The 57,238-nt window shown below is 36.2% G+C and carries 65 protein-coding genes, 1 other RNA gene and 1 pseudogene (1 of these 67 cut by a window edge); 60 read left to right on the top strand and 7 right to left on the bottom strand.

From position 1 onward, the window contains the following. Positions 1-387: the 3' end of a type 2 isopentenyl-diphosphate Delta-isomerase gene (locus tag ACYFX0_RS06680; protein WP_000251041.1), read on the top strand. 663 nt of this gene lie to the left of the window's left edge; only the last 387 of its 1,050 coding nucleotides appear in the window; its start codon lies off the left edge, out of view; its stop codon occupies positions 385-387. Positions 388-676: 289 nt separating this feature from the next. Here ACYFX0_RS06680 and ACYFX0_RS06675 read toward each other — a convergent pair whose 3' ends face one another. After that, positions 677-811, bottom strand: a complete 135-nt coding sequence (locus tag ACYFX0_RS06675) for a YpzI family protein (protein WP_000513902.1) — start codon at positions 809-811, stop codon at positions 677-679. A gap of 117 nt (positions 812-928) precedes the next feature. On the opposite strand from ACYFX0_RS06675, the gene ACYFX0_RS06670 reads away from it, so the two are divergent. The 29 genes from ACYFX0_RS06670 (at position 929) to ACYFX0_RS06530 (ending at position 25,623) form a co-directional block, all read left to right on the top strand. Beyond that, a complete protein-coding gene (locus ACYFX0_RS06670) occupies positions 929-1,540 on the top strand; it encodes a YphA family membrane protein (protein ID WP_000349104.1) in 612 nt (203 codons plus the stop codon). Then, the gene (locus tag ACYFX0_RS06665; RefSeq protein ID WP_000141605.1) at positions 1,533-2,426 is read left to right on the top strand and encodes a YIEGIA family protein; all 894 of its coding nucleotides are present in this window, start codon (positions 1,533-1,535) and stop codon (positions 2,424-2,426) included. Before ACYFX0_RS06670 ends, ACYFX0_RS06665 begins: the two co-directional genes overlap by 8 nt. Continuing rightward, positions 2,423-2,608 carry a capping complex subunit for YIEGIA gene (locus tag ACYFX0_RS06660; protein ID WP_000979048.1) on the top strand — a complete coding sequence of 62 codons (186 nt, stop codon included), beginning with the start codon at positions 2,423-2,425 and terminating at the stop codon, positions 2,606-2,608. The genes ACYFX0_RS06665 and ACYFX0_RS06660 overlap by 4 nt, the downstream gene beginning before the upstream one ends. 124 nt (positions 2,609-2,732) lie before the next feature. Next, a complete protein-coding gene (gene der / locus ACYFX0_RS06655) occupies positions 2,733-4,043 on the top strand; it encodes a ribosome biogenesis GTPase Der (RefSeq protein WP_001125890.1) in 1,311 nt (436 codons plus the stop codon). An 18-nt stretch (positions 4,044-4,061) separates the two neighbouring features. Beyond that, positions 4,062-5,084: an NAD(P)H-dependent glycerol-3-phosphate dehydrogenase gene (locus ACYFX0_RS06650; RefSeq protein WP_000161783.1), complete on the top strand. Its 1,023-nt coding sequence runs from the start codon at positions 4,062-4,064 to the stop codon at positions 5,082-5,084. A 115-nt stretch (positions 5,085-5,199) separates the two neighbouring features. Further along, positions 5,200-5,451, top strand: coding sequence for a stage VI sporulation protein F (locus ACYFX0_RS06645; RefSeq protein WP_000369753.1), 252 nt, complete (start codon positions 5,200-5,202; stop codon positions 5,449-5,451). 267 nt (positions 5,452-5,718) lie between these two features. Next, the gene (locus tag ACYFX0_RS06640) at positions 5,719-5,922 is read left to right on the top strand and encodes a DUF2768 domain-containing protein (RefSeq protein ID WP_001289007.1); all 204 of its coding nucleotides are present in this window, start codon (positions 5,719-5,721) and stop codon (positions 5,920-5,922) included. Between the two features lie 63 nt (positions 5,923-5,985). After that, a complete protein-coding gene (locus ACYFX0_RS06635; protein ID WP_000755479.1) occupies positions 5,986-6,699 on the top strand; it encodes a hypothetical protein in 714 nt (237 codons plus the stop codon). 242 nt (positions 6,700-6,941) lie between these two features. Then, positions 6,942-8,420, top strand: coding sequence for a stage IV sporulation protein A (spoIVA, locus tag ACYFX0_RS06630; protein ID WP_000416521.1), 1,479 nt, complete (start codon positions 6,942-6,944; stop codon positions 8,418-8,420). 298 nt (positions 8,421-8,718) lie between these two features. Then, a complete protein-coding gene (locus tag ACYFX0_RS06625; protein WP_001043860.1) occupies positions 8,719-8,991 on the top strand; it encodes an HU family DNA-binding protein in 273 nt (90 codons plus the stop codon). Positions 8,992-9,111: 120 nt separating this feature from the next. After that, entirely contained in the window at positions 9,112-9,681 is a 570-nt protein-coding gene (gene folE, locus ACYFX0_RS06620; RefSeq protein WP_001151482.1) for a GTP cyclohydrolase I FolE, read from the top strand. A 183-nt stretch (positions 9,682-9,864) separates the two neighbouring features. Further along, positions 9,865-10,599 (top strand): heptaprenyl diphosphate synthase component 1, encoded by a 735-nt coding sequence (locus ACYFX0_RS06615; RefSeq protein WP_000332840.1) that lies wholly within the window; start codon positions 9,865-9,867, stop codon positions 10,597-10,599. A 38-nt stretch (positions 10,600-10,637) separates the two neighbouring features. Continuing rightward, complete coding sequence (gene menG, locus ACYFX0_RS06610; RefSeq protein ID WP_001187674.1) at positions 10,638-11,351, top strand: 2-heptaprenyl-1,4-naphthoquinone methyltransferase; 714 nt, start codon at positions 10,638-10,640, stop codon at positions 11,349-11,351. A gap of 31 nt (positions 11,352-11,382) precedes the next feature. After that, positions 11,383-12,345 carry a heptaprenyl diphosphate synthase component II gene (gene hepT / locus ACYFX0_RS06605; RefSeq protein ID WP_000776078.1) on the top strand — a complete coding sequence of 321 codons (963 nt, stop codon included), beginning with the start codon at positions 11,383-11,385 and terminating at the stop codon, positions 12,343-12,345. Positions 12,346-12,469: 124 nt separating this feature from the next. Beyond that, positions 12,470-12,916, top strand: a complete 447-nt coding sequence (gene ndk, locus ACYFX0_RS06600) for a nucleoside-diphosphate kinase (RefSeq protein WP_000415883.1) — start codon at positions 12,470-12,472, stop codon at positions 12,914-12,916. Between the two features lie 264 nt (positions 12,917-13,180). After that, positions 13,181-14,353 carry a chorismate synthase gene (aroC, locus tag ACYFX0_RS06595; protein WP_001269378.1) on the top strand — a complete coding sequence of 391 codons (1,173 nt, stop codon included), beginning with the start codon at positions 13,181-13,183 and terminating at the stop codon, positions 14,351-14,353. Continuing rightward, complete coding sequence (gene aroB, locus ACYFX0_RS06590; RefSeq protein WP_000526805.1) at positions 14,353-15,438, top strand: 3-dehydroquinate synthase; 1,086 nt, start codon at positions 14,353-14,355, stop codon at positions 15,436-15,438. The genes aroC and aroB overlap by 1 nt, the downstream gene beginning before the upstream one ends. Positions 15,439-15,570: 132 nt before the next feature. Further along, entirely contained in the window at positions 15,571-16,683 is a 1,113-nt protein-coding gene (gene hisC, locus ACYFX0_RS06585) for a histidinol-phosphate transaminase (protein WP_001264022.1), read from the top strand. Positions 16,684-17,163: 480 nt separating this feature from the next. Beyond that, entirely contained in the window at positions 17,164-18,426 is a 1,263-nt protein-coding gene (locus ACYFX0_RS06580) for a tetratricopeptide repeat protein (protein ID WP_001168695.1), read from the top strand. Positions 18,427-18,499: 73 nt separating this feature from the next. Continuing rightward, a complete protein-coding gene (locus ACYFX0_RS06575; protein ID WP_001095925.1) occupies positions 18,500-19,036 on the top strand; it encodes a ReoY family proteolytic degradation factor in 537 nt (178 codons plus the stop codon). Between the two features lie 134 nt (positions 19,037-19,170). After that, the gene (locus ACYFX0_RS06570) at positions 19,171-19,650 is read left to right on the top strand and encodes a YpiF family protein (RefSeq protein ID WP_003258820.1); all 480 of its coding nucleotides are present in this window, start codon (positions 19,171-19,173) and stop codon (positions 19,648-19,650) included. Between the two features lie 137 nt (positions 19,651-19,787). After that, positions 19,788-20,300, top strand: a complete 513-nt coding sequence (gene qcrA / locus ACYFX0_RS06565; protein WP_001290420.1) for a menaquinol-cytochrome c reductase iron-sulfur subunit — start codon at positions 19,788-19,790, stop codon at positions 20,298-20,300. Next, on the top strand, positions 20,301-20,975 hold the full coding sequence (gene qcrB / locus ACYFX0_RS06560; RefSeq protein ID WP_000932700.1) for a menaquinol-cytochrome c reductase cytochrome b subunit: 675 nt from the start codon (positions 20,301-20,303) through the stop codon (positions 20,973-20,975). A gap of 43 nt (positions 20,976-21,018) precedes the next feature. Beyond that, positions 21,019-21,786, top strand: coding sequence for a menaquinol-cytochrome c reductase cytochrome b/c subunit (qcrC, locus tag ACYFX0_RS06555; protein ID WP_000554601.1), 768 nt, complete (start codon positions 21,019-21,021; stop codon positions 21,784-21,786). 118 nt (positions 21,787-21,904) lie between these two features. Beyond that, positions 21,905-22,495, top strand: coding sequence for a lipoprotein heptaprenylglyceryl N-acetyltransferase LhaT (lhaT, locus tag ACYFX0_RS06550; RefSeq protein ID WP_000262822.1), 591 nt, complete (start codon positions 21,905-21,907; stop codon positions 22,493-22,495). Between the two features lie 25 nt (positions 22,496-22,520). After that, a complete protein-coding gene (gene lit, locus ACYFX0_RS06545; protein WP_000414366.1) occupies positions 22,521-23,207 on the top strand; it encodes a lipoprotein intramolecular transacylase Lit in 687 nt (228 codons plus the stop codon). Between the two features lie 106 nt (positions 23,208-23,313). Then, complete coding sequence (ypjB, locus tag ACYFX0_RS06540; protein ID WP_000831587.1) at positions 23,314-24,102, top strand: sporulation protein YpjB; 789 nt, start codon at positions 23,314-23,316, stop codon at positions 24,100-24,102. A 101-nt stretch (positions 24,103-24,203) separates the two neighbouring features. Then, on the top strand, positions 24,204-24,887 hold the full coding sequence (locus tag ACYFX0_RS06535) for a zinc metallopeptidase (protein ID WP_003258828.1): 684 nt from the start codon (positions 24,204-24,206) through the stop codon (positions 24,885-24,887). 94 nt (positions 24,888-24,981) lie between these two features. Then, on the top strand, positions 24,982-25,623 hold the full coding sequence (locus ACYFX0_RS06530) for a uracil-DNA glycosylase (protein WP_000876853.1): 642 nt from the start codon (positions 24,982-24,984) through the stop codon (positions 25,621-25,623). A gap of 28 nt (positions 25,624-25,651) precedes the next feature. Here ACYFX0_RS06530 and ACYFX0_RS06525 read toward each other — a convergent pair whose 3' ends face one another. Further along, positions 25,652-26,533, bottom strand: a complete 882-nt coding sequence (locus ACYFX0_RS06525; protein WP_000202120.1) for a YitT family protein — start codon at positions 26,531-26,533, stop codon at positions 25,652-25,654. 263 nt (positions 26,534-26,796) lie between these two features. Between ACYFX0_RS06525 and ACYFX0_RS06520 the strand changes: the two genes are divergently transcribed. From ACYFX0_RS06520 to ACYFX0_RS06490, 7 genes are read left to right on the top strand one after another with little or no spacing between them, the layout of a single operon-like run. After that, positions 26,797-27,138 carry a nucleotide pyrophosphohydrolase gene (locus ACYFX0_RS06520; RefSeq protein WP_002108639.1) on the top strand — a complete coding sequence of 114 codons (342 nt, stop codon included), beginning with the start codon at positions 26,797-26,799 and terminating at the stop codon, positions 27,136-27,138. Next, the gene (gene dapB, locus ACYFX0_RS06515; RefSeq protein WP_000658810.1) at positions 27,138-27,938 is read left to right on the top strand and encodes a dihydrodipicolinate reductase; all 801 of its coding nucleotides are present in this window, start codon (positions 27,138-27,140) and stop codon (positions 27,936-27,938) included. Before ACYFX0_RS06520 ends, dapB begins: the two co-directional genes overlap by 1 nt. 14 nt (positions 27,939-27,952) lie before the next feature. Next, positions 27,953-28,348, top strand: a complete 396-nt coding sequence (gene mgsA, locus ACYFX0_RS06510) for a methylglyoxal synthase (RefSeq protein WP_000684765.1) — start codon at positions 27,953-27,955, stop codon at positions 28,346-28,348. Positions 28,349-28,359: 11 nt separating this feature from the next. After that, positions 28,360-29,064 carry a bacillithiol biosynthesis deacetylase BshB1 gene (gene bshB1 / locus ACYFX0_RS06505; protein ID WP_000015671.1) on the top strand — a complete coding sequence of 235 codons (705 nt, stop codon included), beginning with the start codon at positions 28,360-28,362 and terminating at the stop codon, positions 29,062-29,064. Continuing rightward, positions 29,061-30,206, top strand: coding sequence for an N-acetyl-alpha-D-glucosaminyl L-malate synthase BshA (bshA, locus tag ACYFX0_RS06500; protein WP_000768306.1), 1,146 nt, complete (start codon positions 29,061-29,063; stop codon positions 30,204-30,206). Before bshB1 ends, bshA begins: the two co-directional genes overlap by 4 nt. Beyond that, positions 30,193-31,386, top strand: coding sequence for a CCA tRNA nucleotidyltransferase (locus ACYFX0_RS06495; RefSeq protein WP_000439309.1), 1,194 nt, complete (start codon positions 30,193-30,195; stop codon positions 31,384-31,386). Before bshA ends, ACYFX0_RS06495 begins: the two co-directional genes overlap by 14 nt. Next, complete coding sequence (locus tag ACYFX0_RS06490) at positions 31,371-32,351, top strand: biotin--[acetyl-CoA-carboxylase] ligase (protein WP_001192058.1); 981 nt, start codon at positions 31,371-31,373, stop codon at positions 32,349-32,351. Before ACYFX0_RS06495 ends, ACYFX0_RS06490 begins: the two co-directional genes overlap by 16 nt. A 127-nt stretch (positions 32,352-32,478) precedes the next feature. Here ACYFX0_RS06490 and ACYFX0_RS06485 read toward each other — a convergent pair whose 3' ends face one another. Beyond that, the gene (locus ACYFX0_RS06485; RefSeq protein ID WP_000062380.1) at positions 32,479-32,868 is read right to left on the bottom strand and encodes a cupredoxin domain-containing protein; all 390 of its coding nucleotides are present in this window, start codon (positions 32,866-32,868) and stop codon (positions 32,479-32,481) included. Between the two features lie 520 nt (positions 32,869-33,388). Between ACYFX0_RS06485 and panB the strand changes: the two genes are divergently transcribed. The 10 genes from panB to ACYFX0_RS06435 all read left to right on the top strand — a co-directional run bounded on the left by panB (position 33,389) and on the right by ACYFX0_RS06435 (position 42,556). Continuing rightward, complete coding sequence (gene panB, locus ACYFX0_RS06480; RefSeq protein ID WP_000851105.1) at positions 33,389-34,225, top strand: 3-methyl-2-oxobutanoate hydroxymethyltransferase; 837 nt, start codon at positions 33,389-33,391, stop codon at positions 34,223-34,225. Next, a complete protein-coding gene (gene panC, locus ACYFX0_RS06475; RefSeq protein ID WP_000707008.1) occupies positions 34,225-35,073 on the top strand; it encodes a pantoate--beta-alanine ligase in 849 nt (282 codons plus the stop codon). The genes panB and panC overlap by 1 nt, the downstream gene beginning before the upstream one ends. Before the next feature lie 12 nt (positions 35,074-35,085). Further along, entirely contained in the window at positions 35,086-35,469 is a 384-nt protein-coding gene (panD, locus tag ACYFX0_RS06470) for an aspartate 1-decarboxylase (RefSeq protein WP_000490186.1), read from the top strand. A gap of 131 nt (positions 35,470-35,600) precedes the next feature. Beyond that, positions 35,601-38,405 carry an ATP-dependent DNA helicase DinG gene (gene dinG, locus ACYFX0_RS06465; RefSeq protein WP_098901989.1) on the top strand — a complete coding sequence of 935 codons (2,805 nt, stop codon included), beginning with the start codon at positions 35,601-35,603 and terminating at the stop codon, positions 38,403-38,405. A gap of 250 nt (positions 38,406-38,655) precedes the next feature. Beyond that, a complete protein-coding gene (locus ACYFX0_RS06460) occupies positions 38,656-38,826 on the top strand; it encodes a YpmA family protein (RefSeq protein WP_000412179.1) in 171 nt (56 codons plus the stop codon). A gap of 7 nt (positions 38,827-38,833) precedes the next feature. After that, a complete protein-coding gene (locus ACYFX0_RS06455) occupies positions 38,834-39,337 on the top strand; it encodes a cell wall elongation regulator TseB-like domain-containing protein (RefSeq protein ID WP_000758741.1) in 504 nt (167 codons plus the stop codon). 18 nt (positions 39,338-39,355) lie between these two features. Further along, entirely contained in the window at positions 39,356-40,543 is a 1,188-nt protein-coding gene (aspB, locus tag ACYFX0_RS06450; protein ID WP_000761569.1) for an aspartate transaminase AspB, read from the top strand. 120 nt (positions 40,544-40,663) lie between these two features. After that, on the top strand, positions 40,664-41,371 hold the full coding sequence (gene dnaD, locus ACYFX0_RS06445) for a DNA replication protein DnaD (RefSeq protein ID WP_000728542.1): 708 nt from the start codon (positions 40,664-40,666) through the stop codon (positions 41,369-41,371). A gap of 15 nt (positions 41,372-41,386) precedes the next feature. After that, a complete protein-coding gene (gene nth, locus ACYFX0_RS06440) occupies positions 41,387-42,034 on the top strand; it encodes an endonuclease III (protein ID WP_000933035.1) in 648 nt (215 codons plus the stop codon). A 3-nt stretch (positions 42,035-42,037) separates the two neighbouring features. Beyond that, positions 42,038-42,556, top strand: coding sequence for a YpoC family protein (locus tag ACYFX0_RS06435; protein WP_106081422.1), 519 nt, complete (start codon positions 42,038-42,040; stop codon positions 42,554-42,556). A gap of 26 nt (positions 42,557-42,582) precedes the next feature. On the opposite strand, the gene ACYFX0_RS06430 is transcribed toward ACYFX0_RS06435, so the two are convergent. Beyond that, a complete protein-coding gene (locus ACYFX0_RS06430; protein ID WP_106081421.1) occupies positions 42,583-45,285 on the bottom strand; it encodes a PBP1A family penicillin-binding protein in 2,703 nt (900 codons plus the stop codon). A gap of 66 nt (positions 45,286-45,351) precedes the next feature. After that, entirely contained in the window at positions 45,352-45,954 is a 603-nt protein-coding gene (gene recU, locus ACYFX0_RS06425) for a Holliday junction resolvase RecU (RefSeq protein ID WP_000155599.1), read from the bottom strand. A gap of 103 nt (positions 45,955-46,057) precedes the next feature. On the opposite strand from recU, the gene ACYFX0_RS06420 reads away from it, so the two are divergent. Beyond that, positions 46,058-47,083, top strand: a complete 1,026-nt coding sequence (locus tag ACYFX0_RS06420) for a DUF2515 domain-containing protein (RefSeq protein ID WP_460270098.1) — start codon at positions 46,058-46,060, stop codon at positions 47,081-47,083. A gap of 153 nt (positions 47,084-47,236) precedes the next feature. Here the strand turns inward: ACYFX0_RS06420 and ACYFX0_RS06415 are convergent, their stop codons facing one another. Continuing rightward, positions 47,237-47,416, bottom strand: a complete 180-nt coding sequence (locus tag ACYFX0_RS06415; protein WP_003277508.1) for a hypothetical protein — start codon at positions 47,414-47,416, stop codon at positions 47,237-47,239. Between the two features lie 85 nt (positions 47,417-47,501). Here ACYFX0_RS06415 and ACYFX0_RS06410 point away from each other — a divergent pair, with 85 nt between their 5' ends. After that, positions 47,502-47,744, top strand: coding sequence for a hypothetical protein (locus tag ACYFX0_RS06410; protein ID WP_001252036.1), 243 nt, complete (start codon positions 47,502-47,504; stop codon positions 47,742-47,744). A 15-nt stretch (positions 47,745-47,759) separates the two neighbouring features. Further along, positions 47,760-48,104 (top strand): YppE family protein, encoded by a 345-nt coding sequence (locus ACYFX0_RS06405; RefSeq protein ID WP_000786936.1) that lies wholly within the window; start codon positions 47,760-47,762, stop codon positions 48,102-48,104. 26 nt (positions 48,105-48,130) lie between these two features. Here the strand turns inward: ACYFX0_RS06405 and ACYFX0_RS06400 are convergent, their stop codons facing one another. Next, on the bottom strand, positions 48,131-48,322 hold the full coding sequence (locus ACYFX0_RS06400; protein WP_000242652.1) for a YppF family protein: 192 nt from the start codon (positions 48,320-48,322) through the stop codon (positions 48,131-48,133). 177 nt (positions 48,323-48,499) lie between these two features. Here ACYFX0_RS06400 and ACYFX0_RS06395 point away from each other — a divergent pair, with 177 nt between their 5' ends. From ACYFX0_RS06395 to ACYFX0_RS06350, 10 genes and pseudogenes are all read left to right on the top strand, one after another. Further along, the gene (locus tag ACYFX0_RS06395; RefSeq protein WP_000487717.1) at positions 48,500-49,105 is read left to right on the top strand and encodes a YppG family protein; all 606 of its coding nucleotides are present in this window, start codon (positions 48,500-48,502) and stop codon (positions 49,103-49,105) included. A gap of 155 nt (positions 49,106-49,260) precedes the next feature. Further along, positions 49,261-49,683, top strand: coding sequence for a CotD family spore coat protein (locus ACYFX0_RS06390; protein WP_000546292.1), 423 nt, complete (start codon positions 49,261-49,263; stop codon positions 49,681-49,683). Between the two features lie 56 nt (positions 49,684-49,739). Beyond that, positions 49,740-50,294: an SLOG family protein gene (locus tag ACYFX0_RS06385; RefSeq protein WP_000862927.1), complete on the top strand. Its 555-nt coding sequence runs from the start codon at positions 49,740-49,742 to the stop codon at positions 50,292-50,294. 97 nt (positions 50,295-50,391) lie between these two features. Continuing rightward, a complete protein-coding gene (gpsB, locus tag ACYFX0_RS06380) occupies positions 50,392-50,727 on the top strand; it encodes a cell division regulator GpsB (protein ID WP_000622431.1) in 336 nt (111 codons plus the stop codon). An 86-nt stretch (positions 50,728-50,813) separates the two neighbouring features. Beyond that, positions 50,814-51,204: RNase P RNA component class B (gene rnpB, locus ACYFX0_RS06375), an RNA gene on the top strand. 180 nt (positions 51,205-51,384) lie between these two features. Next, on the top strand, positions 51,385-52,524 hold the full coding sequence (locus tag ACYFX0_RS06370; RefSeq protein WP_000521224.1) for a THUMP domain-containing class I SAM-dependent RNA methyltransferase: 1,140 nt from the start codon (positions 51,385-51,387) through the stop codon (positions 52,522-52,524). A 61-nt stretch (positions 52,525-52,585) separates the two neighbouring features. Next, positions 52,586-52,768 carry a DUF3921 domain-containing protein gene (locus tag ACYFX0_RS06365; protein WP_000376895.1) on the top strand — a complete coding sequence of 61 codons (183 nt, stop codon included), beginning with the start codon at positions 52,586-52,588 and terminating at the stop codon, positions 52,766-52,768. A 139-nt stretch (positions 52,769-52,907) separates the two neighbouring features. Continuing rightward, positions 52,908-54,845: an ATP-dependent DNA helicase gene (locus ACYFX0_RS06360; RefSeq protein WP_000493696.1), complete on the top strand. Its 1,938-nt coding sequence runs from the start codon at positions 52,908-52,910 to the stop codon at positions 54,843-54,845. Positions 54,846-54,945: 100 nt separating this feature from the next. Then, on the top strand, positions 54,946-56,463 hold the full coding sequence (gene ypwA, locus ACYFX0_RS06355) for a carboxypeptidase (RefSeq protein ID WP_000215085.1): 1,518 nt from the start codon (positions 54,946-54,948) through the stop codon (positions 56,461-56,463). Positions 56,464-56,532: 69 nt separating this feature from the next. Further along, a pseudogene (locus ACYFX0_RS06350) lies at positions 56,533-57,238 on the top strand (transposase); the annotation flags it as partial.

The following is a 57,238-nucleotide window of genomic DNA, read 5'->3' as shown; positions in this document are numbered from 1 at the left end:
GAAAGAAGACAGCGAATGCTTTCTTATTTTAATAACTGGGGCATACAAACAGCAACCTCGATTATTGAAGCAACCTCTACAAATAATAACCTCTCTTTTATTGCATCAGGGGGTATACAGACAGCGCTTGACGTAGCGAAAGCAATCGCATTAGGGGCGAATACAACTGCGTTTGCTGGTTACTTTTTACGTATTTTAATGCAAGATGGTATCGAGAAATTAGTGGATGAAATTGAGCTTCTACATACAGATTTGAAATTTATTATGACAGCTCTTGGTGCGAAGACGATAGAAGAGTTGCAATCTGTACCTCTTGTTGTAAAAGGTGAAACATATCATTGGTTAATGCAGCGTGGTATTGATACTGCGCATTATAGTAGGAGATAAAAAATCAACCGTTCGGTTGATTTTTTGTTTTCTTTTCTTTCTCGTAATATAAAGTGGAGAATGGAATTGGTATTTTATAAAAATTGTAATTGAAAAAAGGTTAAAAAATGAAGATGATTAGTTACTGGATTTTTGAGAGGACTTGCTTTTATAAGGGAAATAGGTGGGGGTAAAAGAAGTGATAGGAGGATATAGTACACAAAATATTATTTCAATATAAATAAAAATCATTAAAATGATTATGCAAAAGACGGTTTCGTACAACATCGAAACCGTCTTTTTGTATTAATTAGTGCTGGTTTTGTTTTCGAGCCTGCTCTGGTGTATCAAGTCCAGTTGCACCTGGATATTGTAGTGATTGATTACGATCAGATTCAACGCGGCGTGATTCTCGTAGTTTTCGTTCTTGGCGATCTTTACCCATAATAAATAACACCTCCTTGTTAAAAGTGTTGCTGTTATAAGAAAAAACTATGCGTAAATAAAGTGGATTAACTTTCATAAAAAGTTCCCATAATGGAAAACATAGGAGGTGAAGTTGATGGATGGAAGTACTTTTTATTTTGTAGCTTGGATAGGGTGGATCATCGTAACCTTTTTTATGAAAAAGGACCCTATTCGGTGGAAGTTAGGCGCTTGTATAATGATTTTTATAATTTGCTCTCCGTTACATGTAACGATTGCCTCATTCGTGGTATCAGTAAATGCTCTTCTACTTTGTATTATTTCTTTTATAGGAATTACGCTATATTCTGTTTGGAAAAAATTATATAGCTTACTTTCGGCACTTATTATTGCAATGTTATATACAAGTTTTCATTTGTTAGAAATATATGATCCGATTTGGATTGTGGTGGATAGAGTGTTTCTGCTAAGTAGTGCTCTTGTGTATGCATCGGTGTTATTGCATGGGGATCGCATATTACGATTATGTTCCCTATATGTAGGGATGTTACAAGGAGAGTTGCTAGTGACATTTATTTTTCGGAAATTGAATTTTCCATATGATTACGGTAGTTTAGCATTTTTTGATATCGTCGCCGTTTCTACATTATTCATGGCAGTATTGTTTTGGATTGCAAAAGCATCAGTATACATGGAACAGTTTAAGAGAAAAACACGTAAAAGAAAGGCGAGGGTAATGCATGACTGAATATACATCAGCCATTTTATGCGGCGTAATAGCGGGGACAGTTACAAGAGTGTTAATGCTTCGGACGGATACGCGGCAATATCCGACGAGGCTGCATGGGAAAATTATTCATATTGCAATGGGGTTAATTGCAGCTGCTTTAGGAGCGATTGCAATCCCGTCTATTTTGAAAAAAGATTTTTCTGCCATTACATTTCTTACGTTAGCGGCAACACAATTTCGTGATGTACGTAATATGGAAAGAAACACGCTTCAACAATTAGATGGATATGAGCTCGTACCGCGTGGAAATACATATATTGAAGGAATTGCATTGGTTTTTGAAAGTCGCAACTATTTGGCGATGTTAACGTCGTTTGCAACGACATTTGCGTATATAGGGTTCCGTTCATGGATTGCGGGAGTAATTATGGCTATAATCGCATTTTTTATTGCGAAAAAATTAATGTCTGGAAAAAGGCTACATGATCTTGTTGAAATTGAGCACGTGCCCCTTCGTTTTGAAGGGGCAGGACTGTATATTGATAATATTTATATTATGAATATTGGATTGCCGGCGAGGCAAGAAGAGATTATGAAATATGGCATGGGGTTTATTTTAAAACCGAAATCAATTGATGCGATGGTGACAATCTCAAATTTAGGGCAACGGCAAGCTGTTTTACACGATGTTTCGGTGGCGCTAGGGATTTATAGAGATTCTGGTACACCAGCGCTTGTACCGTTAGCAAAGCGTGATTTAGAGGATGGTAGGGTTGGAATTTTTGTCTTACCGCAAGATCAAGATGCAGAGAAAGCGATAAGTGTTATAGGAAATGTACCAACGTTAGAAAGTGCCGTCCATATGTCATCGGAAGCCCCGAAAGGAAGGGGAGATAAGAGATGATGTTAGAAAGCGTTATCCTGGCAGTTATTACAACAGCGCCGGAAAAATTTGCAGGTGGTGCTCCTTTATTTGTTTGTGAGTCGATGGAGGAACTAGAATTTGTTGCAAATAATTTAGAGGCAATTTTAGATGGTATTGCGCATCGCTTACAAGAGAATGTATATATTATTGTGAAACATTAGGAACGTGTGTTATAATGTGAGGTGTTTTGATACGTTGAGAAATATTCTGGAATGCAAATCCCTTCTTGCACAAAGAAGGGTTTTTTACATAATAAACAGAAGCAAGTTGAAAGGATGAAAGTATATGCCGAAACCAGTAATAGCAATAGTAGGCCGCCCGAACGTAGGAAAATCTACTATTTTCAATAGAATAGTTGGAGAAAGAGTTTCAATCGTAGAAGATATCCCAGGTATAACTCGAGACCGTATTTATAGTGCGGGAGAATGGTTAAATCATGAGTTTAACATTATTGATACAGGTGGAATTGATATTGGAGACGAGCCGTTCTTGACACAAATTCGTCAACAGGCGGAAGTTGCGATTGATGAAGCAGATGTTATCATTTTTATGACGAATGGTCGCGATGGTGTAACTGCAGCGGATGAAGAAGTTGCTAAAATTTTGTATCGTTCTAAAAAACCAATTGTACTTGCGGTAAATAAGGTTGATAATCCAGAAATGCGTAGTGATATTTATGATTTTTATTCATTAGGATTTGGCGAGCCATTCCCGATTTCAGGTACACACGGTTTAGGACTTGGTGATTTGTTAGATGAAGCTGCAAATCATTTTCCAAAGATTGAAGAAGAGGCGTATGACGATGAAACAATCCGTTTCTCTTTAATTGGACGTCCAAATGTAGGGAAATCATCGCTTGTAAATGCACTTCTTGGTCAAGAACGTGTAATTGTAAGTAATATCGCAGGAACGACGCGTGATGCTGTCGATACACCATATAGTAAAGATGATCAAGATTATGTAATCATTGATACAGCTGGTATGCGTAAAAAAGGAAAAGTATATGAAAGTACAGAAAAGTATAGTGTACTTCGTGCACTTAGAGCGATTGAACGTTCTGACGTTGTTTTAGTTGTTTTAGACGGAGAAGAAGGAATTATTGAGCAAGATAAAAAAATCGCTGGATATGCTCATGATTCAGGACGAGCTGTTATTATCGTTGTAAACAAATGGGATGCAGTGAAAAAAGATGAAAAAACAATGAAAGCATTTGAAGAAAATATTCGTGCTCATTTCCAATTCTTGGATTATGCACCGATTGTATTCTTATCTGCAAAAACGAAAAAACGTACACAAACGTTATTACCGGTTATCAATGAGGTAAATGAAAGCCATAGTATCCGTGTACAAACAAACGTATTAAACGATGTAATTATGGATGCGGTAGCGATGAATCCAACACCGACTCATAATGGTAGCCGTCTGAAAATCTTCTATGCGACACAGGTTGCGGTAAAACCACCGACATTTGTTGTGTTTGTAAACGATACAGAATTAATGCACTTTTCATATGAGCGCTTCTTAAAGAATCGTTTACGTGAAGCGTTCGGTTTTGTAGGAACGCCGATTCACATTATTGCTCGAGCAAGAGACTAATGGAGAGGATGTGATTTTATGACAAAAATCACAGTAGTAGGAGCAGGTAGCTGGGGAACAGCGTTAGCGATGGTATTAGCTGACAATGGACATGATGTACGTATTTGGGGAAATCGCTCAGAACTTATGGATGAAATGAATACGAAACATGAGAATAGTCGATATCTCCCAGGCATTACATTGCCAAGCACAATCGTAGCCTACTCTTCTTTAGAAGAAGCATTAGTAGATGTAAATACAGTACTGCTAGTAGTACCGACGAAAGCGTACAGAGATGTATTACAAGAGATGAAAGAAATTGTTACAGAACCGATTACTTGGATTCATGCGAGTAAAGGGATTGAACCTGGTACGTCAAAACGTATTTCGGAAGTGATCGAGGAAGAAATTCCAGAGAACTTAATTAAAGATGTTGTTGTATTGTCTGGACCGAGTCATGCTGAAGAAGTTGGTTTACGACAAGCGACAACAGTTACGTCTGCAGCAAAGCGTATGGAAGCGGCTGAGGAAGTACAAGATTTATTTATGAATAGTTATTTCCGTGTATACACAAATCCAGATATCGTTGGAGTTGAACTTGGTGGTGCGTTAAAAAATATTATCGCATTAGCTGCTGGTATAACTGATGGTCTTGGATTAGGTGATAATGCAAAAGCGGCATTGATGACACGTGGTTTAACAGAGATTGCTCGTTTAGGAAGAAAAATGGGCGGGAATCCGTTAACGTTTGCTGGTCTAACCGGTATGGGAGACTTAATTGTAACTTGTACAAGTGTTCATAGCCGAAATTGGCGCGCTGGAAATATGCTTGGAAAAGGACATTCTTTAGAAGAAGTGTTAGAAAGCATGGGTATGGTTGTGGAAGGTGTAAGAACAACGAAAGCTGCTCATGAATTGGCAGAGAAAATGGAAGTTGAAATGCCGATTACAGCTGCTTTATATGACGTGCTGTTCAATGGGAATAACGTAAAAGATGCGGTAGGCTCATTGATGGGACGTGTTCGAAAACATGAAGTGGAAGCTATACCTGACTTACTGTAAAGAAAAGCGACAGAAGTACATTTGTACTTCTGTCGCTTTTTTATTTTATGGGTCTTTTCACCATTTTTTTATTTTTGCATAGGATGAAGAGTAACTTGAGGAGAGGGTGAAAAGAATGGATAATAACATTTTTAATAATATTGAGAAGGAAGCGAAAGTAAATAAAGAGGATATTTTTAAATTAGCGTCATCCGTGCAAAATGCGAATTTACGTGATGAAACTGTACTTCGTCAATTAATTCATCAAGTGGCTCTTATGGCGGGACGTGAAGTGCCGAAAGAGCAAGAGGATCAAATTGTAAAAGCGATTATTAATAATAATATGCCAGCAGATTTTGGCTCGTTAAGCAAAATGTTTAAAAAATAAATTATGAGAAACAAAGAGTTTGTAGATTGCATATGATAGCCATGAAAGAATGGGAATAGAGCTGTTTTTGGGCATATTTGGTCAACCGAAGCGAGAGATACAATCGCTTCGGTTTTATTTTTATCTAGATTAGTGGAAAATGCTGAAAAACCTATTGATTAAAGTTACATATTCGTAATTTGTAGTAAAATGTTCTTTTTGTATTTGTTTAAAGATTTTAATTTGTTAAAATAGTATAAAAATAGATTAATAAAAAGGGGTGTGTATATGTCAGAAGGGCTTATGAAAATGTGGTTGGCTTTAGGGGCAATTGGATTTATGTTTTTTGCAGTAAGTTTTATTTTATTAAGTAGACATAAAATACAGAATAAATTATTGAAAGGGATTACAGCGTTAGTAGCGTACACCCTTATGGTTGTGTCAGGAATTGTTATTTTTCTTGTTGTATTTAGTGGACCTGTACAGCAGTAAATGGAATGGTCTCGAAAATACTACATACGGAGCAAGTTATATTAGTATGAAAAGGTGATGCTAGTGAAAAAAGTCCATATTATTTTAATATTTTGTTGTATGAGCCTTTTAACGGGGTGTCTGTATCCGAAAGAAAATATGAAGCAAAATGCGGTTCCTTATGAAGATCAGCTACAGGTTGTTCAAAAAGCTGTTGTGACATTTAAGGAGCAAAATGATGGGATATTGCCAATTAAGACGAGGGATATGAGTACACCTATTTATCAAAAGTATCCAATCGACTTTCAACAGATTGCCCCGCGTTACATACAAGAAGCACCAGGGAATGCATATGAAAGTGGAGGAGTATATCAATACGTATTAATAGACGTTGAAACAAATCCAACAGTAAAGTTAATTGATGTTAGGATGGCTGAACAAATTCAGGAACTATCTTTAAAGCTTAGGATGTATCGTGATGAACATCAATATCCACCTTTTAAAAAAGTAATTTCAGATGGTGTATATGAATTGGATTTTAAAAAACTAGGATATAAAGATGTGCCACAAGTGACAAGTCCATATTCTGGTAAAGGACTTCCTTTTGTAATTAATGAAAAAGGAGAAGTTTTTGTTGATTATAGAATCGACTTATATGACGCTTTGAAAAAAAATGAAGGGCAGTTTACGGAGGGAGAAGATATTCGAAATATACTTTCGAAAGGTTCCCCGTTTGTACCAGCTTATTCTTTACCGTACACAGTAAAGGACGGAGAACCAATTTTTTTAAAATCATAAGTCATGAACCTTTCTTTTAGTGAATAAGTTCTAGAAGAAAGGTTTTTTATGTTATACAACTTACGATGCAAACAAAAGATATTTTTTAATAGTCATATGAAATTGGACAAAATTATATGATATATTGTCCGAACTTCTAGAATACCATTATATTATATCAGATATTATAGGCAACGTTAGAGAAGGTATTAGTTGACTATAAACGCGGAATTATTCCCAAAAATTTTGAGGGAGGGAATCACTTGGAAAAGGTAGATATTTTTAAAGATATTGCAGAACGAACAGGCGGTGATATTTATTTTGGAGTTGTAGGAGCTGTTCGAACAGGGAAATCAACATTCATTAAAAAATTTATGGAACTTGTAGTTATTCCAAATATTGAGAATGAGTCTGACCGTCAAAGAGCGCAGGATGAATTGCCTCAAAGTGCTGCTGGTCGTACAATTATGACGACGGAACCGAAGTTTGTTCCAAACCAAGCGGTTTCTATCGAAGTAGATGAAGGACTTGAAGTGAATATTCGATTAGTAGATTGTGTTGGATATACGGTTCCAGGAGCGAAGGGCTATGAAGATGAGAATGGCCCGCGCATGATTAATACCCCTTGGTATGAAGAACCTATTCCATTCCATGAAGCTGCAGAAATCGGCACGCGTAAAGTAATTCAAGAACATTCAACAATTGGTGTTGTAATTACAACAGATGGAACAATTGGTGAAATTCCAAGAAGAGATTATATAGAGGCAGAAGAACGCGTTGTAAATGAATTGAAAGAAGTAGGAAAACCTTTCATTATGATAATTAATACGGTACAGCCGTATCATCCAGATACAGAGCAATTACGCCAAAGTTTATCAGAAGAATATGATATCCCGGTTATTGCAATGAGTGTGGAGAGTTTAAGAGAAACAGATGTATATAATGTACTTCGTGAAGCGCTATTTGAATTCCCTGTATTAGAAGTGAATGTGAACCTTCCGAGCTGGGTAATGGTGCTAAATGAAGGGCATTGGTTGCGTCAAAGTTATCAAGAAGCAGTTCAAGAAACTGTGAAGGATATAAAACGTCTTCGTGATGTGGATCGGGTTGTTTGGCAGTTTAGTCAATATGAATTTATTGATCGAGCGAGCTTAGCTGGCATTGATATGGGGCAAGGTGTGGCGGAGATTGATTTATATGCGCCAGATGAATTATATGATCAGATTTTAAAAGAAGTAGTAGGGGTAGAAATTCGGGGGAAAGATCATTTATTGAAGCTTATGCTCGATTTATCTCATGCGAAAACAGAATACGACCAAGTCGCAGACGCACTGCGTATGGTTAAGCAAACAGGATATGGTGTAGCAGCGCCTGCGCTAGCAGATATGAGCTTAGATGAGCCAGAAATTATTCGTCACGGTTCAAGGTTTGGTGTGAAGTTAAAAGCGGTAGCGCCATCCATTCATATGATTAAAGTAGATGTAGAGTCAACGTTTGAACCGATCATTGGTACTGAAAAGCAAAGTGAAGAATTAGTTCGTTATTTAATGCAAGATTTTGAAGATGACCCGTTATCAATTTGGAATTCTGATATATTTGGACGTTCGCTTAGCTCAATTGTTCGAGAAGGAATTCAAGCGAAATTATCCTTAATGCCAGAAAACGCTAGATATAAATTAAAAGAAACGCTAGAAAGAATTATTAATGAAGGATCTGGCGGATTAATTGCGATTATACTATAAGAAAAATCCCTCTCATTGTAGAGGGATTTTTTGTTTTTTTTGATTATAAAATAGAAAAATAAACAGTCATTATCTAATACATTGTTGTAAATTGTCAAGTTTCATCAGATTTTCACATTTTCACAGTAACAATTTCCTTAAAAATATTGAATTATAAAGGAGAATCGTATAATATAGGCGTTGATAATGATTTATCTACATCTTTGTAGTATAGAATTTGTAAAAATTGCCTACAAATGAAAGTAAGACTCATTTTATGATCATTATACAGTCTTATCTTTGGGAGGAGGTGAATGGCATGAACAAGACAGATTTAATCAATGCTGTTGCAGAAGCAAGTTCCCTTTCTAAAAAGGACGCAACAAAAGCAGTAGACGCTGTTTTTGATTCTATCTTAGAAGCTTTAAAACAAGGTGATAAAGTACAACTGATCGGATTCGGTAACTTCGAAGTTCGTGAGCGTGCGGCTCGTAAAGGTCGTAACCCACAAACAGGTGAGGAGATTGAAATCGCTGCAAGTAAAGTACCTGCATTCAAACCTGGTAAAGCGTTAAAAGATGCGGTTAAATAATCCTTACATATTAACAGGGAAGAAGAGTTTCCTTTTTGGGAACTCTTCTTTTTGCTTTTAAAAACATAAATATGCTAGAATGTGTTCGTATCACTTTTAGGTTTTCGGGAGGGCTAGCGGATGGCAAAAGTTAATTTAGAACAAATTGAACATGCAGTACGCCTTATTTTAGAGGCGATTGGGGATGATCCAAATCGTGAGGGAGTACTTGATACACCAAAACGTGTTGCAAAAATGTACGCAGAAGTGTTCTCAGGTATGCATGAAGATCCGAAAGAGCATTTGCATAAAGTATTCGGAGAAGATCACGAAGAGCTTGTACTAGTAAAAGATATACCATTTTATTCGATGTGTGAGCATCATTTAGTTCCATTCTATGGAGTTGCTCACGTTGCATATATTCCGCAAGGTGGAAAGGTGACAGGGTTAAGTAAATTAGCTCGTACTGTAGATACAATTGCACGTCGTCCACAACTGCAAGAACGTATTACATCAACAGTAGCGAACTCTATTATGGAAGTACTAGAGCCTCATGGTGTAATGGTAGTAGTAGAAGCAGAACATATGTGTATGACGATGCGTGGTGTGAAAAAACCAGGTGCGAAAACAGTAACGACAGCAGTGCGTGGTGTGCTTGAAAATGATGCTGCAGCGCGCAGTGAAATTTTATCGTTTATTAAAACGAAGTAAAGAAAAGCGGGAAACTGCTTTTCTTTTTTTTTTTAGTAAATAAATGATATAGTTTTAGCTAGACAGAGTGAGATTAGAAAAATTGCTTACATGAATGGTAGGTGTAGCCAAGTTTTGGTTATAGAAAATAGAGTGTATGTGTTATAATAAGTTTTATGAATTAGAAAACAAGGGTGATTTTTTGTGTGTGACATCTACGGAGGGTATGCGGGTATAAAAGAGAAATTGATGGAGAAATTACGCCATCCTTATTTTATAAACTATATTGAAGAACCATTTATTGATGAAGAAAAGATAGCATTGTTATATGGTGCTTTAAAGAGTGCAAACTTACATATAGAACAAATTGAGCATTACGTAGTAACGATTATGCTTGTGCAAATTGCGCTTGATACGCATGAAAAGGTATCAAATAAAGCAGGCGAGGAAGCGATTGAATCGCATAAATGTCGTCAATTAACAGTACTTGCAGGCGATTACTATAGTGGACTATATTATTATTTATTGTCTATGAATCGTGATATTGTTTTAATTCGTGCACTTGCTGAAGGAATTAAAGAGATAAATGAACACAAAATTATGTTATACCAAAAAGCGCATGAAACGACGGATGACATAATGAAAAGCGTAGTAACGATTGAGTCTGCGCTCCTTCAAAAAACATGTGATCATTTTCATTTATCACATTGGAAGCCATTTATCACATACGTATTAGGTGGAAATCGTCTTCAAAAAGAAATTCAATTGTATGCTGATAAACAACATTCACCTGTTTTTCAAGCGATGCAAGATGCTTTAGGGGATAAAGCAGAAGTAGTGATTAATAGTTGGATGATGGAATTGAGAAAGAAAGAAAAACAATTTTTAGAAAATCACATAGACATTAATGAAATAAATTCTGTGTTAAGGGATAAATAGAAGACATAAGCAATTTTACATTGGAAGAAGGTACGAGCATGCAACAATCAAAAGAAGAAAGAGTACATGACGTATTTGAAAAGATTTCTGATAAATACGATGTGATGAATTCTGTAATTAGTTTTCAAAGACATAAAGCGTGGCGTAAAGAAACGATGCGAATTATGGATGTACAACCAGGCAGTCAAGCGCTTGATGTATGCTGTGGAACCGCAGATTGGACAATTGCGCTAGCTGGAGCGGTAGGTGAACAAGGAAAGGTTGTTGGCTTAGACTTCAGTGAAAATATGTTATCTGTCGGTAAGCAAAAGGTAGAGGCGTTACAATTAAAACAAGTAGAACTTCTACATGGGAATGCAATGGAACTTCCATTTGAAGATAATACGTTTGATTATGTGACGATTGGGTTTGGTTTACGTAACGTACCGGATTATATGCACGTATTAAAAGAAATGACACGTGTAGTAAAACCAGGTGGAAAAGTAATCTGTTTAGAAACATCTCAACCAACAATGATTGGTTTTCGACAAGGGTATATTTTATACTTTAAATATATCATGCCGTTATTTGGAAAGATGTTTGCGAAAAGTTATAAAGAATATTCATGGCTTCAAGAATCTGCTAGTACGTTCCCAGGGATGAAAGAACTGGCTCAAATGTTTGAGCAAGCTGGACTTGAACGTGTGCAAGTAAAACCATTTACTTTTGGGGTAGCAGCGATGCATTTAGGTATTAAACCAGAATCAAAATAGAAAAAAGAAGTTTTAGGTTAAGGTGAACAATATGAAGTTACAACTTATGTACTCTTTTTTACGCTCGGATATTAATGTGATAGAAAAAGAATTAAAAAAGACAGTCGCTTCTGAACAGCCATTAGTAGAAGAGGCAGCATTACAGCTTATTGAAGCTGGTGGGAAGCGAATTCGTCCTGTATTTGTGTTGCTTGCAGGGAAATTTGGAGATTATAAGTTAGATGCAATTAAGCATGTTGCTGTTGCGTTAGAACTTATTCATATGGCTTCTCTTGTTCACGATGATGTTATTGATGCTGCATTTTTACGACGCGGCAGTGCGACTGTGAATGCAAAATGGGGAGATCGTATTGCGATGTATACAGGGGACTATCTGTTCGCTAAGTCTCTTGAATGTATAACAAATATCGAAATTCCAGAGGCACATCAAGCGTTATCGCATACTATTTTAGAAGTCTGTAAAGGTGAAATTGAACAAATTAAAGATAAATACAATTATGACCAAAATTTAAGAACGTATTTAAGAAGAATAAAGCGAAAAACAGCATTATTAATTGCCGCGAGTTGTCAATTGGGAGCGATTGCTGCTGGTGCTAATCGTGATACGGTAAATCGTCTATTTTGGTATGGGTATTTTGTAGGAATGTCTTATCAAATTATTGATGACATTTTAGACTTCGTTTCTACAGAAGAGAAACTTGGAAAACCTGCTGGTGGAGATTTACTACAAGGGAATATTACACTTCCTGCTTTATATGCGATGGAAGATCCCGTACTTCGTCAGAAAATCACATCTGTACATGAAAATTCAACAGCAAGTGAAATGCAAGAAATTATTGATGCTGTAAAAAATAGTACAGCAATTGATCAAGCATTTGCGTTTAGTGAACGTTATTTACATAAAGCTTTAGAAATAATAAAACCACTCCCACGTGGACAAGCAAAGTACGCATTACAAAATGTTGCAAAGTATATTGGAAAACGAAAATTTTAATGTTTATTCTAAAAAATAAAATAATCTCTCTATTTCAAAACTATTGCACAATTGTGATAAGGGTGATAATATGTGTGTGGGGATATACAATTACATACATAATTCAGAAGTGGAGAGATTTTTTATGGAAAAAACATTTCTAATGGTAAAACCAGACGGTGTACAACGTGCCTTCATTGGGGAAATTGTAGCTCGTTTTGAGAAAAAAGGCTTTCAATTAGTTGGTGCAAAATTAATGCAAGTCACTCCGGAAATTGCTGGACAACACTACGCTGAGCATAAGGAAAAACCTTTCTTTGGTGAGTTAGTAGACTTTATTACATCTGGACCTGTGTTCGCAATGGTATGGCAAGGTGAAGGTGTAGTAGATACAGCGCGTAACATGATGGGGAAAACAAGACCACATGAAGCAGCTCCTGGAACAATTCGTGGAGATTTCGGTGTAACTGTTGCGAAAAACATTATCCATGGTTCTGATTCTTTAGAAAGCGCAGAGCGCGAGATTGCTATTTTCTTTAAAGAAGAAGAATTAGTTGACTACTCAAAATTAATGAATGAATGGATTTACTAATTATTTTGAAATAATTTGTAAACGCTTTAATCACTGTGATAATAGTAAAAAGTGCAAGAAGAATAGGGGTATTCTTCTTGCACTTTTTTTATTTTCAATTAGTTACGAAGTTTGAGCTGTTATGATATATTGATATTTAAATTAGGCCTATCGGAAATATAGAATAAGAAAATGGTCGATATATGATATAATTTCTTTAATATTTTTAGAATGATAAAAGTTAATATAGTGAGATAAATACATATACGAAAAGAGGAATAACGTATGCGATATATTACAGCTGGTGAATCTCATGGTCCGCAACTTACAACAATTATAGAGGGTGTTCCAGCAGGATTGTCTTTAGTAGCGGATGATATAAACGAAGAGTTAGCTAGAAGGCAAAAGGGGTATGGGCGTGGTAGACGCATGCAAATTGAAACGGATCAAGTGCAAATTTTAAGTGGTGTTAGACATGGAGAAACATTAGGTTCCCCTATTGCACTCGTTGTTGAAAATCGTGATTTTGCCCATTGGATAAAAGTTATGGGTGCAGAACCTTTAACGAAACAAGAAGAAAAAGAGATGAAAAGGAAAGTGACAAAACCAAGGCCTGGGCATGCTGATTTAAATGGTGCAATTAAATATGGTCATAGAGATATGAGGAATGTACTGGAACGTTCGTCAGCGCGCGAAACGACGGTGCGTGTTGCTGCTGGTGCGGTTGCTAAAAAGGTGTTAGCAGAACTTGGTATTAAAGTGGCGGGCCATGTAATTGAAATTGGCGGTGTACAAGCTAAGGAGGTTACGTATAGTTCAATTGAAGAATTAAAGAGTATTACAGAAGCATCTCCTGTACGTTGCTTAGATGACGAAGCTGGTAACCAAATGATGAAAGCGATTGATGATGCGAAAGCAAATGGTGATTCAATTGGTGGAATCGTTGAAGTAATTGTGGAAGGAATGCCAATTGGAGTAGGTAGCTACGTGCATTATGATCGAAAACTGGATGCGAAATTAGCAGCTGCAATTATGAGTATTAATGCTTTTAAAGGTGTCGAGATTGGAATTGGTTTTGAAGCAGCGCATAGACCGGGAAGTGAAGTTCATGATGAAATTCTATGGAATGAGGAGCATGGATATACAAAAAGAACAAATAATGCAGGTGGATTGGAAGGTGGTATGACGACTGGAATGCCAATTGTTGTGCGCGGTGTGATGAAACCGATACCTACACTTTATAAACCTCTTCAAAGTGTAGATATTGATACGAAAGAGCCTTTTACAGCGAGCATTGAACGTTCAGATAGTTGTGCAGTACCAGCAGCTAGTGTCGTTGCAGAAGCGGTTGTGGCTTGGGAATTAGCAACAGCTTTAATAGAACAATTCGGATTAGATCGTATGGAACTGATTCGTGAAAATATTGAGAAACATAATGAATATGCGAGGGGATTTTAATGGGAAACATACATATTCAAACGAAATCAAAAGAATATGATGTACATGTTGGTAAAGAAGCGTTGTCACACTTAACAATGATCGTTCAAAATATGCAGCCAGCTGTATCTAACGTAATGATCATTTCAGATGAAGCTGTTGCATCACTACATTTACAGACAGTTATCGATGCATTACAAGTGGAGCAGGACGTGTTTTCGTTTGTTGTACCAAGTGGCGAAAAAGAGAAGTCTTTCGAAAATTTCTATGCGGCTCATACGTCAGCTCTTGAAAATAAATTAGATAGAAATTCTTTAATTCTTGCACTGGGAGGCGGAATGATTGGAGATTTAGCTGGTTTTGTTGCTGCATCGTTTATGCGTGGTATTCGCTTTGTGCAGGTTCCGACGACTTTATTAGCGCACGATAGCGCAGTAGGTGGGAAAGTAGCGATTAATCATCCGTTAGGTAAAAATATGATTGGTGCATTCCATCAGCCAGAAGCAGTTGTATATCATACACCGTTTTTACAGTCTCTTCCTAAAAAAGAGTGGCGTTCAGGTTATGCAGAGGTGATAAAGCATGCTCTTATTGGTGATGTGGAGCTATATCATTGGTTAAAAGAAGAAGTGCAAACATTAGCGGATCTTCGTGATGAGAAGTTAATCCATATATTAACGAAGGCGATTCCTGTAAAGGCAAATGTTGTATCACAAGATGAAACAGAGAAGGGTGTACGTGCCCATTTGAACTTTGGACATACGTTAGGACATGCTCTTGAAAAAGAGCTAGGGTATGGAAATATTACTCACGGTGACGGCGTAGCGGTTGGAATGTTATTCGCCATATTTTTAAGTGAGCAAGTGTACAAGGTTAATCTTGCTTATGAAGATATGAAGCAGTGGTTCTTGAAATACGGCTATCCAAAAATGCCAAGAGATTTGAATGTAGAGCGCCTCGTTCAATTGATGAAACAAGATAAGAAAGCAAATGCAGGAGCAATTCATATGGTGCTTATGCAGGAATATGGGGTAGTGAATGTCGTATCTATTTCAGATGAGACTGTTCATATTGCGTTAGAGGCATTTCAAAAAGATATGGTTTAAAATGATAGCGAAGTGTTGTGAAGTGCTCATTTAGAGGTATTCTCGTAATAGTGACGGTTATGATAAAAGATTACAGTAAGGGGCTATAACTGTATTGTAATCAAATTGAATGAAATGACTGGGGGAAGAAAAATGAGAGTGAAAGAGCAATTGTTAACTTTGAGAGCGTATGTACCTGGGAAAAACATTGAAGAAGTAAAAAGGGAATATGGATTATCGAAAATTGTGAAATTAGCATCGAACGAAAATCCATTCGGTTGCTCAGCGCGTGTGACAGAAGCATTAACTTCTTTAGCGAGCCAATATGCCCTTTATCCAGATGGATATGCCTTTGAACTTCGGACAAAAGTAGCGGAACATTTAGGTGTAAAAGCAGAACAACTACTATTTGGTAGTGGATTAGATGAAGTCATTCAAATGATTAGCCGAGCGTTACTACATGAAGGAACAAACGTTGTAATGGCGAATCCTACGTTTTCACAATATCATCACCATGCTGTTATTGAAGGAGCAGAAGTTCGTGAAGTATCACTTAAAGATGGTATTCACGATTTAGATGCAATGCTAGAGCAAGTAGATGATAAAACGAAAATTGTATGGATTTGTAATCCGAATAATCCGACAGGTACATATGTTGAGAAACAAAAATTACTTTCATTTTTAGAATCGGTTCCTAAGTCGGCTCTCGTTATTATGGACGAAGCATATTATGAATACGCGGAAGCAGAAGACTATCCGCAAACATTACCACTTCTTGAAAAGTATGAAAATCTTATGGTTTTACGCACGTTTTCAAAAGCATATGGTTTAGCTGCTTTTCGTATTGGATATGCGATTGGGGATGCGAAGTTAATCGGACAGCTAGAAGTAGCAAGGTTACCATTCAATACATCAACTGTAGCGCAATCTGTAGCACTCGCTGCATTAGAAGATCAAGCCTTTTTACAAGATTGTGTGAAAAAGAATGCTGAAGGTCTAAATCAGTATTATGCATTTTGTAAAGAATATAACGTATTCTATTATCCATCTCAAACAAATTTCATTTTCTTAAAACTTGGTATACCGGGTAATGAAGCTTTCGAACGATTAATGAAAAAAGGATATATCGTTCGTTCTGGTGCTGCATTTGGTATCGATGATGGTATTCGTATTACTGTCGGTTTGAAAGAAGAAAATGATGAAATTATAGAGTTGCTGAAAGAGCTTGTAAATGAGCAAGTACAGAAAGAAGAAACATATTCTTAAGAGATTGTGAAGGCTCCTATTATAGGAGCCTTTTTTATCGTATTAAAAATAAAGGTTGAAGACTGGTAATTAAGTTGTTCTGTAAATCACGGTTTGTATGGCTTGATAATTAGTGAGAGAAGTTATTTGCACGGTCATAAAAGAAAGCGGTACAATAGAAGATGATGATAAGGTATCGGTGTCATATCCGAACCTTTTGAACAATTACCTACTCTGTAAGAAGAAGTATAAGAAGAAGCATGCTCATTCTAAAGGTTGCGTTCTAACAGTGAGTTGCTTATGATAAAGTGAAACTTTAATCAGTGGGGGGATGTTTATCCCCCGCTGATTATTAGTTGAACCAATCGGGCTTTTACGGGCAGTTGATCCCCAAACTAACTTCTTTGCCTTAGCTGAATTTTGAGGTGGGGGTCTTACTGCCCGTTAATAGCGGGGTAAATGAACAGAAGAGAATATTTTTTAGAATTAAAGGAGACGTTTATGCAAAAGTTTGAACAAGTTGTTTCATATATTGAAAATGGTGAAGCGGAAAAAGGATTACAATTATTAAAAGAACAATTAAAAATTGCAAATGATGAAGAGAAGTATGATATCGCTCGTTACTATCATACACTTGGATTTACAGATGAGGCATTAGCGATTACTGAAGACTTACGTTTACTGTATCCGGAAGAAAGTGAATTCACTGTATTTTTAGCAGAATTATATATTGATCTAGATAAAGAAGATGAAGCGATTGAAGTACTTCATGATATTCCAGAAAATGACGATTTATATGTTCAATCTTTATTACTTGTTGCAGATTTATTCCAAATGCAAGGTTTTGATGATGTAGCAGAGCAAAAACTATTAAAGGCGAAAGAAATGATGCCTGATGAACCTGTTATTACGTTTGGGTTAGCAGAATTATATAGTAGTAAAGGTGAAGAACAAAAGGCAATTACTTATTATGAATCGCTATTAGCGGAACATAAAGTAATGGGTGGTGTTGTAATCGCACTTCGTCTTGCAGAAACGTTAAGTGCGATTGGAAACTGGGAAGAGGCGATTTCTTATTATGAAGCAGGCCTAGAGGAACAAAAAGATATTCACTCATTATTTGGATATGCCTTCACATTATACCAAGGTGAAGAATATCAGAGAGCAATCGGTGCTTGGCAAGAACTAAAAGAATTAGACCCTGAGTACGCATCACTGTACATGTATTTAGCGAAAAGCTATGAAAAAGAAGGAATGCTTCAAGAAAGCTATGAAACGCTTCATGAAGGAATTAAAGTAGATGAGCTTTCAGTTCCGTTTTATGTAGAGTTAGCGAACATTGCGGCGAAATTAGGAAAAATAGTAGAAGCAGAGGAAGTTCTTCAAAAAGCACTTGAGTTAGATCCAGGGCATTTAGGCGCAACATTAAAATATGCGTATATCTTAAAAGAACAAGAAAAGTACGAAGATTTAATTGCAATTGTAGAGCGTGCTATTGATAGTGGAGAACCAGATACACAACTACTTTGGGACCTTGCGTATGCAAAAAAACAATTAGAAATGTATTCGGATGCATTAAAACACTATGAAAGTGCATATACTTCTTTTAAGAATCATCCAGACTTCTTAGAAGAATACGGTTATTTCTTATTGGAAGAAGGAAAGCGAAAAGAGGCGAAAGAAGTATTTACCCAGTTATTACAACTAGACCCGACACAAATTCATATTGAAGAGTTGTTATATAATTTAGAGGATTTTTCATAAGTTGGAAGGAAACTGAATGCCGCTTCTTGAATCTAAAAAGAAAAGAGAAAGACAGAGGAGGGACTTAATTGCTATGAATACCCCTGTTTCTGTAAACGAGAAGAAGGATTTTGTAAAATGGTTTTTGAATAATTACCAACTGAAACAGCGTGAATGTGTATGGATTCTGAATTATTTAATGAGTCACGACCAATTGATGCATAAAGTCCACTTCGTAGAGCATGCAAAATATTGTCCGCGTGGCTTAGTGATGTCAGCGAATTGTGTGAAAGACACACCGTTTCACTTTTTTAAACAAAATGTTATGACAACAGATGCTGAAAAATCGTTTCATGATATTCGTTTAAATCGAGATGAGGATATTTATATTCAACTCAACTTTAAATCATCGTTTCAAAATGCGAATTATGTAGCTGTATTAGAAGAAAACCCATATCTACCAAAGCATATTGAAGTAAATGAAAAAGATCGTTTACTTGCAGAAAGGTTTTTGGAAGAAAGTGTATTTTCGTTTAGAAGAGAACGCCTTTTGAAACAAATTGATGAAGCGTTAGATAAGCAAGATAAGGAAGCGTTTCATAGATTAACGGCAGAGTTAAAAACTTTATAGAATGTATTTGGATTAATATTTTTACAAATTTCAGACTTTTATCAAGAAAAACTACCTATATTGGGTAGTTTTTCTTTTTTTACCTCTTTTAGTATGGTTTAATATATATAAAGTGAAAGTTCTGTCATTTGTAAATGAAGGGGGGAAGAAATTTGAAATGGATTGTAAAAGATGTGGAACAGTTTGAGCAAGCAAGAGAGTATGTTGATACAGGAGTAATACCGCTTTTATCAATTTCGGCAGCGAAAGAAATAAAAATGGTTGTAGAACAAGGTGAATTTATCGAATTGTTGAGTATGGAATTGGAAAGAGAGTATAAAGGAAGAGTGCTTTTACTGCCTGCTTTTACGTATTTAGTAGAAAGTCAAAAGAATGAAAAAGGTCGTTTGCAAGAATGGACAAATCATTTACGAAGAGAAGGTTTTAAGCATATTGCTTATGTTACAAGTGATTTTTCATGGAAAGAGGATATACAAGAGTTACAGGGAGATTTATTTTGGTTTCCTTCATTAGCATTAGAACAATTTAGTGATCAAGCAAAGAGAGAAGTTATTCATGCACATATAAAAAATATAATGGTGATGTTGGAAGAGAAGTGGGGAAACTCGCAATAAACAGAAAGTTCTTATTATTATGAGTAGTATGATATTGACCTGTGCATGAGCGTATTATATCATGATAGTGTCCTAGTTTTTATTTTTTATATAATTTATCACGAGGGGACAATTTCTGATAGAGGGGGGAAATTTTCGTGAGCGAGAAAGAACATCGCGTGTCAAGAAGACAATTTTTAAATTACACACTCACAGGGGTAGGAGGCTTTATGGCTGCCGGTATTTTAATGCCGATGACGCGATTTGCGCTTGATCCGGTGTTAAGAAAAGAAGCCGGAACAGATATGGTTGCTGTTGCGCAAGTAAAGGATATTACAACAGAGCCGAAGCGTTTCGATTTTAAAGTGAAGCAGGTTGATGGTTGGTACAAGTCTGAAGAACCAAAATCGGCTTGGGTTCATAAAGATGAAAGCGGAGACATTGTTGCGTTCTCTCCAGTATGTAAACATTTAGGATGTACAGTTAACTGGAATTCGGACAAAGCACATCCGAATCAATTCTTTTGCCCATGTCACGGGGGGCGTTATACAAAAGATGGGATGAACATTAAGGGTACGCCACCCCTTGCTCCGCTTGATGTGTACGAGTCTAAAGTGAAAGATGGAACGCTGTATCTAGGAAAAGCAAAGCCAAGAGGGGGTGCAAAGTAGATGTTAAATAAAATTTATGATTGGGTAGATGAAAGATTAGATATTACACCAATATGGCGTGATATCGCTGATCATGAAGTACCTGAACATGTAAACCCGGCACATCACTTTTCTGCATTCGTCTATTGCTTTGGAGGACTTACCTTTTTCGTTACTGTAATTCAAATTTTATCTGGAATGTTTTTGACGATGTATTATGTGCCTGATATTAAAAATGCTTGGGAATCCGTTTACTATTTACAAAATGAAGTTGCTTATGGGCAAATTGTTCGTGGTATGCACCACTGGGGTGCTAGTCTCGTAATTGTAATGATGTTTTTACATACACTCAGAGTTTTCTTCCAAGGTGCGTATAAAAAGCCCCGTGAGTTAAATTGGATTGTTGGTGTTCTTATTTTCTTTGTTATGTTAGGTCTTGGTTTTACCGGATATTTATTACCGTGGGATATGAAAGCTTTATTTGCTACAAAAGTAGGGATTCAAATTGCAGAGCAAACACCGCTCATTGGTCCTTATATTAAAACATTACTCGCTGGTCATTCCGAAATTGTTGGCGCTCAAACATTAACTCGCTTCTTTGCTATTCACGTCTTCTTCTTACCAGCAGCACTTCTAGGTTTAATGGCCTTCCACTTCATCATGATTCGCAAACAAGGTATTTCCGGTCCACTATAAGAGATTGCTAAATTAAAGGGGAAAGAACTAAAGGAGGGAGATTATGCATCGCGGCAAAGGGATGAAGTTTGTAGGAGATTCTCGGGTACCAGTAGCTCGGAAACCAAATATTCCAAAAGACTATTCTGAATACCCAGGGAAAACAGAAGCATTTTGGCCGAACTTCTTGTTAAAAGAATGGATGGTTGGTGCAGTTTTTTTAATCGGTTATTTATGTTTAACAGTGGCGCATCCGTCGCCACTTGAGAGAATGGCGGATCCAACAGATGCTGGATATATACCACTTCCAGATTGGTATTTCTTATTCTTGTATCAGTTATTAAAGTATTCTTATGCTTCCGGTTCATTTACTGTAATTGGAGCGTTTATTATGCCAGGGATTGCGTTTGGTGCATTACTGTTAGCTCCATTTCTTGATCGAGGTCCAGAAAGACGTCCATTGAAGCGTCCTGTAGCAACTGGATTTATGCTTTTAGCAATTGCATCGATTATCTTTTTAACTTGGGAATCTGTAGCACACCACGACTGGGAAGCTGCAAAGAAACAAGGAGCAATTGTAAAAACAGCGCCAGTTGATAAAAATGATGATGGCTATAAATTAATGCAAAAAAATACTTGTTTAACATGTCATGGTGACAACTTACAGGGCGGGGCGGCAGCACCAGCACTGCAAAACTTAACTTTAAAGCCAGAAGAAATTGCTAAAATTGCGAAAGATGGAAAAGGTTCCATGCCTAAAGGTGTATTTAAAGGTACAGATGAGGAACTGAAGAAGCTTTCGGAATTCGTTGCAAAGTATAATAAAAAATAATAAAAAGCTGACTACAAAATTTGTAGTCAGCTTTTCTATTTAGTTGGATGAAGTTTGTTATAATAGAGTAGGATTTAGTGAATGAATTACTTTGCTTGAAAGGTGTTGGACATACAGATTGGTGTACTTGTATGCAATGTTAAGACAACGCTCGGTATTATTATTTTTATTGGTTGTTAACATATTAGGTACAATTTACGGGTTTATATGGTACGGAAATCAATTGAAAGAAACGTCACCTATATTTTGGCCGTTTGTACCAGATAGTCCTATGGCGAGTCTCTTTTTTTTCTTTGTTTTAATTGCTTTTTTGACAAAGAGAAACTGGGGATTAATAGAAGCACTAGCGATTGTTACTTTAATAAAATATGGTATTTGGGCTGTTGTTGTAAATGCGATTATGATTTACGTAAAAGGTTCTATTGGCCTTATGGGCTACATGTTAATGCTTTCGCACTTTGCGATGGCGGTGCAAGGTGTTTTATATGCTCCATTTTACCGTATAAAAAAATGGCATTTTATAGTAGCGGGTGTGTGGACGTTGCATAACGATGCAATTGATTATTTATTTTGGCAAATGCCGCGATATGGAATTATGCATTTGTTTGTAGAGGAAATTGGTTATTTTACGTTTTGGTTAAGCGTTGCTGTACTATGTATTACATATTATTGTTGCTTACGTGAGCACAGGAAACAATTTTCTTTATGATGGTTAGAACATTTAGGGGGAGAACATGGAGAAAAATAAGAGTGGTACAAAAATATTGGATCGATTGATTACTTTAATTGTTTCATATAGCATAGCATTTTCTATTTTTGCACTTGCAACAACGGCAGTTGTGTATGGAAAATGGCTGTATTATTTTGAAATTGATTTTTTAAATATTCCTGATTTAGCGGATATGACGAAGGATGAAATTAAAAGAAATTACGATGTGCTTATTACATATTTATCCCCGTTTTATGACGGAGCATTACATTTGCCAACATTAGATATGTCTACAAATGGCCGTATTCATTTTGTAGATGTTAAAAATATTTTAGTAAAGATTCAATATGTGATGTATGCGACAATTATGATTGCAGTGATAGGCGGAATTTATTTATTAAAAAAGAAAAATGAAAAGTTTTTACTGCACGGATCGATTTTAACAATCATTTTTCCGATAGCGCTTATGTTACCAATCGCTATTAATTTTGAAAAGAGCTTTGTATTATTCCATAAGCTTTTATTCAGTAATGATTATTGGATGTTTGATATTGAAACGGATCCAGTTATATTAATGCTACCAGAGGAGTTCTTTATGCATGCTGCGTGTGCTATTTTATTATTCATTTTAGGTGGTAGTATACTTTGTTATAGTTTATATAGATATTTCGTAAAAAAGAAAAGGATGTCAAAGAAAAAATTCTCTGCTTAAAGAGAATTTTTTCTTTGTAAAACGATAATATATTTTTCGGTTCAGTTCTGTTCTATTCTTGTCCCAATTAACATATTTTGTACTAGTAGTTATAGGGGGGACCGGGATGAAGAGAACATTAATTGGATTGATAGCATTTCTAATTATAATGTTTCCATTACGTATATATGCTGAAGAGTGGAATGAGCTAACAGGGTTGTTAGATGACTCGTTACAGTTAGTGAAGCGTAATGAAGATGAAAAAGCAGTACAAGTATTACAACTTTTCTCAGAGCAATTTTTAATCAAGGGGAATGAAAAGAAGCAGGAAGTAACACCAGATCAAGTTAGAGTTATTTCTTTAGCTTACGACAAGGCGCAACAATCGCTCTTTGAAGAAGGTTTAGGTAAGCAAGCTAAAATGGATAATGTGCTGGCATTACAACTTGCTGTTGATGCGCAAGTATCGAAATATCAACCGCTTTGGATGGAAAGAGAAAGAAAAGTAATGGATGCCTTTTCTCAAATGGAAAAAGCGATGGAAAAAGAAGATGTTGGGCAGTTTCAACAAACGTTAAATACATTTTTAAATGAATTCAATATTATTTATCCAAGCTTAATGATTGCTTTGCCAGAAAACGAGGTACAGCGTGTAAATGCTCATTTATCTTATTTGGATGAATTTCGTAACGTTATGTTAAAAACGAAAGGCGGCCAAATGCAATTAGGGATTATTAAAGGGGATTTGCAAAAGATATTTCACACAGTAAAAAAGGATGAAATTGCACCCTCTCTCATTTGGTTTATGACAATTACTGGGGGACTTATTTTATTCACATTAACTTATGTTGGATGGAGAAAGTATAAAGGAGAGAGAGAGAAAAGAAAAAGTAATGTACATTCTAAAAATAGATAATGTAATAAGTAAAGATATGGATTGTAAGGTTTATTTATTGACAATAGTGGCAGAAGAAAATAGAATGAGAAGTACTATAATTAAAACTTCAATGGAGGTTCATGATGTTTTATTTAATTTACTTCGCGATCATAATGATCATACCGTTGTATGCACAGTCAAGAGTACGTAGTGCCTATAGCAAGTATTCACAAGTTTATTCAACATCAGGTATGACAGGAGCGGAAGTGGCCCGAAAAATTTTAGATGAAAATGGATTATACAACGTAGCTGTAGAAGAAACACCAGGTCATTTATCAGACCATTATGATCCAACCGCTAAGACGGTTCGATTATCAACAGATAACTATTATGGACATTCAGTTGCTGGTACGGCAGTTGCAGCACATGAAGTAGGACACGCAATTCAAGATGCAAAAGATTACAAATTTATGCGCGTTCGTCATTCGTTAGTGCCAGTTGCAAACTTTGGTTCGAATATGTCTTGGGTTTTCGTCCTAATCGGTATATTTGCACAAATGTCTGGTTTGTTGTTATTAGGTATCATTCTAATGGCAGCAGGTGTTGTGTTCCAGCTCGTTACATTACCAGTTGAGTTTGATGCGTCAAAGCGTGCGATGCAACAAATTGAAGCGTTAGGTATTGTATCAACAGATGAATATGGCCAAGCTCGTAAAGTATTAAATGCGGCAGCATTAACATATGTAGCAGCTGCAGCTGTAGCGGTATTTGAATTATTACGTCTCGTATTAATGTATACTGGTATGCAGCGTAGCGACGACTAAAGACTATCAATTTTGATAGTCTTTTTTTGTTGTGTGGCTTGAATTATATAATGTATTGCAAATAGAAATAATAGAAGTAATGCGGAAAGGGGAAATGAAATATCCAGACCATTTAGTAAAACAAGTGAAAGAGCGTAGTGCTCCTTATCAACTAGAAGGTTTTTTAAGTGGACAAGGCCCTGAAAATCCCAAATTTATGTTGTTAGGAGAAGCGCCTGGTGAAACAGAAATTCATAATGGGATTCCGTTTAGCGGGAGGGCGGGAAAACAATTAATGGGTTTTTTAGAGCGTATTCACGTTACAAGGGAAGAAGTATATATTACGAGCGCTGTTCGGAGTAGACCTTATAAATGGCGAGAGAAAAAAGAACGAAATGGTGAAATCATACAAAAAAAGTATAATAGAACGCCAAATCAAGGAGAAATAGTTGCCCATGCGCCTTTATTAGATTATGAATTAGAGAAAATAAATCCGAAGCTTATCGTCACGCTTGGAAATATCGGTCTTCAACGTTTAACAGGAAAAAATAAAAAAATCACAGATGTACATGGGCAATTATTAAAACAGCCCATTCAAAAATTAAAGGATATGCAAAGTGCAGAGTTTATATGGTCAGAGAATGAATATCATGTTTTTCCAACTTTTCATCCAGCTTCTATTTTTTATAATCGGAGTTTATTGGAGCTTATTTATGAGGATTTGGAGAAGCTTAAAAGACTTGTAATAAAAAACTAGAAAAGCTAAGGTGCTTTTCTAGTTACATTTAATTATGTAAAGGGTTTTTATTTTCATCTAACGTAAATCCTTCACCAACTACATCATGTACATCACTTACAGCGACAAAAGCATGAGGATCTACAGACGTAATAATATTTTTTAATTTCACGATTTCATTTTTAGCAACAACGCAATACAGTACGTTACGTTCCATTTTTGTATACGATCCAACAGCCTTTAAAAAGGTTGCTCCGCGCTCCATTTCAGATAAAATTTTGGCAGCAATTTCATCGTTTTTCTCTGAGATAATAGTCGCTCCTTTGGCGGCATAGGCTCCTTCTTGCATAAAATCAATGACTTTAGCCCCGATAAAAACAGCAACTAACGTATACATACCCTCGCGGTATGATAAATAGGTAAGAATAGAGACGACGATAACGACAGCATCGAACATAAACATCGTTTTACCCATACTCCAGCCAACATATTTGTGGGCTAGTCGTGCGATAATATCTACACCGCCAGTAGTCCCGCCATATTTAAATATTATCCCAAGGCCGATACCGATAAATGCCCCGGCGAATAAAGCTGCGAGTGTCATATCATTTTGCAAGTTTAAATGTAAGTTGAGCACTTCGTAACGCTGGAAAATCCATAGAAATAAAGATACGCTAAATGTGCCGATTAATGTATATAAAAATGTCGTTCTGCCAAGTAACCTCCAACCAATAAAAAATATAGGGATATTTAAAATTAAGTTTGAGTAGGAAGGATCAAACTTAAATAAAAAATACAATAATAGTGTAATACCAGTAAACCCACCTTCTGCAAGGTGGTTTTCAATATTGATATTGACAATACCGAAAGAAAATATAGCGGAACCGATTAAAATAAAAATAATATTTCGCATCTTCAATTTTGATGTCATATAGAAATCCCCCTAATTATGTAATGATTACATTGCTCCGCTGAAACGGTAAAACATAATAATAAGTAATTTCTAGTTGCTAGTGAAAATAGTAAGAACTCGATTAGTATGGGCTAATCTTTTGCAAAAAGCGCAAAAGAAAGTTTCACTTTATTATAGTCTATCCAAAAAAGGGTCGCAAATAGGTGTTTGGCGGGGAATAATATTTGTCAAATCGCGATGAATTGGCTAACATGAAAGAGGAAGGATTAGAGGTGAATAGTATGGAAGCAAAAACGATGAAAGATATGCAGAAAGAAGTAGATGCATATATTGGTCAGTTTAAAGAAGGTTATTTCAGTCCGCTTGCAATGATGGCTCGTTTAACGGAAGAAATGGGAGAGCTTGCGAGAGAGGTAAATCATTATTATGGTGAGAAACCGAAGAAAACAACTGAAAAAGAAAGAAGTATTGAAGAAGAGCTTGGAGATGTATTATTTGTTATGATTTGTATGGCAAATAGTTTAAATATTGATTTAGAGACAGCACATAACATTGTAATGAATAAATTTAATACACGTGATAAAGATCGCTGGACACGTATTGATGAGGGAGAGAAAGAATAATGAAAGAAATTAAAGTAATTATCGCCGGACCAAGAGGACGTATGGGACATGAAGCAGTCCTTCTTATGGAAAGAACGGAACATTTTAATTTAGTAGCAGCAGTGGATTATAAGCATGGTGGTGAGAAGATTTCTGATTTACCTGGCATGCCAGCATTACATGCACCGATTTACGCTGATTTACATACTTGTTTAGATGAAGTAGAAGCAGATGTGTTGTTAGATTTAACAACACCAGAAGTTGGGAAACAACACGTTACACTTGCAGTTGAGCGTGGACTTCGTTCTGTTATTGGTACAACTGGATTTACAGAAGAAGAATTGGCACGTTTAACAGAGAATGCAAAAGAAAAAGCAGTAGGAACAATTATTGCTCCAAACTTTGCAATTGGTGCAGTTCTTATGATGAAATTCTCACAAATGGCAGCGAAATATTTCCAAGATGTTGAGGTAATTGAATTACATCATGATCAAAAATTAGACGCACCATCTGGTACAGCTGTAAAAACGGTAGAATTAATTCGTCAAAATCGTGAATCAAAGCAGCAAGGTCATCCAAATGAAGTAGAGCAACTAGCAGGTGCACGTGGTGCAAATGTAGACGGTATTCACATTCATAGTGTACGTTTGCCAGGGCTTATTGCACACCAAGAAGTAATGTTTGGTGGAGATGGACAAATGTTAACAGTTCGTCATGATTCATTCAATCGTGCATCATTTATGTCAGGTGTAAAACTATCAATTGAGACAGTAATGAACCTTGATCATCTTGTGTACGGTTTAGAAAATATTATCGACTAAAGGGGAGACAACGGATGAAAATTGCCTTAATCGCACATGACAAAAAGAAAAATGATATGGTTTCGTTTGCATACGCATATAAACCAATTTTTGAGCAACATGAATTATTTGCAACAGGAACGACAGGGCTTCGTATTATGGAAGCGACTGGATTAGTTGTAACAAGATATCAATCTGGCCCTCTTGGTGGAGATCAAGAAATTGGTGCAATGATTGCAAAAAACGATTTAGATATGGTGATTTTCTTCCGCGATCCATTAACAGCACAGCCGCATGAACCGGATGTGAATGCATTGCTTCGTTTATGTGATGTATATGCGATTCCACTTGCAACGAATATGGCAAGTGCTGAAATGTTAATGCACGCATTAGAGCGAGGAGATTTAGATTATCGTAAGTTAAGAAAATGAGGGGAACAATTATGAGTGGATTACATATATTAGCGTTTGGTGCTCATGCCGATGATGTTGAAATCGGCATGGCTGGTACCATCGCTAAATATACAAAGCAAGGGTATGAAGTAGGTATTTGTGATTTAACAGAAGCTGATCTTTCTTCAAATGGAACGATAGAGTTGAGAAAAGAAGAAGCAAAGGTTGCAGCTCGTATAATGGGAGTAAAAACGAGACTGAATTTAGCGATGCCAGACCGTGGTTTGTATATGAAAGAAGAGTATATACGTGAAATTGTCAAGGTGATCCGTACATATAAACCAAAACTAGTTTTTGCGCCGTACTATGAAGATCGCCATCCAGATCATGCAAATTGTGCAAAGCTTGTGGAAGAGGCTATTTTTTCAGCAGGAATCCGTAAATATATGCCGGAACTTGCACCACATCGTGTGGAGTCTTTTTATAATTATATGATTAATGGTTTTCATAAACCGAATTTTTGTATAGATATAAGTGAGCACCTCTCTATAAAGGTGGAAGCATTAGAATCGTATGAAAGTCAGTTTTCAACAGGGAGTGATGGGGTTAAGACACCGTTAACAGAAGGATACGTTGAAACGGTGATTGCTCGTGAGAAGATGTTTGGAAAAGAAGTTGGAGTCTTGTATGCCGAGGGATTTATGAGTAAGAAACCGGTTTTATTACATGCTGATTTATTAGGGGGATGTAAATGAAATTAAAAATAGGTATTACATGTTATCCTTCTGTAGGTGGTTCTGGAGTTGTTGGAACAGAATTAGGAAAGCAATTGGCGGAACGCGGGCATGAAATTCACTTTATTACATCGGGTTTACCATTCCGGTTAAATAAAGTATATCCAAACATTTATTTTCATGAAGTGACGGTAAACCAATACTCTGTATTTCAATATCCACCATACGATTTAGCGTTAGCAAGTAAAATGGCAGAGGTTGCACAAAGAGAAAATCTAGACATTTTACATGTGCATTACGCAATACCACATGCGATTTGTGCATATTTAGCAAAACAAATGATCGGAGAGCGTATTAAAATTGTTACAACCTTGCATGGAACAGATATTACTGTGTTAGGTTCCGACCCTTCGTTAAATAATTTAATTCGTTTTGGTATTGAGCAATCGGATGTTGTAACTGCTGTCTCGCATTCATTAATTAACGAAACGCATGAGCTTGTAAAACCAAGTAAAGAAATTCAAACGGTATATAACTTTATAGACGAACGTGTATATTTCAAGCGTAATATGTCTCAATTAAAGAAAGAATACGGTATAAGTGAGAGCGAAAAAGTACTTATTCATATTTCGAATTTCCGTAAAGTGAAACGTGTGCAGGATGTTGTTCAGGCATTTGCTAAAATTGTTAAAGAAGTAGATGCGAAGTTGCTTCTTGTTGGAGACGGACCAGAATTCTGTACGATTTTACAGATAGTGAAGAATTTACATATTGAAGATCGCGTTTTATTCCTAGGCAAGCAAGATAATGTTGCAGAACTACTTGCGATGAGTGATTTAATGTTGCTTCTATCAGAGAAGGAAAGTTTTGGTCTTGTTTTATTAGAAGCAATGGCGTGTGGTGTACCTTGTATCGGAACACGGGTCGGAGGTATTCCAGAGGTTATTCAACACGGGGAAACAGGATATTTATGTGAAGTTGGCGATACAACAGGAGTGGCAAATCAAGCTACTCAGCTATTAAAGGACGAGGAACTTCATCGTAATATGGGAGAACGAGCAAGAGAAAGTGTTTATGAGCAATTTCGCTCAGAAAAAATTGTTTCACAATATGAAACGATTTACTATGACGTACTAAGGGATGACAAAAATGGAAAGATTTAAAAAAGCTAGTTCTATTATTGAGACATTAAAGCAACAAGGACATGAGGCTTACTTTGTTGGTGGGAGCGTACGAGATCTTATTATCGATAGGCCGATTGGAGATATTGATATTGCGACATCTGCTTTACCAGAAGAAGTGATGGCTATATTCCCAAGAAATGTTCCTGTTGGTCTTGAGCATGGAACTGTAATTGTTTTAGAAAATGGTGAGCCTTATGAGGTAACTACTTTTCGAACAGAAAGCGAATATGAAGATTTTCGAAGACCTAGTAGTGTTCAATTTGTTCGTTCATTAGAAGAGGATTTAAAACGTCGTGATTTCACTATGAATGCAATTGCTATGACAGAAGAAGGCGAAATGGTTGATTTATTCGCTGGACAGGAAGCCATTCAACAGAGAGAAATCGTGACAGTTGGAAATGCTGCGGATCGTTTTCAAGAAGATGCCCTGCGAATGATACGTGGTATTCGGTTTGTAAGCACGTTAGGTTTTTCAATAGAAACGAAAACGAAGCAAGCGATTGAAACGTATGGGCATTTGCTAGAACATATAGCAATTGAGCGCATTACAGTAGAGTTTGAGAAACTGTTAACTGGTACATATTGTGTGAAAGGTCTCAAAGAATTAGTAGAGACGAAGCTATTTTCTCATTTGCCATATTTACAAATGTCAGAAGAAAGACTCTTAACAGCTACGCGGTATAAATGGGATTCTTTCGAAACGGATATTGAGGCGTGGGCATTTTTCTTATATTGTATCGGAGAAGAACATCCATCTGTCTTTTTACGTCAATGGAAGTTTTCGAATAAAAAAATAAAAGATATTGTTGCAGTTTTATTGGCAATCCGTACTAGAAAGGAGAGGGGTTGGGATACAGTCCTTCTTTATAAAACGGGAATTCATATCGCTGAAATGGCAGAGAGAGTATATGAAGCGATGATTGAAAGCTATGACCCTACATCTGTTAAACGAGTACAATCAATGTTTCATGTATTGCCAATCCAGGAGCGTCAAGAAATGAATGTGACTGGTAATGATTTATTAAACTGGGCAAACAAAAAGCCTGGTCCGTGGGTTGCTGAAATGCTTCAGAAAATCGAGGAAGCAATCGTACAAGGGAACATAGTTAATGAGAAAGAGCGTATAAGGGAGTGGCTGCAAGGATGCAATCTACTATAAGAAAGCAGTTATTACAAGTTTTTTCTGAAGCGGATGGCGAGTTTGTATCCGGCCAAACGATTAGTGATAAACTTGGTTGTTCAAGAACTGCTGTATGGAAACATATGGAAGATCTCCGGAGTGAGGGATATGAACTTGAAGCTGTGCGTCGATTAGGTTACCGAATTGCAAGTAAGCCAGACAAAGTGACTGCTAATGAAATTCAGTTAGGGCTACAAACGAAGCGAATTGGTAGAACAGTGTATTTTGAAGAAACTGTTGAATCAACGCAGCACATTGCAGCAAAACTGGCTTATGAAGGTGCAGAAGAAGGAACTATCGTTGTAGCAGAAGAACAAACAGCGGGAAGAGGTCGTTTAAGCAGAAAATGGCATTCACCAAAAGGAACAGGAATTTGGATGAGTATTATTTTACGCCCATCGATTCCAGTTCATCATGCACCGCAACTTACTTTGTTAGCGGCTGTTAGTGTTGCACAGGCAATTGAAAAATGTACAGGTGTAGGCGTGGGAATAAAATGGCCAAATGATATTTTAATTCAAGGTAAAAAGGCTGTAGGTATATTAACAGAAATGCAAGCGGATCCTGATAAAATTAATGCTGTCATTATGGGCATCGGTATTAATGCGAATCAAAAGCAAGAACATTTTGATGAAGAAATTCAGCACATTGCTACTTCATTAGCGATTGAATCAGGTAAGCCGATTGTTCGTGCAGAACTTATGCAACAAATCTATTTACAACTAGAAAAATTATATGAAGAGTATTTACAAAATGGTTTCTCTGTCATTAAAATTCTTTGGGAAAGTTACGCTGTGAGCATCGGGAAAGAAATTACTGCTCGAACGATGAGAGAGACGATTACGGGGTTAGCGAAAGGAATCACAGAGGATGGTGTATTACTTCTGGAGGATCATGAGGGGAAAGTACATCATATTCATTCTGCAGATATCGAAATTAAGTAAAAGAAGTTCCTCTTTTGGAACTTCTTTTTATTTCAATATTTTTGAGTTGAATTTGTAACATGATAATAAATTCTTTTCATATTTAAAGTTCACTTCAAAATATCTTCCGTCTAGTTGGCCTGGCATGTTATTTGACGATTACTTTGCCTTCCATTCCTTTAAGAAGATGGTATCGACATATTAATTCATATGTACCAGTATTTTTAGGTTTCACGGTAATATTCTTTTCTTTTCCTGACTCGACTACGACGTCAATGCCGAGTTTTTTCACTGTAAAGGTGTGCTCGTTTTTACCTTTATTTTTCAATAGTAATGTTGTAGATCCTTCAAGCGGAATCGTGATGACATTTGGATTAAAGTAATCATCATTTAGTTCAACCTCAATCACGTTCGTTAAATCGGTGGGTTGTGTTACGACATTAACTGAGGCAAATACATGAAAGGATCCTAAAGACATCCACCATACAATCATTACAAGCAAACTGCTGAATCGAAATAACCACCTGTTCATAGACATCTGCAATTCTCCTTTGTTAAGTACTTTTCCTCAATTAACCTGCATCATTAGTTTAAGAGTTATACTATACAGTTCAATTGATTATAGAAGAAATTAACTTAGATTTTTTTAACATGCGTTGAAAAAACATGTATCTTTTCAAGATTGAATTATCTATAAAAACTTTATCCCGCTATTTGTCGGGCTGATTAAATTTTCACTTTATAGCATATATACTCTCTTGTTAAATTTCATATACCGTAATAAGAATAAAAAATTATTTTTTCAAAAAAATGTAGTAATTCCTTTTTGTAGTTTGCTATAATTAGTTCGAATGTGGGCAGTATCAGAGTGAACTGCACCATGATTCGAAGTAATATGAAAAATAATAACTTGGATTCTGCCTTGATCCAATAGCGGACTGGGACAGAGGGATGAATAATGCCGACTAACACACAACCCTTCTGCCCTTTTATGGCCAGAGGGGTTTTTTATATGATTTCGGCCATCTCCTCTCTCCTGCATAAAGGAGGAGTAGTTTTTGAAAACAAAAACAGATTTTTTGAAGATGAAAGAGCAAGGTGAGCCGATTACAATGCTAACGGCGTATGATTATCCATCTGCTAAATTAGCAGAAGAAGCTGAAGTTGATATGATTTTAGTTGGAGATTCTCTTGGAATGGTTGTACTCGGATACGATTCAACAGTACCTGTAACAGTAGAGGATATGATTCATCATACGAAAGCTGTACGCCGCGGAGCGAAAGAGACGTTTATTGTAACTGATATGCCATTTATGTCGTATCACGTATCATTACAAGAAACGATGATGAATGCACGCCGCATCGTTCAAGAGAGCGGGGCGCACGCATTGAAGGTAGAAGGTGCTGGAGAAGTTATATCAACGATTCAATATTTGACGAACGCAGGAATTCCTGTTGTAGCGCATTTAGGTTTAACACCTCAATCTGTAGGAGTGTTGGGTGGATATAAAGTGCAAGGAAAAGATGCGGAGAGTGCAAAAAAATTAATAGAAGATGCAAAGAAATGTGAAGAAGCTGGTGCAATAGCGCTTGTGTTAGAATGTGTACCAATGCAGTTAGCAGAACTTATTTCAGAACAACTAACAATACCAACAATCGGGATTGGTGCAGGACAAAAAGTAGATGGGCAAGTGCTTGTTTATCATGATCTTATCTCATATGGCGTAAATCGTGTTCCAAAATTTGTGAAGCAATATACTTCTGTTCAAGAGGAGATTGTGCGCGGGATTTCACAATACGTTACTGAAGTAAAGACAAGGCAATTTCCTGAAGAAAAACATTCGTTCACAATGAAAGAAGAAGACCGCTTAGCGTTATACGGGGGAAAACAATAATGAAAATCGTAACTACAGTGCAAGAGATGCAGCAAATTACAAACGAACTGCATGCAAGTGGAAAAAGTATTGGTTTTGTTCCAACGATGGGTTATTTACATGAAGGGCATGCTACCTTATTACGTAAGGCAAGAGAAGAAAATGAAATTGTAGTTTTAAGTGTATTTGTAAACCCGCTGCAATTTGGCCCAAATGAAGATTTAGATCGATATCCTCGTGATATTGATAGAGATGAAAATGTAGCAAAAGAAAACGGTGTAGATTATTTATTTTATCCGAGTGTAGAAGAAATGTATCCATCAGAACAAACAACAACAGTAGAAGTTGTGAAACGCACGGACGTATTATGCGGTAAACAAAGACCTGGTCATTTTGCTGGTGTTGCAACTGTACTAATGAAACTATTTAATATTACGCTGCCAACGCGTGCTTATTTCGGTATGAAAGATGCTCAACAAGTTGCAGTAATTGAAGGATTTGTAACTGATTTCAATATTCCAGTTACAATCGTACCAGTTGATATTGTAAGGGAAGAAGATGGATTAGCGAAAAGTTCTCGTAACGTGTACCTATCACAAGATGAACGTGAAGAGGCTCTTCATTTATACCGCAGTCTATGTATAGCGAAAGAAAGAATTGAGGCAGGTGAACGTAATCCGGAAATCATTACAAATCTTGTGAAAGAGTATATTGAGACGCATACGAAAGGCACTGTAGATTATGCGGATTTATATGCATATCCGTCATTAACAATGGTAGAGAAAGTCGAAGGACGAATCATTTTAGCTATTGCAGTTAAATTTGAAAATGTAAGATTAATTGACAATATAACATTAACGGTTAAATAAGGGGGAGCATCTATGTTTCGCACAATGATGAGAGCAAAGTTACATCGTGCAACTGTAACGGAGGCAAATTTAAATTATGTAGGTAGTATTACAATTGATGAAGATTTAATGGATGCAGTAAATATTGTAGAAAATGAAAAAGTCCAAATTGTAAATAATAATAATGGTGCTCGCTTAGAGACATACGTTATTAAAGGGGAACGCGGTAGTGGTGTTGTTTGTTTAAACGGTGCTGCGGCAAGGCTTGTACAACCAGGGGACAAAGTAATTATTATTTGTTATGGGCTAGTTACGGAAGAAGAGGTTCATAAACAAGAACCAAAAATTGCAGTACTAGACGACAATAATCAAATTATTGAAATGTTAGGTGCTGAAAAAGCGGGTACGATATTATAAGTAGAAAAGCTATCTCCATTGCGGAGATAGCTTTTTTGTGCATCTTTTCATTAAGATGAGATAAAACGTGGTATAGTAACATTATATAAATTATTGTTGTTTGAACGGTAAGAAATTGAGGTGTTACATATATGAGTAAGCGTTATGTCGTTGTTGATTTAGAGACGACAGGGAACTCCTGGAAAGATGGGAAGGATAAAATTACCCAAATTGCAGCTGTTGTAGTAGAAGATGGAGAGATATTGGAGATTTTTTCGTCTTTTGTTAACCCAAAGAGAGAGATCCCACCATTTATTACAGAATTAACAGGGATTGATGAAAGTCTTGTAAAACAAGCCCCGTTATTTCAAGATGTAGCCCCGATGATTGTTGAGCTATTACAAGGTGCGGCTTTCGTTGCGCATAATGTTCACTTTGATTGGAATTTTTTAAATGAAGAATTAAGGCAGGCTGGATATACAGAAATACATTGTCCTAAAATCGACACGGTTGAATTGGCTCAAATTCTTTTACCGACAGCTGATAGTTATAAATTACGTGATTTAGCTAAGAAGCACGAACTAGAACATGATCAACCACATCGTGCGGATAGTGATGCTCTTGCAACAGCGGAATTATTTTTACAATTTTTAAATGAAATTGAAAAGTTACCACTTGTCACGTTGCAATCGCTTTATGAATTAAGCGACGTGTTTCAAAGTGATATAGCTGATGTGCTTTCTGAAAATATTTTAAAGAAAGTAATGCATGGTAAAGAAGATATAGCGGAGTATGAAATACATCGAAATATTGCGCTGAAAAAGCGGAACTATTCCTTAAACCTTGGAGAAACGTGTTCATCAAAGTTTGATGCTTTCTTGAATAAAACGATGGATAAATTGGAATCACATATGCCAAAGTTTGAAAGAAGAGAAAGTCAACAACTGATGATGAAAGAGATATATACGGCGTTAAGAGATTCTCGTTTTTCACTAATTGAAGCCGGTACAGGAACAGGAAAGACTCTTGCGTATTTGCTTCCTAGTCTTTATTTTGCAAAGAGAAAAGAAGAACCTGTCATTATAAGTACACAAACGGTACAACTCCAACAACAAATATTAGAAAAAGAAATTCCGTTATTACAAAAAATAATGCCATTTTCATTTGATGCAGCTCTTCTAAAAGGAAGAAAGCATTATCTTTGCTTACACAAATTTGAGTATGCTTTACAAGAGGAAGAAAAAAATTATGATATGGCACTTACGAAAGCGAAGATTTTAGTTTGGCTATTGCAAACTGAAACGGGTGATCGAGACGAATTAAATATTCCTGAGGGCGGAAAGTTACTTTGGAATCGTATTTGTAGTGATGCGTATAGTCCAGGCGGTATGCAAAGTAATTGGTTTAGTCGTTGTTTTTACCAGCGAGCGAAGAATAAAGCTTTATTTGCAGATATCGTTATTACAAATCATGCGTTATTATTTCAAGATTTTTCAAGTGAAGAACCGCTGTTTGCTTCATGCGAACATATTATTTTTGATGAAGCTCACCATATTGAAGAAGCTGCGAGTAGAACATTGGGTGAACAGTTCTCTTGTATGTATTTTCAATTGGTTATATCTCGTCTTGGGACGCTAGAAACAGAAGATGTACTCTCCAAAGTATATAAAATGATGAAAAAATCAGAGCAAGCATCTCGTTCAACTTTCCGTATGATAAGTTATAGTTTGAAGGAACTTAAGTTTGATGCGGATGAACTCTTCCAAATGTTACGTACTTTTATATTTAAACAAACAAAGCAAGAGCAAGGAACGAATAATATGCCGCTCATCTATAGGTATAACGCAGAACTAGAAAAAGGTAAGTTGTGGGATAGTATCGTCGAATTAACAAATCGTTTTATATATGAATTAAGAAGGGTAGTAACTGCTCTTGAGAAGCAAGTGGATATATTGCAAAGTAAGTTAGAATGGGAGATGCATGTTGTAACAGGTGAATTTATGCATTTAATTGAGTTGCTGAGAAAGATGGCAGAATCATTACAGTTACTCGTATTAGAAAAGAATTCGTATGTAACTTGGATGGAGACTGAAACGAAAGGGACAATTCATTCAACAGTTCTATACGCACAGCCTGTCCATATTGGTGAAAGATTTGCTGATGAATTTTTAACAGAAAAAAAGAGTGTTATTTTTACATCCGCAACACTAACAGTTAACGATACGTTTGATTATATAAAAGAGGAACTTGGTTTACATGATTTCGCTCCAAATACTTTAAAGGTTCCGTCACCATTTCGTTATGATGAACAGATGAAATTAATGGTTTCAACGGATGTACCTTTTATTAAGCAAGTAAGTAATGAGCGATATATTGAATCTGTATCGGAACATATTGCAAAGATAGCAAAAGCCACAAAAGGCAGAATGCTCGTTTTATTCACTTCGTATGAAATGTTAAAAGAAGCGTATGCGAATTTAAAAAATAATGATGAATTAGAGGGTTATTTATTACTCACCCAAAGTGTGAATAATAGAAGTCGAAGCCGCTTAATTCGAAAGTTTCAAGAGTTCGACAAATCAATTTTATTAGGGACGAGCAGTTTCTGGGAAGGAATAGATATTCCAGGAGATGCCTTAAGTTGTCTTGTTATTGTCCGTCTACCATTTACGCCTCCTCATCAGCCTATGATGGAAGCGAAAGGTGAGTGGCTAAAAAATCAAGGTGAGGATGTATTCGCTAAATTAGCGTTGCCACAAGCAATATTACGTTTTAAACAAGGGTTCGGCCGCTTAATTCGAACGAATACAGATACAGGAACGGTAGTAGTGTTAGATCGTCGTTTGACGAGTTCTTCCTATGGAAAACGATTTCTACAATCGATCCCTAACGTACCTCTTTATGAAGGGCCATTAGAAGAATTATTAGTACAATTAGAAGAACCATTAAATGAATAAAAATGGAAGAAAAATACGCCTGAAGTGCTTATAAACTTCAGGCGTAAAAAATGTGGGTAGGAGGAATTTTATTTTTCTTACTTCTTGTATACAAAATGTGTTGGTTTTCGACTTGAAACCTTTTTTTGCTGTACATGTCCTGCTATAATAGATGGGTGATGAAGCAGGGGTTGTAAAGAATGTACTCTTATTGTAACCGCATTGCGTTCTTCTATAATTAGAAATTTTTGTGTAACGGAGGAGTTTTTTCATGGAGAAGAAAATCGAAGTACTATCAACGACGCGTATTAAATATTCGTCTGATTTGTATAAAATTGTTGATAGTTTGAATCGTACGTTAAAAGAGCAGGACCTCATGTTCGGACTAGCATTAGACGAAAAAGATAAAGAAACAGCTGTATTTACGATTTACAGAACGTAGCGATACAATGAAAAAGTGGATCTTTGCAATCATTATTGTTATCGTTGCTAGCGGAATATATGGGGCGTATGTTTATAATAAAGCGATGGGAAAGAAAATTCCAAAAGAGTCGAAATTTGTAGAAATTGCTAAAGAAAAAGCAAAGCTTACAAAGGTGAAATCTGTTGATTATTACAACGGAAAATCTGCATATATAGTCGTGCAAGGTACAGATGAAAAGGGAGAACAACTTATCGTTTGGGTGCCTGAGAAAAAAGGGGATACTGTAGTAAGGAAAAAGAGCGAAGGTATTTCTGAAAAAGAGGCTATACAAAGAACAGTAGAACAAGTCGGCAATGAAAGTAAGGAATCAAAAAGTAAGCCGAAAGAGATTATGAAAGTGAAATTAGGCTTTGAAAATGATGTACCACTATGGGAAGTTACATATATTGATGATGACAATCGTTATAGTTATTACTATCTTGAATTTAAAGATGGAAAATTTTTAAGACGATATAGCATTGAAAAATAGATGTAGGGGGAACTACAAATGAAATTAGCAAAGCGAGTAGCTGCTTTAACACCGTCTTCAACTTTAGAGATTACAGCAAAGGCACAAGCATTAAAAGCAGAGGGTCATGATGTAATTGGATTAGGGGCAGGGGAACCTGACTTTAATACACCAGAGCATATTATGGATGCTGCACATAAAGCGATGTTAGAAGGGCATACGAAGTATACACCAACAGGTGGATTACAATCGTTAAAACAAGAAATTGTGAAGAAATTTACTCGCGATCAAGGTATTGCGTATGATCCATCTGAAATTATTGTATGTAATGGCGCAAAGCATGCATTATATACATTATTCCAAGTATTACTTGATGAGGGAGATGAAGTTATCATCCCAACTCCTTACTGGGTAAGCTATCCAGAGCAAGTAAAGCTTGCTGGCGGTAAGCCGGTTTATGTAGAAGGTTTAGAAGACAATGAGTACAAAATTACAGCAAAGCAGCTGCGTGAGGCAATTACAGAGAAAACGAAAGCAGTTATTATTAATTCACCGAGCAATCCAACAGGAATGATTTATAGCAAAGAAGAATTACAACAGCTTGGAGAAGTATGTTTAGAACATGATATTTTAATTGTTTCTGATGAAATTTATGAAAAATTAATTTATGGTGGCGTAGAATATATTTCAATTGCCCAGCTTTCTAATGCATTAAAAGAACAAACACTTATTATTAATGGTGTATCTAAATCTCATTCTATGACAGGATGGCGTATTGGATATGCTGCAGGAAATAAGCAGCTTATTAAAGCGATGACGAACTTAGCGAGTCATAGTACGTCAAACCCTACTTCAATCGCTCAATACGGCGCAATTGCGGCATATGCAGGCTCACAAGAACCTGTGGAAACAATGCGTCAAGCCTTTGAAGAGAGATTAAACATCATTTATGATAAATTAATTCAAATCCCTGGCTTTACTTGTATTAAACCGCAAGGTGCATTTTACTTATTCCCTAACGTAAAAGAAGCTGTAGCTTTATCAGGATATGCAACAGTTGATGATTGGGCAAAAGCTCTATTAGAAGAGGAAAAAGTGGCTCTTGTACCAGGTACAGGATTTGGTGCTCCAAATAATGTTCGTTTATCATATGCGACATCTCTTGAACAAGTAGAGAAAGCATTGGAACGCATCCATACATTTATGAAAAGTAAAGTGCAAGCTTAATTGTATATTTCATTCATGTAATATACAAAACCTCCCTATTAATGGGGAGGTTTTTTTGACGAATTGTGGCAAAAAGAAATAGCTAAAGGTGTGTTATACTAGAGAGCGAGGTGTTTGGTGATGAAAAAGAAAATGATGTTACAGTGGTTTGAGCAGGGAAGCATTGCAATTCCAAAATTGCTTATGATGCATTATAAAAAATTAGGTTTAAATGAGACGGAATTTATGGTTGTACTTCATGTACATACATTTTTAGAATCAGGTAATTCGTTTCCGACTCCTTCAGAGATTTCTGAACGGATGACGATAACAGAAATGAAATGTATGGAAGTAATTCAAGCGTTGATTCAAAAAGGTTTTTTATCACTAGAAGGTGGACAAAGATCAGAAGCGATGATGTGCGAAAGTTATTCTTTACAACCGTTATGGGAAAAAATATTACATTTCTTAATGGATGAATCAATAGAGGAAGAGCAAAAAGAAAAAAAACAGCTGCAAGTAAATTTATATACAGTATTCGAAAAAGAATTTGGAAGACCACTTTCGCCGTTCGAATGTGAAACGTTAGGAATGTGGGAGGACCAAGATCAACATCATCCAAATTTAATTCAAGCGGCTCTTAGAGAAGCTGTAATGAGTGGAAAACTAAATTTCCGATATATTGATCGTATTTTATTTGAGTGGAAAAAGAATGGAATTAAAACGGTAGATCAGGCTCAAAATCAAGGTCAAAAATTTAGAGCGAATCAACAAAGAGCACAACAAATGACAAAACAAGAGACGAAATTTACTGGAAAAGTGCCTTTTTATAATTGGTTGGAGCAGTAATATAGGAGGGGAAATATGCTTAACAAAACGCAAATCCGTTATTGTTTAGACACAATGGCGGATATGTATCCAGAAGCACATTGTGAATTGGTTCATGACAATCCATTTGAACTTGTAATCGCGGTGGCGTTATCTGCACAATGTACAGATGTACTTGTAAATAAAGTGACAAGAAATTTATTTCAAAAATATAAAACACCAGAAGATTATTTAAGTGTTTCTCTAGAAGAATTACAACAAGATATACGCTCTATCGGATTGTATAGAAATAAAGCAAAAAACATTCAAAAATTATGTCGAATGTTATTAGATGACTATAATGGGGAAGTACCGAGCGATCGAGATGAACTTACGAAATTACCAGGTGTAGGAAGGAAAACAGCGAATGTTGTAGTTTCCGTAGCGTTTGGGATTCCGGCAATTGCTGTTGATACACATGTGGAGCGAGTGAGTAAACGATTAGCGATTTGTAGATGGAAAGACTCTGTGTTAGAAGTAGAAAAAACGTTAATGAAGAAAGTACCGATGGATGAGTGGGGGGTTACGCATCATCGTATGATTTTCTTTGGACGTTATCACTGTAAAGCACAACGACCGCAATGTGAGGAGTGCAGGCTGTTAGAAGTATGTCGTGAAGGAAAGAAGCGAATGAAGGTGAAATAAAGGATGGAGCGAGTTATAGAAATACCGAAAGAATTTCATTGCTTACCATTTTTTAAAGAAAGCGTAAATTCAATTGAGTATCATACAGACGAGTCTTTTGAAGAAATAATACAAAATACTTACTTTATATTTGATATTGAAAGACAGTATGAGCCATGGAAGGAAATTGAAAACAGCATTCCAGCAGTGTTGAATGTATGGAAAAATAAGCATAAAGACATTGCTATACTGTTTCGAAATAGAGATAAGCAAGAGGCTGAGGGGCCAATGATTCTTTTTGCAGCTCACTTGTTATCGGTTGTCTATTGGCTAAATGAGCAACCTGTTCATAGTTTGAATGAAATACAAATAAATACGAATAAATTAAAAGTGCGACCTGTTAATTTTATGGAAAGATATTCATTTATTATAAAGAAACCGAGTAATTATCATTCTTATATTCAATTAGCGCAGTTATATATCGAAATAGAAAAGCTGTATGTAAAGAAAATGATAACAAAAAAGAAGTCCGCTTCTCGTTAAGAGAAACAGACTTCTTTTTTTGTTTATTAAGACTCTGTTGTAACAACAGTACCGTCTGCGTGAGGTGTATCTCCTCCGGGATTTTGGTGTTGCTGTTCTTGTTGTTTCTTAGCTTCGTCTTCAGCTTTCTTCTTGGCCTCTTCTTCAGCTTTCTTCTTAGCTTCGTCTTCAGCTTTTTTCTTAGCTTCGTCTTCAGCTTTTCTTCTAGCTTCCTCATCAGCTTTCTTTTGAGCTTCTTCTTGTTGTTTACGTTGTTGGTCTTGTTGTTGCTGCTGTTCTTGTTGTTTCTTAGCCTCTTCTTCAGCTTTTTTCTTAGCTTCGTCTTGTTTTACTTTATCTTCATTAGCTTTTTTCTGGGCTTCCTCATCAGCTTTTTTCTTAGCTTCTTCATCGGCCTTTTTCTTAGCCTCTTCTTCAGCTTTTTTTGCATCTGGAGTTCCGCCAGGCGCAGTGAAGGATGCACCAACTGCTGGGCTTGTTCCAGTGCCTTTTTTCGCTACTACAGAGAAGCTGTAAGTAACACCTGGTTTAATACCACCAAGAGTAGCTGTCGTACCACTTATTGATAGGCTACCACTTGAACCGTCAGTTGCTTTATAGCTGGCTGCATATGCATCCACTTCTGCTGGTCCAGACCAGTTTAGTGTAACTGTGCTAGCGCCATCAAAAGTGACATTCAGACCACTAGGGGCATCTACTTTAATTTGTTTAATTGCATCTTTTTTCGCACCTTTAACGTATAACTCTCCGTTTATTTCTTGTACAGAAGAAGGACGTTCAAAGCGTGATTTATCTGTAGCGAATTTGCTCATCATTATTTGGAACATTTGCTGTGCAATTCTAGTGGAGCGATCACTAACATAATTTTTTGGACCATCTTTTTCGTAACCAGTCCAAACAGCCATTGTGTATTGTGGTGTATATCCAGCAAACCAGCTATCTCTGTTTGCATCAGCTGGAATGTCATATTTTTGAAGAACTGATGCATCAAAGTTTTGTGTTCCTGTTTTACCTGCTACGTCAACACCTGAAACGTATGCTGTTGGACCTGTACCACCAGAACCAGGTTTTACTACGTCACGAAGAACGTCAGTAACCATGTAAGCTGTATAGTCTTGCATTGCGCGTTGTTCCTTAGGTTTAAAGCTTTTCTTTTTCCCGTCCGGGAAGGTTACTTCTTTTACGAAGTGTGGTTTATTATAGTTACCACTATTACCGAAGGTTGCATATGCACCTGCTACTTCCAATGGAGACCCCTCGTTACTACCGATTGCTGTTGATTCGTAGACTTTTCCTTCTTTAAAGGTCATGCCTAAACCTTCAGCGAATTCTTTTGACTTATTCAGACCAACTGTTTGTGCTGTCTTTAAAGCTGGAATGTTTAATGACTTTTTCAAAGCTTCACGTAGTGAAACGTCACCTTTGTAGCTCTTTGTTGCATTTTGTATTTTTTTACCATTGGAATACGTATACTCTGAATCGTTTAATTGATGGTATGTAGACCATTGTAAATTTTCAATTGCCGGACCGTAGTCGAAAATTGGTTTCATTGTTGAACCAACTTGGCGTTTTAAATCAGTTGCCATATTATGACCTTTGAAAGTAGACTTACTTTCTTTACGTCCAGCACCAATTGCTCGAACTTCTCCAGACTGTGTATCCATAAATACGAATGACCCTTGGAATTGATCGTCCGGATACTTAATAAGATTGCCATCCATAATTTTGTCAGCGTAATCTTGAGCATCTTGATCAAGTGTTGTATGAATCGTTAAACCATCTGAACCGATATTTACATCAGGATATTCTTTTTCAACTTCTTTTACAACCGCATCTAAAAATGCTTGATACTTCATCTCAGTTACTTCTGAAGACGGTTGAAGGCCCTCTGTTACTGGGATCTTAACGGCGTTATTCATTTCTTCTTTTGTTATATAACCATGTCGATTCATTAATGATAATACAACATTACGACGATTTGTTGCTCGTTCAACATTTTCCTTTTTTGTTGGATCATAAATGTTTGGACCTTGGGGTAAACCAGCGAGCATAGCAGCTTCATGTAATTGCAAGTCTTTTAAATCTTTACCATAATATTTTTGCGCTGCTGTCGCAATACCATATGAACGGTTACCTAAATTAATCTTATTTAAGTACATTTCTAAAATCTCATGTTTAGAGTATTGTTGCTCTAATTTATAAGATAAGTACCACTCTTGTACTTTTCTCTTAGCAGTTTTGTCCATCGTTAGAAAATAGTTTTTAACGACTTGCTGTGTAATCGTACTACCACCTTGGGAACCGAAACCACCAGTGACATTTTCCATAACTGCTTTTGTAGTTCGTTTAAAATCAATTCCATTATGATCATAGAAACGCGAATCCTCAGTTGCAAGGAATGCATTTTCAACTACTTTTGGAATTTGATCATAAGTAACATGCGTTCGTTTTTCAGCACCGTATTCATAGAAGAAATTCCCGTTTTTATCAAGAAACTTTGTTGATAAAGGATTAACAAGTTTGGATTTGTCTAATTTTGGAGCGTCCTTTACCATAACAAAGAAAGCGGAAACGCCGGCTACGAGACCAACGATACCAAGAAGTAGACAACCTATAAGGAATTTCTTGAAAAAGGAGCCTTTTTTCTTTGGTTTTTCTTCTTTATGTGTTTTTTTCTCTTGATTTTTCACATGATTTCGTTCTGTACGAGAACGATAATTATCTGACATTATACTTTCTCCTACCTTTCATTCTCTCCCCCAAAAGTCGAAAAAAGAGCCTTAGTGATGACTCTATCACGAAAAATAAACCGTGTCTAGTACACGGATATAGTCAATCCGAGGGTGATAACCGCATGATAATAAGGATCCATGCTCTTCTATTTCTTCTTTCGTAATCGACTTGCGTCCACCAGTATTTTGACGATTCCAAAATGCAATAATATGTTTTGCATCTAATAAATAAAATTCATCAAAAAGTGTAAATTTAATAATGACAAATGCAATTCCATTATGAGCAACCACTTGCTTCATATGTTCTATTTGATGAAGGTGGAAGTTTTGAAGTGGGAAACTAGTTTTATTTTTTGTTTCCTTTGCTTCAAAATCGATGTATTTCCCTTTGTATACACCGTTGTAATCTGTTGTAGAAGGTTGTTTAAAATACGCTTCTTTTACCACTGCAGCACTTCGAGCGGGGTAATCTACTTTTACAATTTGAAGAGGTGTAGGTTTTTTATGTACACATGCAATATTATGGGTTAAGTAATATTGATTTGTTTCATTCAATTCCTCTTCAAGGGACATACCTCTGTTGCTATAAGTATGTGTTTTTATAGGTGTTTTTTGAGGTTGTGAAGCTTGATTATACCTTTTTCCATTTGGGTAACGAATGGTCATAGTGTGTCCACTCCCAACTTACTAAGAATTACTTACAAAGGTGATTATATCAAAAAATGAAAAAAGATGTGACCTTTTTGATGAAAGGTATGATGACTTATTTATGTTGACATGGAATGATTATATGAAAATTAAACAAAATCGAGAAAAAAAGTTTTGTACAGAGGAAGAAAAAGCAATCATTCGCAATATTACAAAGAAAACAGAAATAGCTAATGTGGACAATATTTCTCGGACACAATCTTATCAAGAATATTATTTAAGAAATAGTGAAATCAGGTGGGCCTTTTTAGCGAGTATGGTTTCGAGAAATGCGGGATGGAATATGACCGATTTAGAAGGGAGATATTATGCTACTGTTTTACCTAAAACGGTAAAAAAACATTTATTTCTTCTGTACGAACAAGCTAATTGGATTATTTTCTTAGATGCCTTTCCTCAGCTATTATTGTATGAGGAAAGTAAGAAGAGACGTACACCTCTCTTTCATTTGTTGCAATATTTCAGCGTATCAATTTTTATGGAAAAAGAATGGTTACTTTTCTGGGAGAAAAGAGATATGAATAGGCTTATAACAGCCCTTATTATAAATGAACAAAATAAAATTCAAAAACCAGTCATTGAGAGCACATATTTTAAAAAACATGTATTCCATACTGCACTTTTTAAAGTACAAGAAAGATTTCATATTAGTGCAGTTATCTTCCCAACAATTGAAGGGAGGATGTATGGATTTTCGGTTTATCAATTTGAAACGTTACAACAGCGTATAGAACTGGGAAAAAAATTAGCATGGTTATTGTTTCATCCAATTTATAATGGTTCGTTTTATAAGTTTGCAGTGCAAACTACACATACTGGGTCTAGAGAAGATTATGAATTTTACTCAAAGGAAACTAGAAAATCGTGTACGCCAGCACTTAGAGATAGTTACCCTGTTGTTTTACATGAAGAAATAGAAATGAGAGATTGGTTTTGTGCAAATATGAAAATGAATGTGCTATTTATACTTGAAGAACCTAAAGAGGAAGTTAATATAACAGAATGGTATAGGAGAAAGAGGGAACAAATCTATAGGATATCTATCGTAAATCGTTTCGTTAAAAGGATGGATGAGTTCATGATATAATGAAAAAGAAGTCCCGTCTTCCATTTTGAAGACGGGACTTCTTAATTTGAAATAATCCTGCTATGCTCTTGCTACGACTTTAATCTCAAAACGTAATGCTAGTAGGAGATTAAGGGTGACTTGAAATTTAACCGTACGTAATAAAGTCTCGCTTTATGTAGCAGGGAAGTTTGGACCATCTAGCTTTGGATTGCCAGTCTCGGGTTTATTTTGTTGTTTGTTTTGGTTTTTCTTTTTTTCATTTTTGTTCTTTGCCATTGTACTACACCTCCTTTTTGTATTGTTACCATTTCTATAAATGACATACGAAATGATTTCTTTGACGAATAACAACTAGTTTTGTCATGTGGGCAGGAGTGGTGAATCGTTCGGCGAAATTACATGACAAAGGAAAAGCAAAGAAGGAGGCGTTTTGTATATGGCGATGGTTCAGAAGGAAGATGTAATGAAAAAAATGGATCAAATGTTAAGTTCTCTCGATTTGCTGGAAATGAATATAGGGATTAGAATGAATCATGCATTAAAGGATGCGAGTGAAAAAATATGTAATAAGATAGAAATAACAGAAATGCATATTGAACATATGGAAAATAAATTAGTGCATCACGAAGAAAAAGGGAATTGGGTAAAGACATTTCAAAACGTCGTAGTGAGTGCATAATAAGGTGGGAAAGAGATGAAGAATGAAGCATTAATACAGTCTTCAGAAAAACTCATGCAGTATAATAATGAAGCGAATATAAAAAAAAGAGAACTAATCGAATACGACTTTTATAAGGATATGAAACCATTTGTAGACATGGTAGATGAGGAATTAAAGAAGTGGAAAGAATTAGCTTATACGTGGATTAAAGAAGAAAAGCCAAAGTATATACATGTACAGCAAATTGATCAAGTATACGATAATTTACAAACGAATGTGTTACAATGCTTTGTAAATAAAGGTAAAGGTAAACGATTCTTTGAAACACACCAAGCCATTTCGTATACTTTGCAAAATATAGTTGAGCAATGTAAATAACAAGAGGGAGAACCCTCTTGTTATTTTTATGCTTCTGTCATTGTTGTAGGTTTTGTTGCGCCGTTTATTTCTAATTCTTTTATTAATGTTCGATAATCTGAAATGCATATTTTTCCTTCGAGATACCAATGTCTCGCAAAGTCTAATAATTCATTTGCATTCTCTGTGCAATACCCCTTTTTTTGAGAAAACGCTTGTTTTAAATCCCCTAATACCATGTTGATTCCTCCCCCATGAGAATCTTCTTCTTAATTATCATAGCATGGAAGGGTTTTCTTTTTTAATTTTTTAAAAATTTAAACTTCCGACAAAAATAGACAGATACTCCATCACACATATTATTTTATAGGTACATATTATATATGTAGAAACTTATGTGAAGGAGGAGAGAATGCATGTTTCAACAATCTAACGTATATCAGCAAACAAATCCATATGCACAGCAAAATATGTACCAATATAATACAGATACATATTTACGGTATAATATGTATCCTTTCGAGCCTTATTATGGAAATCAAAATTATTATCAACCGTTTGAAGTTTCGTTTATGAATCAAGCTCAACAACCACAACAGCAGCAACAACCTTATGTGAATCAGGCTCAACAACCACAACAACAGCAACCTCATGTGAATCAGGCTCAACAATCACAACAGCAGCAACCTTATGTGAATCAAGCTCAACAATCACAAGCTCAGCAACCATACATGAATCAACAACAGCAGCAGCCTTATATGAATTCGCAATATTATATGCCACCACCATCGCCCTATGCTAATCAACAAGCGATGTTTTATCCACCAAAACAGCCGTACCCGACGCAGAGTAAACAAAAGCAACAACAGCCAAGTCAGTTTTCTAGTTTTGTTTCTCAATTTAAAACATCCGATGGTAACTATGATGTAAATAAAATGATGAATACAGCTGGACAAATGATGAATGCGATGAATCAGGTGACAGGTATTGTAAAGCAAGTTGGAGGCTTTTTTGGTAAGTAATGTTGAAGAGTTGTCTATGAAAGTATGGTATATGAAATAAAGGACTAGACAAATTTCCTTGTAATAAATGGGTATATATAACAAACGGCTTTCTCTCTTTTCTCATACTGTAAAGTGTAATCAGATTTTTTTAACGAGAGAGGAGAGAAAAAACTATGCATCATTGTCATCCTTGTTTTGGAGGGCATAAGCCTGTAGGACCTATTTGTACAACTGCTCCTGTCGTTCATCCGACGAAACAATGCGTAACACACTCTTTTTCAACAACGGTGGTGCCACACATTTTCCCAACACATACAACACATGTACATCATCAACAAATTAAAAACCAAAACTTCTTCCCACAAACAAATTCAAATGTAAATGTTGTGGACCCAATCGACCCAGGATTCGGCGGTGGATGTGGACCGTGTGGCCATGGTCATCATCACCACGGTCATCAAATATCTCCATTTGGGCCAGGACCGAATGTATCACCGTTTGGACCAGGACCAAATGTATCACCGTTTTTACCAAACAATGTATCACCAGTAGGTCCAAATATCGGACCAAACGTTGGTGGAATATTTAAAAAGTAAATGATATGTTAGAACTAGCGAAATGCTAGTTCTTTTTTTGTAATTGGAGTGTTGATATGAAAGTTATTGCAGTAACAGGATATAAGCCATTTGAACTTGGAATATTTAAAAATGATCATCCAGGGGTGGGGTGTATAAAAAAGGCATTACACCGTAAATTAACCACTTTTGTAGAAGATGGTTTAGAATGGGTTATAATAAGCGGCCAGTTAGGTGTAGAATTATGGGCTGCTGAAGTTGTTTTTGAAATTCAAGTAGAATATCCAGATTTAAAATTAGCGGTATTCACTCCGTTTTTAGAACAAGAAGAAAATTGGAAAGAAGATAATCGTGAATATTACGAATTTATTCTTTCTCAAGCAGATCATGTTGATAGTATCACGAAACGGAAGTATGAAAGCCCAGAGCAATTTAAATTAAAAAATCAATTTTTTATTGAAAAAAGTGATGCACTTTTAGCGGTATACGATGAAGAAAAACCAGGAAGTCCCAAATATATTGTAGAAACAGCAAAGAAAAAAGGGGAAATAGAAAATTATCACAGTTATTTCATTCTTTTTTCTGAGTTACAAGATATAATAGAAGAGGAACAGTGGAATAATGCAGAGTAATATGTAATATAGTACTCGTATATATGATTGACAAAAAGCATTGTTTCTGAAAAAATTTAGTTAATGAAAGTTTTGGTAAAAATTTGAGGTGAAGAAAATGATTTCGGATAAAATTAAATTAACAGCGAAAGATATTTTAGAAAAAGAATTTAAAACAGGTATGAGAGGTTATCAGCAAGAAGAAGTAGATAAGTTTCTTGATATGATCATTAAAGACTATGAAGCTTTCCACAAAGAGTTTGAGCAATTAAAGCAACAAAATGCTCGTTTAAAGCGTGAATTAGAGGAACAAAAACTAGCAGTAACGCAAGTTCCACAACAACCTGTACAAACACCAGTTGCACAACCGGTTTATAACAACACGAATACGGATATTTTAAAACGCTTATCTAACTTAGAAAAAGCTGTATTTGGAAGTAAGTTATACGAATGATGTAAGGTGGGAAAAGGTTTAAGCATTTTACATAGAAAAAAACGTTGCAAAATCTTTTTGTTTCCACTATACTAATGGATGTCATAACGTTTGGGTAATCGCTGCAACGCCAACGTTGTAGAGGAAAGTCCATGCTCGCACGGCCTGAGATGGCTGTAGTGTTCGTGCCTAGCCAATTCATAAGCTAGGGTATTCTGGCTGTAAGGCTGGTTTAACGGCAGGGAAAAAACCTAAGTCCTTTCGGATATGGTTTGACTACCTTTAAAGTGCCACAGTGACGAAGTCCTTGAAGAAATGATAGGAGTGGAACGAGGTAAACCCCACGAGCGAGAAACCCAAATAATGGTAGGGGAATCTTTTCCAAGGAAATGAACGACGGGAAAGGACAGGTTTTATAACCTGTAGATAGATGATTGCCACCGGAGTACGAGGCGTGGGCCGTTTGTAGTACAAAGGAACAGAACATGGCTTACAGAACGTTATGAACCAACTATGAAATAACTCAGCTCTCCTTTGTTAGAGGAGGGCTTTTTATTTGTATGAAGTTATAAAGTATGAGTTAAAATGGTTAATGAGAAAATTTTTCGTAAAATGTAATGATTAATAGGAACAATTGCTATTAATTATTGTTTGAATATACATAAGAGGTGAATGCAAATGGGAAAAGTTACTTTAATTGCAACAGCGGCAATGGGTATTGAAGCGTTAGTTGCCCGAGAAGTTCGCGATCTTGGTTATGAATGTCAAGTAGAAAACAGCAAAGTAACATTTGAAGCAGATGAAAAGGCGATTTGTCGCACGAATTTATGGTTACGTACTGCGGATCGTGTAAAAATTAAAGTTGGCGAATTTAAAGCAACAACATTTGATGAGCTATTTGAAAAAACGAAAGCATTAAACTGGGGAGATTATATTCCAGAGAATGGCGAGTTCCCTGTTATCGGTAAATCTTTAAAATCTGAATTATTCAGTGTTTCGGATTGCCAACGTATTGTTAAAAAGGCTGTCGTTGAAAAATTAAAAACAACATATAAACGTACAACTTGGTTTGAAGAAGATGGTCCGTTATTCCGTATCGAGATTGCAATGCTCAAGGATATTGCAACATTAACAATTGATGCGAGTGGTGTTGGACTTCATAAACGTGGATACCGTATGGATCAAGGGGAAGCTCCGTTAAAAGAAACATTAGCTGCGTCTTTAATTAAATTAACAAACTGGAAGCCAGATCGTCCATTTGTTGATCCATTCTGTGGATCAGGTACAATTCCGATTGAAGCGGCATTAATTGGGCAAAACATTGCGCCAGGATTTAACCGTGGTTTCGCATCAGATGAGTGGGGCTGGGTAGGTAAACAAAACTGGCGTGAAGCGCGTCAAGAAGCTGAAGATTTAGCGAACTATGATCAACGATTACAAATCATAGGATCAGATATTGATCATCGTATGATTCGAGTTGCTCAAGATAACGCAGAAGAAGTAGGTTTAGGTGATTTAATTACATTTAAACAAATGCAGGTAAAAGATTTCACAACAAAAGAGGATTATGGCTACGTTGTAACGAATCCTCCATACGGAGAACGTTTAAGTGAAAAAGCACTCGTTGAACAACTGTATAAAGAAATGGGACAAGTATTCCGTCCGTTAGATACATGGTCAGCGTATGTATTAACAAGCTACGAAGCATTTGAGAAGTGTTACGGAAAAGATGCGTCGAAGAAGCGTAAACTGTTTAACGGATTTATCCGTACAGATTACTACCAATACTTCGGAAAACGTCCACCGCGTAATTCATAGTATAAAACTCCTCCAGCGCGCATATACTGGCTATTATGTAATGCGTAAAGGAGGAAGTGATATGGATAGTTTCCAATTATCAATGATTCAAAAAGCTATTCACCGTACGTATGATGAGCTCGGAAAAGAAGTGGATAGTCAAGGTGCGATTGTAGATGAAATACAAAAAGCACAAGAAGAATATTTGTCAGCTCTTTCACATGAAACAGCGATTGATAAACGGTATTTAAAGTCATTAATATAGAAGAAAATTTTCCTTTTTCGAAAGGAAAATTTTTTTTCGTGAATTTCTATGTATGGCAACAGGGGAAAGCAAATGCATACATATGCGTAGCAGTTGCTATTATCTTTTTATAGAAAAACTTTTTGGTTGGAGGCTAAGGATGTTTACTGAGAAGAGATTACCATTTGAAGTAGGAAAACAAGATAATTTTTATGATAAGTTGAATGAGTGGATTGGAGATGTATTTTACGACATCCTTCCGGAAAAAGGCTTTGAAGAGCGTGATGAACAAATTTTTATGGCGTTTCAGTTAGAACGCGCTTTCCAAGAAAAGAAAGTTATGTTCGCAGAAGCGGGTGTAGGAACAGGGAAAACAATTGTATATCTTCTATATGCAATTTGTTACGCGCGTTATACTGGGAAACCAGCTATTATTGCTTGTGCAGATGAAACGTTAATTGAGCAACTTGTGAAAGAAGAAGGGGACATTGCTAAGTTATCTGAAGCATTAGGGCTCTCTGTTGATGTAAGGCTTGCAAAATCAATGGATAATTATTTATGCTTACGTAAACTTGAAGATGTTATGAGTGGACGAGCTCCAGAAGTAATTGAAGACGTATATTATGAGTTACCACAGTTTGTATTTGATCATGGTACGATGCAAAACTTTACTCACTATGGTGACAGAAAAGAATTTCCACTTTTAAATGACGAAGAATGGTCAAAAGTAAATTGGGATTACTTCCAAGATTGCTTTACTTGTGATTCTCGTCATCGCTGTGGACAAACTCTTTCTCGTGAACATTATCGTAAAGCAGCAGATTTAATTATTTGTTCTCAAGATTTCTATATGGATCATATTTGGACGTACGATGCTCGTAAGCGTGAAGGGCAAATTCCATTATTACCAGAAAGTAGCTGCGTTGTATTCGATGAAGGACATCTTGTAGAATATGCAGCTCAAAAAGCTTTAACATACCGTTTAAAGCAAACGATGATGGAGCAACTTTTAACGAGATTGTTGCAAAACGATATTCGCGAGGAGTTTGCACATTTAGTAGAAGAAACAATTTGGCAAACAGAGCGATTCTTTGATGTGTTACAAGAGAATAAAAAGGAAATTGCCGGTTCTGATCGTTTAGAAATTACTGTGACAGAAAAAGTAACAGCTGAAGCGAAGCGACTTTATGCAAAAATTGGTGAAGTCGGTGATGCATTAGTATTTGAAAGTGAAATGCATACAGTAAACACGTATGACTTAAATATCGTTGATGAGCATTTAGATGTGTTAGAACATTCACTTCGTCTGTTTATGCACGAGAAAAATGTAATTACATGGGGTGAAGAAGGTGATGGTGCCTTCACGTTAGTTATTATGCCGCGTGCAGTTGAAGAGGTGTTACAAGAGAAAGTATTCTCGAAGAAAATCCCGTATATTTTCTCTTCTGCGACATTATCGAACAACGATTCATTCGCATTTACAGCAAATAGTCTAGGGGTAAAAGATTACTTATCATTCTCAGTTGCCTCACCGTTTGATTATGAGGAGCAAATGGCGGTAAACTTACTATCGCATACGAAAGAAAATGAATGGGAAAGAAAGTGTCAATATACACTTGAAAATATACAAAAAACAAATGGACGTACGCTTGTATTATTCCGTACAACACAAGAACTTGCAGCGTTTAAAGAATATGTAAGTAAAGAACAAATGTCAGTTCCGTTCCTATATGAAGGAGATCAGGAAATTAGTCAGCTCGTTTCTCGTTTCCAAAATGAAGAAGAGACTGTACTTTGTGCCGTTCATTTATGGGAAGGTTTAGATATTCCAGGTTCATCATTATCACATGTTATCATTTGGTCATTACCATTCCCTCCAAACGATCCTGTGTTTGAAGCGAAACGTAAGCACGTAAATGATCCATTCTGGGATGTAGATGTACCGTATATGATTTTACGACTTCGTCAAGGGATCGGACGTTTAATTCGTACGAGCGACGATAAAGGTGCTATATCAATCTTCTTATCTGATTCAGAAGATGAGAAAGTAGTTGCAGCTGTGAAAAATGTACTGCCAGTAGAAGGTAAAGAATTATAAGGAAAAAGCTTGGCGCTTGCCAAGCTTTTTTCTATTATAAAAGGAATTTATGTTTCCGTGTCGAATTAAGTTTGAGGTAGAAAAAGGAGGCTTTTATACGATGACAGTTGCTACATATGAAGTAGAAAAACAATTTTTAACATACGTGAAGAAGATACAGAATTATGGAGAAGCATTAAGTTTAATGTTTTGGGATTTAAGAACAGGTGCACCAAAAAAAGGTGTGGATCAGCGTTCTGAAGTAATTGGTATGCTTTCGTCAGAAGTGTTTGCTATGTCGACTTCAGATGAGATGGGAAACTATTTAACAGAGCTTGAAGCTTTAATACGCGAAGATAAACTTTCTGAAACGACGAAGAAAATGGTTGAAGAGTGCCGGAAAGAATATGATAGAAATAAAAAAATTCCACAAGTTGAATATGAGGCTTATGTGAAATTAGAAGCGAAAGCGGAGAGTGTGTGGGAAGAAGCTCGCGAAAAATCTGATTTCGAAATGTTCCGCCCGTACTTAGAAAAAATTGTGGAATTTAAAAAGAAATTTATTACATATTGGGGTTATGAAACATATAAATACAATACATTATTAGATATGTATGAGCCAGGTATTACAGTGGAAGTTTTAGATCACGTATTTGGTCAACTTCGTGAGCGCATCGTACCGCTTGTAAAAGAAATCTCTGAGTCTAAAAAAGGATTAAAAACAAGTGCTTTATCGGAACGATTTTCAAAAGAAAAACAAAAGAACTTTACATTAGAATTATTGAAGCAATTGAATTATGACTTTGAAGCAGGTCGTCTTGATGAAACAGTACATCCTTTCGAAATTACATTAAATAGAGGGGATGTTCGTATTACGACACGCTATGATGAAAAAGATTTTCGTATGGCTGTTTTTGGAACAATTCATGAATGTGGTCATGCAGTATATGAACAAAATATTGCAGAACAATTTGAAGGTACACCACTTTGTAGTGGTACATCTATGGGTATTCACGAATCACAATCATTATTCTTTGAGAACTTTATCGGCCGTAATAAATCATTCTGGAAGAAGAATTATGATTTATTAAAAGAGTATAGCAATGGTCAATTTGATGATATGTCAGTCGATGAGTTTTATGATGCAATTAACGAATCGAAACCGTCATTCATTCGTATAGAAGCAGATGAGCTTACATACCCGCTTCATGTTATGGTTCGTTATGAGCTTGAGAAAGAATTATTTGATGGTACATTACAAGTGAAGGACTTACCAGCAGCTTGGAATGATAAGATGGAAGCATATTTAGGCATTCGTCCGGAAAATAATGCACAAGGTGTATTGCAAGATGTTCACTGGGCTGGTGGTTCATTTGGATACTTCCCATCTTATGCGCTTGGTTACATGTATGCAGCACAGTTTAAGCAAAGAATGTTAAAAGACATTCCGAACTTTGACGCATTATTAGAAGAAGGAAACGTAACACCAATTCGTGAATGGTTAACAGAAAATATTCACCAATACGGTAAAACGAAAAAGCCACTTGAAATTTTAGAAGATGTGACAGGCGAAGGATTAAATGCAAACTACTTAGCAGATTATTTAGAAGCGAAGTATAAAGAAATTTATGAGTTATAAAAAAGAGCTGCTTATGAACTGCACCCCAATTGTTAGACACAGTCTAACAATTGGAGGTGCAGTTTTTCTATGGCTAAATTTACAGCTGATGAAAAAATACAAATCGTTCTACGTTATTTGAACGGAAATGAAAGTTATCGAGAAATGGGTAGATCGCTCGGTATAAGTGACACAATCATTTTGAATTGGGTAAACCAATATAAACAGAATGGTCTGGAAGCTTTTCTAAAACGATGTACAAATTACACACAACAATTTAAACTAGACGTACTAAACTTTATGATTGAAAACGGTATGTCCTTATTTGAGACGGCAGCTATCTTTAATATTCCTGCCCCTTCAACGATTTCTGTTTGGAAAAAACAGCTCGAAACACAAGGAATTGATGCCCTTCAATCTAAGAAAAAGGGGCGTCCATCCATGAAAAAAGATTCAAATAAACAATTAAAACAACATTTAGCTGAAGGGTCAGTCGAAGCACTTGAAGCACGCATTAAACAGCTTGAGATGGAAAATGAGTACTTAAAAAAGTTAAATGCCTTAGTTCAAAACAAGGAAAAATCACAAAACAAGACAAAGCGCAAGTAGTCTATGAATTAAGGCATAAATATTCGGTGAAGGCACTCGTGGAGCTAGCTACTATTCCTCGAAGCACGTATTATGATTTAGTAAAGAAAATGAATCGTCCAGATGTAGATGCCGATTTGAAAGCTGAGATTAAAGCGATTTATGAGGAAAATGAAGGTCGTTATGGTTACCGTCGCATTCGTGATGA

The sequence above is a fragment of the Bacillus sp. NEAU-Y102 genome, from assembly GCF_054788175.1.
This window is presented reverse-complemented; position numbering and strand designations above follow the sequence as displayed.

Coding starts and splice junctions, on each gene's coding strand:
- ACYFX0_RS06650 (WP_000161783.1), top strand. CDS start 4,062: ATGACAAAAATCACAGTAGTAGGAGCAGGTAGCTGGGGAACAGCGTTA.
- ACYFX0_RS06570 (WP_003258820.1), top strand. CDS start 19,171: ATGAAGGGGGGAAGAAATTTGAAATGGATTGTAAAAGATGTGGAACAG.
- dinG (WP_098901989.1), top strand. CDS start 35,601: ATGAGTAAGCGTTATGTCGTTGTTGATTTAGAGACGACAGGGAACTCC.
- ACYFX0_RS06390 (WP_000546292.1), top strand. CDS start 49,261: ATGCATCATTGTCATCCTTGTTTTGGAGGGCATAAGCCTGTAGGACCT.
- panC (WP_000707008.1), top strand. CDS start 34,225: ATGAAAATCGTAACTACAGTGCAAGAGATGCAGCAAATTACAAACGAA.
- ACYFX0_RS06405 (WP_000786936.1), top strand. CDS start 47,760: ATGAAGAATGAAGCATTAATACAGTCTTCAGAAAAACTCATGCAGTAT.
- ACYFX0_RS06430 (WP_106081421.1), bottom strand. CDS start 45,285: ATGTCAGATAATTATCGTTCTCGTACAGAACGAAATCATGTGAAAAAT.
- nth (WP_000933035.1), top strand. CDS start 41,387: ATGCTTAACAAAACGCAAATCCGTTATTGTTTAGACACAATGGCGGAT.
- ACYFX0_RS06495 (WP_000439309.1), top strand. CDS start 30,193: ATGGAAAGATTTAAAAAAGCTAGTTCTATTATTGAGACATTAAAGCAA.
- dnaD (WP_000728542.1), top strand. CDS start 40,664: ATGAAAAAGAAAATGATGTTACAGTGGTTTGAGCAGGGAAGCATTGCA.
- ACYFX0_RS06455 (WP_000758741.1), top strand. CDS start 38,834: ATGAAAAAGTGGATCTTTGCAATCATTATTGTTATCGTTGCTAGCGGA.
- ACYFX0_RS06360 (WP_000493696.1), top strand. CDS start 52,908: ATGTTTACTGAGAAGAGATTACCATTTGAAGTAGGAAAACAAGATAAT.
- aspB (WP_000761569.1), top strand. CDS start 39,356: ATGAAATTAGCAAAGCGAGTAGCTGCTTTAACACCGTCTTCAACTTTA.
- recU (WP_000155599.1), bottom strand. CDS start 45,954: ATGACCATTCGTTACCCAAATGGAAAAAGGTATAATCAAGCTTCACAA.
- ACYFX0_RS06435 (WP_106081422.1), top strand. CDS start 42,038: ATGGAGCGAGTTATAGAAATACCGAAAGAATTTCATTGCTTACCATTT.
- ACYFX0_RS06420 (WP_460270098.1), top strand. CDS start 46,058: ATGTTGACATGGAATGATTATATGAAAATTAAACAAAATCGAGAAAAA.
- ACYFX0_RS06670 (WP_000349104.1), top strand. CDS start 929: ATGGATGGAAGTACTTTTTATTTTGTAGCTTGGATAGGGTGGATCATC.
- ACYFX0_RS06400 (WP_000242652.1), bottom strand. CDS start 48,322: ATGGTATTAGGGGATTTAAAACAAGCGTTTTCTCAAAAAAAGGGGTAT.
- ACYFX0_RS06485 (WP_000062380.1), bottom strand. CDS start 32,868: ATGTCTATGAACAGGTGGTTATTTCGATTCAGCAGTTTGCTTGTAATG.
- ypjB (WP_000831587.1), top strand. CDS start 23,314: ATGAAGAGAACATTAATTGGATTGATAGCATTTCTAATTATAATGTTT.
- ACYFX0_RS06645 (WP_000369753.1), top strand. CDS start 5,200: ATGGATAATAACATTTTTAATAATATTGAGAAGGAAGCGAAAGTAAAT.
- ACYFX0_RS06370 (WP_000521224.1), top strand. CDS start 51,385: ATGGGAAAAGTTACTTTAATTGCAACAGCGGCAATGGGTATTGAAGCG.
- ACYFX0_RS06675 (WP_000513902.1), bottom strand. CDS start 811: ATGGGTAAAGATCGCCAAGAACGAAAACTACGAGAATCACGCCGCGTT.
- aroB (WP_000526805.1), top strand. CDS start 14,353: ATGGGAAACATACATATTCAAACGAAATCAAAAGAATATGATGTACAT.
- dapB (WP_000658810.1), top strand. CDS start 27,138: ATGAAAGAAATTAAAGTAATTATCGCCGGACCAAGAGGACGTATGGGA.
- ACYFX0_RS06665 (WP_000141605.1), top strand. CDS start 1,533: ATGACTGAATATACATCAGCCATTTTATGCGGCGTAATAGCGGGGACA.
- qcrB (WP_000932700.1), top strand. CDS start 20,301: ATGTTAAATAAAATTTATGATTGGGTAGATGAAAGATTAGATATTACA.
- panD (WP_000490186.1), top strand. CDS start 35,086: ATGTTTCGCACAATGATGAGAGCAAAGTTACATCGTGCAACTGTAACG.
- gpsB (WP_000622431.1), top strand. CDS start 50,392: ATGATTTCGGATAAAATTAAATTAACAGCGAAAGATATTTTAGAAAAA.
- ACYFX0_RS06660 (WP_000979048.1), top strand. CDS start 2,423: ATGATGTTAGAAAGCGTTATCCTGGCAGTTATTACAACAGCGCCGGAA.
- ACYFX0_RS06525 (WP_000202120.1), bottom strand. CDS start 26,533: ATGACATCAAAATTGAAGATGCGAAATATTATTTTTATTTTAATCGGT.
- hepT (WP_000776078.1), top strand. CDS start 11,383: ATGAAGTTACAACTTATGTACTCTTTTTTACGCTCGGATATTAATGTG.
- folE (WP_001151482.1), top strand. CDS start 9,112: ATGGCAAAAGTTAATTTAGAACAAATTGAACATGCAGTACGCCTTATT.
- ACYFX0_RS06460 (WP_000412179.1), top strand. CDS start 38,656: ATGGAGAAGAAAATCGAAGTACTATCAACGACGCGTATTAAATATTCG.
- mgsA (WP_000684765.1), top strand. CDS start 27,953: ATGAAAATTGCCTTAATCGCACATGACAAAAAGAAAAATGATATGGTT.
- ACYFX0_RS06625 (WP_001043860.1), top strand. CDS start 8,719: ATGAACAAGACAGATTTAATCAATGCTGTTGCAGAAGCAAGTTCCCTT.
- hisC (WP_001264022.1), top strand. CDS start 15,571: ATGAGAGTGAAAGAGCAATTGTTAACTTTGAGAGCGTATGTACCTGGG.
- ACYFX0_RS06490 (WP_001192058.1), top strand. CDS start 31,371: ATGCAATCTACTATAAGAAAGCAGTTATTACAAGTTTTTTCTGAAGCG.
- aroC (WP_001269378.1), top strand. CDS start 13,181: ATGCGATATATTACAGCTGGTGAATCTCATGGTCCGCAACTTACAACA.
- qcrC (WP_000554601.1), top strand. CDS start 21,019: ATGCATCGCGGCAAAGGGATGAAGTTTGTAGGAGATTCTCGGGTACCA.
- bshB1 (WP_000015671.1), top strand. CDS start 28,360: ATGAGTGGATTACATATATTAGCGTTTGGTGCTCATGCCGATGATGTT.
- ypwA (WP_000215085.1), top strand. CDS start 54,946: ATGACAGTTGCTACATATGAAGTAGAAAAACAATTTTTAACATACGTG.
- ACYFX0_RS06520 (WP_002108639.1), top strand. CDS start 26,797: ATGGAAGCAAAAACGATGAAAGATATGCAGAAAGAAGTAGATGCATAT.
- ACYFX0_RS06385 (WP_000862927.1), top strand. CDS start 49,740: ATGAAAGTTATTGCAGTAACAGGATATAAGCCATTTGAACTTGGAATA.
- ACYFX0_RS06580 (WP_001168695.1), top strand. CDS start 17,164: ATGCAAAAGTTTGAACAAGTTGTTTCATATATTGAAAATGGTGAAGCG.
- ACYFX0_RS06395 (WP_000487717.1), top strand. CDS start 48,500: ATGTTTCAACAATCTAACGTATATCAGCAAACAAATCCATATGCACAG.
- der (WP_001125890.1), top strand. CDS start 2,733: ATGCCGAAACCAGTAATAGCAATAGTAGGCCGCCCGAACGTAGGAAAA.
- ACYFX0_RS06365 (WP_000376895.1), top strand. CDS start 52,586: ATGGATAGTTTCCAATTATCAATGATTCAAAAAGCTATTCACCGTACG.
- ACYFX0_RS06530 (WP_000876853.1), top strand. CDS start 24,982: ATGAAATATCCAGACCATTTAGTAAAACAAGTGAAAGAGCGTAGTGCT.
- bshA (WP_000768306.1), top strand. CDS start 29,061: ATGAAATTAAAAATAGGTATTACATGTTATCCTTCTGTAGGTGGTTCT.
- menG (WP_001187674.1), top strand. CDS start 10,638: ATGCAACAATCAAAAGAAGAAAGAGTACATGACGTATTTGAAAAGATT.
- ACYFX0_RS06410 (WP_001252036.1), top strand. CDS start 47,502: ATGGCGATGGTTCAGAAGGAAGATGTAATGAAAAAAATGGATCAAATG.
- ndk (WP_000415883.1), top strand. CDS start 12,470: ATGGAAAAAACATTTCTAATGGTAAAACCAGACGGTGTACAACGTGCC.
- lit (WP_000414366.1), top strand. CDS start 22,521: ATGGAGAAAAATAAGAGTGGTACAAAAATATTGGATCGATTGATTACT.
- ACYFX0_RS06640 (WP_001289007.1), top strand. CDS start 5,719: ATGTCAGAAGGGCTTATGAAAATGTGGTTGGCTTTAGGGGCAATTGGA.
- ACYFX0_RS06575 (WP_001095925.1), top strand. CDS start 18,500: ATGAATACCCCTGTTTCTGTAAACGAGAAGAAGGATTTTGTAAAATGG.
- ACYFX0_RS06535 (WP_003258828.1), top strand. CDS start 24,204: ATGATGTTTTATTTAATTTACTTCGCGATCATAATGATCATACCGTTG.